Source organism: Celeribacter sp. (assembly GCF_048270365.1).
In the GTDB taxonomy this organism is placed as follows: Bacteria; Pseudomonadota; Alphaproteobacteria; order Rhodobacterales; family Rhodobacteraceae; genus Celeribacter.
This window is the reverse complement of the sequence record NZ_JBLWTA010000008.1, coordinates 54,555-111,167: the sequence shown is the minus strand read 5'-3', so window position 1 is coordinate 111,167 and position 56,613 is coordinate 54,555. Positions and strand designations below refer to the sequence as shown.

General features: G+C 60.0%; 54 protein-coding genes (2 of these 54 running past the window's edge). 41 read left to right on the top strand and 13 right to left on the bottom strand.

All coding sequences use genetic code 11. The features are described 5' to 3' along the window. From ACN0X0_RS12490 to pepN, 3 genes are all read right to left on the bottom strand, one after another. Positions 1-160: the start of a cytochrome b/b6 domain-containing protein gene (locus ACN0X0_RS12490; RefSeq protein ID WP_417279419.1), read on the bottom strand. 437 nt of this gene lie to the left of the window's left edge; 160 of the gene's 597 nt are visible here — the first part of the coding sequence; it begins with the start codon at positions 158-160; its stop codon lies off the left edge, out of view. Between the two features lie 17 nt (positions 161-177). Next, positions 178-648, bottom strand: a complete 471-nt coding sequence (locus ACN0X0_RS12485) for a c-type cytochrome (protein WP_226553112.1) — start codon at positions 646-648, stop codon at positions 178-180. A gap of 223 nt (positions 649-871) precedes the next feature. Next, a complete protein-coding gene (gene pepN / locus ACN0X0_RS12480; protein WP_417279418.1) occupies positions 872-3,421 on the bottom strand; it encodes an aminopeptidase N in 2,550 nt (849 codons plus the stop codon). Between the two features lie 189 nt (positions 3,422-3,610). Here pepN and ACN0X0_RS12475 point away from each other — a divergent pair, with 189 nt between their 5' ends. The 4 genes from ACN0X0_RS12475 (at position 3,611) to ACN0X0_RS12460 (ending at position 8,061) form a co-directional block, all read left to right on the top strand. After that, entirely contained in the window at positions 3,611-5,764 is a 2,154-nt protein-coding gene (locus tag ACN0X0_RS12475; RefSeq protein ID WP_417279417.1) for a malate synthase G, read from the top strand. Positions 5,765-5,767: 3 nt separating this feature from the next. Beyond that, positions 5,768-6,193, top strand: coding sequence for a GlcG/HbpS family heme-binding protein (locus ACN0X0_RS12470; protein WP_417279416.1), 426 nt, complete (start codon positions 5,768-5,770; stop codon positions 6,191-6,193). A gap of 150 nt (positions 6,194-6,343) precedes the next feature. Then, positions 6,344-7,120: a gamma-glutamyl-gamma-aminobutyrate hydrolase family protein gene (locus ACN0X0_RS12465; RefSeq protein ID WP_417279415.1), complete on the top strand. Its 777-nt coding sequence runs from the start codon at positions 6,344-6,346 to the stop codon at positions 7,118-7,120. Positions 7,121-7,281: 161 nt separating this feature from the next. Then, entirely contained in the window at positions 7,282-8,061 is a 780-nt protein-coding gene (locus tag ACN0X0_RS12460) for an SDR family NAD(P)-dependent oxidoreductase (RefSeq protein ID WP_417279414.1), read from the top strand. Positions 8,062-8,095: 34 nt separating this feature from the next. On the opposite strand, the gene ACN0X0_RS12455 is transcribed toward ACN0X0_RS12460, so the two are convergent. After that, positions 8,096-8,560, bottom strand: a complete 465-nt coding sequence (locus ACN0X0_RS12455; RefSeq protein ID WP_417279413.1) for a GNAT family N-acetyltransferase — start codon at positions 8,558-8,560, stop codon at positions 8,096-8,098. Between the two features lie 46 nt (positions 8,561-8,606). Between ACN0X0_RS12455 and ACN0X0_RS12450 the strand changes: the two genes are divergently transcribed. The 5 genes from ACN0X0_RS12450 to ACN0X0_RS12430 all read left to right on the top strand — a co-directional run bounded on the left by ACN0X0_RS12450 (position 8,607) and on the right by ACN0X0_RS12430 (position 14,936). Then, the gene (locus ACN0X0_RS12450) at positions 8,607-9,062 is read left to right on the top strand and encodes a methyltransferase family protein (RefSeq protein ID WP_417279412.1); all 456 of its coding nucleotides are present in this window, start codon (positions 8,607-8,609) and stop codon (positions 9,060-9,062) included. A gap of 113 nt (positions 9,063-9,175) precedes the next feature. Then, positions 9,176-10,747, top strand: coding sequence for a Re/Si-specific NAD(P)(+) transhydrogenase subunit alpha (locus ACN0X0_RS12445; RefSeq protein WP_417279411.1), 1,572 nt, complete (start codon positions 9,176-9,178; stop codon positions 10,745-10,747). Positions 10,748-10,760: 13 nt separating this feature from the next. After that, complete coding sequence (locus ACN0X0_RS12440) at positions 10,761-12,188, top strand: NAD(P)(+) transhydrogenase (Re/Si-specific) subunit beta (protein WP_417279410.1); 1,428 nt, start codon at positions 10,761-10,763, stop codon at positions 12,186-12,188. Positions 12,189-12,340: 152 nt separating this feature from the next. Beyond that, positions 12,341-13,534 carry an amidohydrolase gene (locus tag ACN0X0_RS12435; RefSeq protein ID WP_417279409.1) on the top strand — a complete coding sequence of 398 codons (1,194 nt, stop codon included), beginning with the start codon at positions 12,341-12,343 and terminating at the stop codon, positions 13,532-13,534. A 115-nt stretch (positions 13,535-13,649) separates the two neighbouring features. Next, positions 13,650-14,936 carry a DUF3422 family protein gene (locus tag ACN0X0_RS12430; protein WP_417262101.1) on the top strand — a complete coding sequence of 429 codons (1,287 nt, stop codon included), beginning with the start codon at positions 13,650-13,652 and terminating at the stop codon, positions 14,934-14,936. On the opposite strand, the gene ACN0X0_RS12425 is transcribed toward ACN0X0_RS12430, so the two are convergent. From ACN0X0_RS12425 to ACN0X0_RS12410, 4 genes are all read right to left on the bottom strand, one after another. After that, positions 14,869-15,933: a YeeE/YedE family protein gene (locus ACN0X0_RS12425; protein WP_417279408.1), complete on the bottom strand. Its 1,065-nt coding sequence runs from the start codon at positions 15,931-15,933 to the stop codon at positions 14,869-14,871. The genes ACN0X0_RS12430 and ACN0X0_RS12425 overlap by 68 nt on opposite strands. Positions 15,934-16,162: 229 nt before the next feature. After that, positions 16,163-17,077, bottom strand: coding sequence for an ABC transporter permease (locus ACN0X0_RS12420; protein WP_417279407.1), 915 nt, complete (start codon positions 17,075-17,077; stop codon positions 16,163-16,165). A 12-nt stretch (positions 17,078-17,089) separates the two neighbouring features. Next, the gene (locus tag ACN0X0_RS12415; protein WP_321362775.1) at positions 17,090-18,097 is read right to left on the bottom strand and encodes an ABC transporter permease; all 1,008 of its coding nucleotides are present in this window, start codon (positions 18,095-18,097) and stop codon (positions 17,090-17,092) included. Positions 18,098-18,161: 64 nt separating this feature from the next. Then, complete coding sequence (locus tag ACN0X0_RS12410; RefSeq protein WP_417262097.1) at positions 18,162-19,877, bottom strand: peptide ABC transporter substrate-binding protein; 1,716 nt, start codon at positions 19,875-19,877, stop codon at positions 18,162-18,164. A gap of 454 nt (positions 19,878-20,331) precedes the next feature. Here ACN0X0_RS12410 and ACN0X0_RS12405 point away from each other — a divergent pair, with 454 nt between their 5' ends. Together ACN0X0_RS12405 and ACN0X0_RS12400 are read left to right on the top strand one after the other, a co-directional pair. Then, positions 20,332-22,212: an ABC transporter ATP-binding protein gene (locus tag ACN0X0_RS12405; RefSeq protein ID WP_417279406.1), complete on the top strand. Its 1,881-nt coding sequence runs from the start codon at positions 20,332-20,334 to the stop codon at positions 22,210-22,212. A gap of 39 nt (positions 22,213-22,251) precedes the next feature. Then, a complete protein-coding gene (locus tag ACN0X0_RS12400; RefSeq protein WP_417279405.1) occupies positions 22,252-23,415 on the top strand; it encodes a M20 aminoacylase family protein in 1,164 nt (387 codons plus the stop codon). A gap of 165 nt (positions 23,416-23,580) precedes the next feature. Here the strand turns inward: ACN0X0_RS12400 and moaA are convergent, their stop codons facing one another. Together moaA and ACN0X0_RS12390 are read right to left on the bottom strand one after the other, a co-directional pair. Continuing rightward, on the bottom strand, positions 23,581-24,606 hold the full coding sequence (gene moaA / locus ACN0X0_RS12395) for a GTP 3',8-cyclase MoaA (protein WP_417279404.1): 1,026 nt from the start codon (positions 24,604-24,606) through the stop codon (positions 23,581-23,583). A gap of 41 nt (positions 24,607-24,647) precedes the next feature. Further along, on the bottom strand, positions 24,648-25,298 hold the full coding sequence (locus tag ACN0X0_RS12390; RefSeq protein WP_417279403.1) for a DNA alkylation repair protein: 651 nt from the start codon (positions 25,296-25,298) through the stop codon (positions 24,648-24,650). 63 nt (positions 25,299-25,361) lie between these two features. Here ACN0X0_RS12390 and ACN0X0_RS12385 point away from each other — a divergent pair, with 63 nt between their 5' ends. Further along, on the top strand, positions 25,362-26,150 hold the full coding sequence (locus ACN0X0_RS12385; RefSeq protein WP_417279402.1) for a hypothetical protein: 789 nt from the start codon (positions 25,362-25,364) through the stop codon (positions 26,148-26,150). A 67-nt stretch (positions 26,151-26,217) separates the two neighbouring features. Here ACN0X0_RS12385 and glmS read toward each other — a convergent pair whose 3' ends face one another. Both glmS and glmU read right to left on the bottom strand, forming a co-directional pair. Beyond that, the gene (glmS, locus tag ACN0X0_RS12380) at positions 26,218-28,041 is read right to left on the bottom strand and encodes a glutamine--fructose-6-phosphate transaminase (isomerizing) (protein ID WP_417279401.1); all 1,824 of its coding nucleotides are present in this window, start codon (positions 28,039-28,041) and stop codon (positions 26,218-26,220) included. A gap of 1 nt (position 28,042) precedes the next feature. Further along, positions 28,043-29,395 carry a bifunctional UDP-N-acetylglucosamine diphosphorylase/glucosamine-1-phosphate N-acetyltransferase GlmU gene (gene glmU / locus ACN0X0_RS12375; RefSeq protein ID WP_417279400.1) on the bottom strand — a complete coding sequence of 451 codons (1,353 nt, stop codon included), beginning with the start codon at positions 29,393-29,395 and terminating at the stop codon, positions 28,043-28,045. A gap of 172 nt (positions 29,396-29,567) precedes the next feature. On the opposite strand from glmU, the gene ACN0X0_RS12370 reads away from it, so the two are divergent. The 28 genes from ACN0X0_RS12370 to ACN0X0_RS12235 all read left to right on the top strand — a co-directional run bounded on the left by ACN0X0_RS12370 (position 29,568) and on the right by ACN0X0_RS12235 (position 54,350). Next, entirely contained in the window at positions 29,568-30,233 is a 666-nt protein-coding gene (locus tag ACN0X0_RS12370; protein WP_417279399.1) for an HAD-IA family hydrolase, read from the top strand. Next, entirely contained in the window at positions 30,230-31,426 is a 1,197-nt protein-coding gene (locus tag ACN0X0_RS12365; RefSeq protein WP_417279398.1) for a DegT/DnrJ/EryC1/StrS family aminotransferase, read from the top strand. The genes ACN0X0_RS12370 and ACN0X0_RS12365 overlap by 4 nt, the downstream gene beginning before the upstream one ends. A 271-nt stretch (positions 31,427-31,697) precedes the next feature. Then, complete coding sequence (locus tag ACN0X0_RS12360; protein ID WP_417262087.1) at positions 31,698-32,063, top strand: NADH-quinone oxidoreductase subunit A; 366 nt, start codon at positions 31,698-31,700, stop codon at positions 32,061-32,063. Continuing rightward, entirely contained in the window at positions 32,054-32,587 is a 534-nt protein-coding gene (locus ACN0X0_RS12355; RefSeq protein ID WP_167602075.1) for a NuoB/complex I 20 kDa subunit family protein, read from the top strand. Before ACN0X0_RS12360 ends, ACN0X0_RS12355 begins: the two co-directional genes overlap by 10 nt. A 12-nt stretch (positions 32,588-32,599) precedes the next feature. Further along, positions 32,600-33,199 carry an NADH-quinone oxidoreductase subunit C gene (locus ACN0X0_RS12350; RefSeq protein WP_417279397.1) on the top strand — a complete coding sequence of 200 codons (600 nt, stop codon included), beginning with the start codon at positions 32,600-32,602 and terminating at the stop codon, positions 33,197-33,199. Position 33,200: 1 nt separating this feature from the next. Beyond that, positions 33,201-34,097 carry a sulfotransferase gene (locus ACN0X0_RS12345; RefSeq protein WP_417279396.1) on the top strand — a complete coding sequence of 299 codons (897 nt, stop codon included), beginning with the start codon at positions 33,201-33,203 and terminating at the stop codon, positions 34,095-34,097. After that, the gene (locus ACN0X0_RS12340) at positions 34,098-35,342 is read left to right on the top strand and encodes an NADH-quinone oxidoreductase subunit D (RefSeq protein WP_417279395.1); all 1,245 of its coding nucleotides are present in this window, start codon (positions 34,098-34,100) and stop codon (positions 35,340-35,342) included. Continuing rightward, complete coding sequence (locus ACN0X0_RS12335) at positions 35,342-36,481, top strand: NADH-quinone oxidoreductase subunit E (RefSeq protein ID WP_417279394.1); 1,140 nt, start codon at positions 35,342-35,344, stop codon at positions 36,479-36,481. The genes ACN0X0_RS12340 and ACN0X0_RS12335 overlap by 1 nt, the downstream gene beginning before the upstream one ends. Positions 36,482-36,552: 71 nt before the next feature. Beyond that, complete coding sequence (locus ACN0X0_RS12330; protein ID WP_417279393.1) at positions 36,553-37,275, top strand: helix-hairpin-helix domain-containing protein; 723 nt, start codon at positions 36,553-36,555, stop codon at positions 37,273-37,275. A gap of 11 nt (positions 37,276-37,286) precedes the next feature. After that, positions 37,287-37,508, top strand: coding sequence for a DUF5337 domain-containing protein (locus ACN0X0_RS12325; RefSeq protein WP_417262081.1), 222 nt, complete (start codon positions 37,287-37,289; stop codon positions 37,506-37,508). Positions 37,509-37,521: 13 nt separating this feature from the next. After that, entirely contained in the window at positions 37,522-38,820 is a 1,299-nt protein-coding gene (gene nuoF, locus ACN0X0_RS12320; RefSeq protein WP_417279392.1) for an NADH-quinone oxidoreductase subunit NuoF, read from the top strand. 9 nt (positions 38,821-38,829) lie between these two features. Then, positions 38,830-39,327: a DUF3291 domain-containing protein gene (locus ACN0X0_RS12315; protein WP_417279391.1), complete on the top strand. Its 498-nt coding sequence runs from the start codon at positions 38,830-38,832 to the stop codon at positions 39,325-39,327. 4 nt (positions 39,328-39,331) lie between these two features. Further along, entirely contained in the window at positions 39,332-39,742 is a 411-nt protein-coding gene (locus ACN0X0_RS12310; protein ID WP_417279390.1) for a DUF5333 domain-containing protein, read from the top strand. Then, positions 39,739-40,134 (top strand): DUF5333 family protein, encoded by a 396-nt coding sequence (locus ACN0X0_RS12305; protein WP_417279389.1) that lies wholly within the window; start codon positions 39,739-39,741, stop codon positions 40,132-40,134. The genes ACN0X0_RS12310 and ACN0X0_RS12305 overlap by 4 nt, the downstream gene beginning before the upstream one ends. A gap of 6 nt (positions 40,135-40,140) precedes the next feature. Then, positions 40,141-42,159: an NADH-quinone oxidoreductase subunit NuoG gene (gene nuoG, locus ACN0X0_RS12300; protein ID WP_417279388.1), complete on the top strand. Its 2,019-nt coding sequence runs from the start codon at positions 40,141-40,143 to the stop codon at positions 42,157-42,159. Continuing rightward, positions 42,159-42,578, top strand: coding sequence for a hypothetical protein (locus ACN0X0_RS12295; RefSeq protein ID WP_417279518.1), 420 nt, complete (start codon positions 42,159-42,161; stop codon positions 42,576-42,578). Before nuoG ends, ACN0X0_RS12295 begins: the two co-directional genes overlap by 1 nt. 11 nt (positions 42,579-42,589) lie before the next feature. Then, complete coding sequence (gene nuoH / locus ACN0X0_RS12290; protein WP_417262074.1) at positions 42,590-43,627, top strand: NADH-quinone oxidoreductase subunit NuoH; 1,038 nt, start codon at positions 42,590-42,592, stop codon at positions 43,625-43,627. 1 nt (position 43,628) lies between these two features. Next, positions 43,629-44,126: a hypothetical protein gene (locus tag ACN0X0_RS12285; RefSeq protein ID WP_417279387.1), complete on the top strand. Its 498-nt coding sequence runs from the start codon at positions 43,629-43,631 to the stop codon at positions 44,124-44,126. 7 nt (positions 44,127-44,133) lie between these two features. Next, positions 44,134-44,625 (top strand): NADH-quinone oxidoreductase subunit NuoI, encoded by a 492-nt coding sequence (gene nuoI / locus ACN0X0_RS12280; protein ID WP_226553151.1) that lies wholly within the window; start codon positions 44,134-44,136, stop codon positions 44,623-44,625. A gap of 56 nt (positions 44,626-44,681) precedes the next feature. After that, positions 44,682-45,059 carry a carboxymuconolactone decarboxylase family protein gene (locus ACN0X0_RS12275; RefSeq protein WP_417262238.1) on the top strand — a complete coding sequence of 126 codons (378 nt, stop codon included), beginning with the start codon at positions 44,682-44,684 and terminating at the stop codon, positions 45,057-45,059. Further along, entirely contained in the window at positions 45,056-45,670 is a 615-nt protein-coding gene (locus tag ACN0X0_RS12270; protein WP_417279386.1) for an NADH-quinone oxidoreductase subunit J, read from the top strand. Before ACN0X0_RS12275 ends, ACN0X0_RS12270 begins: the two co-directional genes overlap by 4 nt. A gap of 88 nt (positions 45,671-45,758) precedes the next feature. Beyond that, positions 45,759-46,064: an NADH-quinone oxidoreductase subunit NuoK gene (gene nuoK / locus ACN0X0_RS12265; RefSeq protein ID WP_066603543.1), complete on the top strand. Its 306-nt coding sequence runs from the start codon at positions 45,759-45,761 to the stop codon at positions 46,062-46,064. 6 nt (positions 46,065-46,070) lie between these two features. After that, positions 46,071-48,182 (top strand): NADH-quinone oxidoreductase subunit L, encoded by a 2,112-nt coding sequence (gene nuoL, locus ACN0X0_RS12260; protein WP_417279385.1) that lies wholly within the window; start codon positions 46,071-46,073, stop codon positions 48,180-48,182. After that, entirely contained in the window at positions 48,182-49,714 is a 1,533-nt protein-coding gene (locus ACN0X0_RS12255; protein WP_417279384.1) for an NADH-quinone oxidoreductase subunit M, read from the top strand. The genes nuoL and ACN0X0_RS12255 overlap by 1 nt, the downstream gene beginning before the upstream one ends. Before the next feature lie 13 nt (positions 49,715-49,727). After that, positions 49,728-51,164 carry an NADH-quinone oxidoreductase subunit NuoN gene (nuoN, locus tag ACN0X0_RS12250; protein WP_417279383.1) on the top strand — a complete coding sequence of 479 codons (1,437 nt, stop codon included), beginning with the start codon at positions 49,728-49,730 and terminating at the stop codon, positions 51,162-51,164. After that, on the top strand, positions 51,161-51,913 hold the full coding sequence (locus ACN0X0_RS12245; protein ID WP_417264065.1) for a biotin--[acetyl-CoA-carboxylase] ligase: 753 nt from the start codon (positions 51,161-51,163) through the stop codon (positions 51,911-51,913). Before nuoN ends, ACN0X0_RS12245 begins: the two co-directional genes overlap by 4 nt. Next, entirely contained in the window at positions 51,913-52,692 is a 780-nt protein-coding gene (locus ACN0X0_RS12240) for a type III pantothenate kinase (RefSeq protein WP_417264066.1), read from the top strand. Before ACN0X0_RS12245 ends, ACN0X0_RS12240 begins: the two co-directional genes overlap by 1 nt. After that, positions 52,689-54,350, top strand: coding sequence for a ribonuclease J (locus ACN0X0_RS12235; protein ID WP_417279382.1), 1,662 nt, complete (start codon positions 52,689-52,691; stop codon positions 54,348-54,350). The genes ACN0X0_RS12240 and ACN0X0_RS12235 overlap by 4 nt, the downstream gene beginning before the upstream one ends. 182 nt (positions 54,351-54,532) lie before the next feature. Here ACN0X0_RS12235 and ACN0X0_RS12230 read toward each other — a convergent pair whose 3' ends face one another. Next, positions 54,533-55,996 carry a DEAD/DEAH box helicase gene (locus tag ACN0X0_RS12230; RefSeq protein ID WP_417279381.1) on the bottom strand — a complete coding sequence of 488 codons (1,464 nt, stop codon included), beginning with the start codon at positions 55,994-55,996 and terminating at the stop codon, positions 54,533-54,535. A gap of 221 nt (positions 55,997-56,217) precedes the next feature. Here ACN0X0_RS12230 and ACN0X0_RS12225 point away from each other — a divergent pair, with 221 nt between their 5' ends. Beyond that, on the top strand, positions 56,218-56,613 hold the 5' portion of the coding sequence (locus ACN0X0_RS12225) for an OsmC family peroxiredoxin (RefSeq protein WP_417279380.1). It continues 24 nt past the right edge of the window; only the first 396 of its 420 coding nucleotides appear in the window; the start codon lies at positions 56,218-56,220; the stop codon falls past the right edge of the window.

The following is a 56,613-nucleotide window of genomic DNA, read 5'->3' as shown; positions in this document are numbered from 1 at the left end:
CGATTACGGCCACGGCATAGCCCGCGTAGAAATGCAGCGTCATCTGGTCGGGGCCGAATTTGCCAAGCCCGAAGGCGGTGAAGAAGGCGATCACCAGTGCCCAGTGCAGCACACGCACCACCGGGTCCCAGAGATAGGTCTTTTCAAGCTGTTCCGTCATGTTTCGCCGAGCCTCGATCAGAAATCAGCGGCGCGGTAGTCGTCGTGGCAGGCTTTGCAAGTGCCGCCCACTTTGCCGACCGCCGGACGCAGCGCGTCCAGACCGGTGCCCGCGACGTCGTTCAGTTCGGCGACGGCTTGGTAAAAGGCCATGCTGGTTTCCTGAAGCCCTTCCATGTCGTCCCAGATATTGGCCTTGGCGCGGGTTTCGCCCGGCAGGTCCTCGTTCGAGGTGCCCGGCGCGAAGTAATCGGCGGTGTGGAGGCTGGCGAGCGACAGAAGATCGCCAGCGGATTGGCTGGCAAGATCGGCATCATAGTCGATTTTGCCCTGCGCGATGCCGCCCAAGGTGGACATTTCAAAGCCGACAAGCGTGAAGAATGCGCGACGGGCCTTGGCGACGTCGGAGGGGGATTGAGCAAAGGCGCCGGTGGCAACCGTGGTGGCCGCAGTGGCCGCGATCACGGTGGAGAGGATGAGTTTACGCATTGGATAGGGTTTCCCTGTCTGTTTACTGAAATAAAAAGGCGTGTCGCCCGCGCGGTAAAAACGATAATGGCACAAGTTTCATGAAATTGAATGTGACAATCTAACGTTGCGCTGCCGCAAGCTGCGGAAACGGTTCAATTTTTTGTTATGGCGCCTGTGTTGTTTGCGCAAACGAGAAATGATTGCGCAAACATCCTTTGTGGGAAACTGGGGCAAGGCCGCGTCAGGCCGACAGAATCCGTGTGACCATTTCCGTGGTGTCCCGCGACAGGTTCGGCGTCGCGAGAATGCGTTCCAACTCCGTGCGGATCATGGCCTGACGGTCGGCGTCATAGCGTTTCCATGTCTCGAAGGCCCCGCTCATCCGCGCGGTGGTTTGCGGGTTGAGCGCATCGAGCGCGATCAGTTGATCCGCCAAGAGCCGGTAGGCCGCGCCGCTGGCGTGGTGGAACCCTGCATGGTTGGCCGTCAGGGCGCCAAAGACTGCGCGGAAACGGTTCGGGTTCTTGTTGGTGAAGGCCGGATGTTGTCTCAGCACCGCGGCCACTTCGGCGGCTTTATCGGGAGCGGCGAAGGCCACCTGCATCATGAACCATTTGTCCATCACGAGGCGGTCGTCTTTCCATTGCGCTTCAAAAGCTTGCAGCTCGTCTGCGCCAAGGCCTGCGGAGAGCAGGGCCTGAAGGCTGCCCGCCTGTTCGGTCATATTGTCGGCGCGTTTGAACAAGGCCTTGGCTGTTACGCCGCTGTCTTGCAGGCTCAAAAGCCCCAGCACGGCAAGGCGCAGGCTGCGTTTGCCCGAGCCTTCGGCATTCGGGACGAAGGCGCCTGTTTCGTTTTCCTTGTACAGGGCGGGCAACAGGTCGTGCAGGTGGTTGGCCAAGATATGGCGTAGCTTTTCGCGGGCCTCATAGATGCGCTGTGGATCTGGGACGACACCGGCATCGACCAGCGACTGCGCCAGATCGTCCTGCGACGGCAGGCCCAAAGACAGGGCGCGGAAGGCCGGGTCGAGGCCGTCATCGATGAGCACCGATTTGATCGCGTCGAGATAGGCAAAGCTTGGTTCCGTGCCGTTGACGATCATCGACAGCAGCGTGTCTTTTGCCAGCGCCCGGCCCATTTCCCATTTCTGGAACGGGTCGGTGTCATGCGCCAAAAGGAAAGCGCGGGTGTCGTTGTCGATCTCGCGCTCCAAAATCACAGGCGCGGAGAAATCGCGCAGCACGGAGGCCACGGGCCGCGCGCCGAGACCCTCGAAGGTAAAGCTCTGCGTGACTTCGGTCATCTCCAAAACGGTGGTTGGCACCATCTCATCGCCATTCGGGCCGATGAGCCCGGTGGCGATCGGGATGACTTGCGGGTTTTTCTCGCTTTGACCGGGCGTGGCGGGCGTCGTCTGGGTGAAGGTCAGCGTCAACGTGCTGTCGTCCCAGCTCTCGCTCATTTTCAGGCGCGGCGTGCCCGCTTGGGAGTACCATTGTTTGAATTGTGCAAGATTGCGCCCTGTGACCTCTTCGAAAGCGGCCAGCCAATCTTCGATGGTCACGGCCTCGCCGTCGTGGCGTTCGAAATAGAGATCGCAACCTTTGCGGTAGGCCTCATCGCCGATGAGACGGCGCAGCATGCCAATGATCTCGGCGCCTTTCTCATAGACGGTGGCGGTGTAGAAATTGTTGATCTCGACAAAGCTCTCGGGCCGCACAGGGTGGGCCAGAGGGCCGTTGTCCTCGCGGAACTGTCGGGCGCGCAGAGTGAGAACTTCTTCAATCCTTTTAACGGCATGGCTGCGCATGTCGCCGGAGAACATTTGATCGCGATAGACCGTCAGACCCTCTTTCAGGCAGAGCTGAAACCAGTCGCGGCAGGTGATGCGGTTGCCGGTCCAGTTGTGGAAATACTCATGCGCGATGATGCCCTCGATGCGTTCGAAATTGGCATCCGTCGAGGTTTCTTTCGAGGCCAGAACACAAGAGGAGTTGAAAATGTTCAGCCCCTTATTCTCCATCGCGCCCATGTTGAAGTCGTCCACGGCCACAATGTTGAAAATGTCCAAGTCGTATTCACGCCCGTAGGTGTCCTCATCCCACTTCATCGAGTCCTTGAGCGCCTGCATCCCAAAGGCGCATTTGCCCTCGTCGCCGGGACGGACCCAGATGTTCAACTCGACCTCTTTGCCGGATTTCGTGGTGAAAGCGCCGGGGTGATTGACCAAATCGCCTGCCACCAAAGCAAAAAGATAGGAGGGTTTCGGCCAGGGATCGTGCCAGACCGCAAAGCCTTCGCCGCGCTCGACCGGGTTGCCGTTGGACATAAGTACCGGCAGATCGCCCTCGACCCGCACGGTAAAGGTCGCCATCACATCGGGACGATCCGGGTAATAGGTGATCTTGCGAAAGCCCTCGGCCTCGCATTGCGTCGAATACATCCCGTTGGACATATAAAGCCCCTCAAGCGCGGTGTTGGTCTCGGGCGAAATCTCCACCTCGGCCTCCCACACAAACGGCGCGTCGGGCACGTCCACCTCGATGCCGCCCGCGACCTCGCGGGGTGTGACAGGGGCGCCGTCAACGGTCGCAGAGATCAGACTAAGATCCTCACCATGAAGGAAAAATCGCTTTTCGGGTGCCTCAGGATTCGGCGCAAAGGCGATTTTTGAGAGCACGCGCGTCGCCGTCGGATGAAGTTTAAAGGTCAGTTCGACACCATCGATCCGATAGCCGAAGGGGGTGTAGTCCTTGAGGTAAATGGTCTGCGGGGCGGTGTCTTTCATCGGGCGACTCTTTCTAACTGTGATCTTCGAAAGGTAGGCCTGAGCACGCGGGGCTGCAACGGCAGACACGGGAAATTGCGGCCGGTATCGGACATGTCGGTGCGGCAGGATCGCGGCCTTTGGCTTGTGTCCCGGGGGCAGCCGGGTAGTCTGCGCGGTGAAATCCGAGACAATCAGGTGATTCCCATAATGACGCACGTCGACAAATCCGGCCTCAAGGTCGCCCAAGAGCTTGCCCAATTCATCGAAACAGAGGCCCTTCCGGGCACGGGTGTGACGGCGGAGGCGTTTTGGGACGGTCTGGCGGGGATGGTGCGCGATCTGGGGCCGAAGAACCGCGCGCTCTTGGCAAAACGCGAAGAGATTCAGACCCAGATCGACGATTGGCATCTGGCCCGTAAAGGGCAGGATTTTGATGGCGCAGACTATACGGCGTTTCTGAAAGAGATCGGCTATCTCGTCCCGGAAGGTCCTGATTTTCAGATTGAAACCAGCAAGATCGACCCGGAATTCGCCACCAAACCGGGGCCGCAGCTCGTGGTGCCGATCACCAATGCGCGCTACGCTCTGAACGCCGCGAATGCGCGCTGGGGCTCGCTTTATGATGCGCTTTACGGCACCGATGCGTTGGGCGATTTGCCTGCTGGCAAGGGCTATGACGCCGAGCGTGGCGCGCGGGTGATTGCCTGGGCCAAGGCGCATCTGGACGCGGTCGCGCCGCTCGCGGGGGGCTCTTGGGCCGATGTGACCAAGCTTGCCGTGACCAACGGCATGTTGCTGGTCGATGGGGCGATGGGCGAGACCGGTCTGGCCGATCCGGCGCAATTCAAAGGCCATGCGCGCACGGGCGACTGGCAGATGATCCTTCTGGAGCGTCACGGGCTGGGCCTGGAATTGGCGATCAACCGCGACCATTATATCGGCAAGGATGACCCGATGGGGCTTGCGGGCGTAAACGTCGAGGCCGCCGTTTCTGCGATTATGGATTGCGAAGATTCGGTGGCCGCCGTCGATGCCGAGGAAAAGGTGGGCGCCTATCGCAACTGGCTTGGCCTGATGAAGGGCGATTTGACCGAAGAGGTCACCAAGGGTGGGGAGACCTTTACCCGCGCGCTCTATCCCGACTTCACCTATACCGCACCCGATGGCACCGCGTTCGATGTGAAATGCCGCGCCATGATGTTGGTGCGCAATGTCGGGCATCTGATGACCAATCCGGCGATCCTCGACGCAGAGGGTTTGGAGATCGGCGAGGGGATCATGGACGCGCTTGTGACCGCGATGATCGCCATGCACGACCTGCAAAAAACCACCGGCCCGCGCAACTCGCGCGAAGGCTCTGTCTATGTCGTGAAGCCGAAAATGCACGGCCCCGAAGAGGTGGCCTTTGCGGATGAGATCTTCACCCGCGTCGAAGAGATTTTGGGCCTTGAACCCAACACCGTCAAACTCGGCATCATGGACGAAGAACGCCGCACCTCGGTGAACCTCAAAGAGTGCATCCGCGCCGCCAAACACCGCGTCGCCTTCATCAACACCGGCTTTTTGGACCGGACCGGCGACGAGATTCATACCTCGATGGAAGCCGGGCCGATGATCCGCAAAGGCGAGATGAAAGATCAGCCCTGGATCAAATCCTACGAGGAACGCAACGTCGATATCGGCCTTGCTTGCGGTCTCAAGGGTCGTGCGCAGATCGGCAAGGGCATGTGGGCCATGCCGGATCTGATGCATGCGATGCTGGAGGCGAAAATTGGCCATCCGAAAGCAGGCGCGACCTGTGCTTGGGTGCCGTCGCCCACGGCGGCCACGCTGCACGCGACGCATTATCACAAGGTCGATGTCTTCGCCGTGCAGGACGAGATCGCGAAAACCGGCGCGCGCGGCACGCTCGATGATCTTTTGACCATTCCGGTCGCCAAAGGCATCAACTGGTCCGACGATGAAATCACCGCCGAGATCGAAAACAACGCCCAAGGCATCCTCGGGTATGTGGTGCGCTGGATTGACCAAGGCGTCGGCTGTTCCAAAGTGCCGGACATTCATGATGTGGGCCTGATGGAAGACCGCGCCACCTGCCGGATTTCCTCGCAGGGCCTCGCCAACTGGCTGCACCACGGCGTTGTCTCCGAGGCGCAAGTCATGGAGGCTATGAAGAAAATGGCCGCCGTCGTGGATCGTCAGAATGCGGATGATCCGCTCTATAAACCGATGGCGCCGGGGTTTGACGGCATCGCCTTCAAAGCCGCCTGCGATTTGGTGTTCAAGGGGCGGGTGCAGCCCTCGGGCTACACCGAGCCGGTGCTCCACGCGCGGCGGTTGGAACTCAAGGCGCAGGGCTAACGCATGGCGTCGATTTCGCTGGAGCAAGCCCAGACCATCATCGCGACGGCGATGGCCTTGGGCCAAGCACAGGGCTGGAACCCTTTGAGCGTCGTGGTGGTGGATGCGGGCGGTCATGTTCAGGCCTTCGCCCGCGCCGATGCCGCGCCGCCGGGGCGGTTCGATCTGGCCTATGCCAAGGCCAAAGGCGCGGTGCTCATGGGGCTCAATGGCGCTGAATTGGCGGATCGTGCGGAGCGGATGCCTCAGTTGATTTCGGGCGCGCAGTCGGCCTTTGGTCAACTTGTGGCGCTGCCCGGAAGCGTGTTGGTCCTGTCCGAGGCGGGCATTGTGATCGGCGCCGTGGGCGTCGCGGGCGACACGCCCGAACATGACGCCGAGGCCGCGCGGGCGGGCATCAAGGCAGCGGGTTTTGCCGCACGGGCCTGAGCGATTTCGTGTTTGATCAAAAAACGGGCGGATCAGCCTCGCGCACACCCCGCGCACAACCGTTGTGCTTTCGCCAACGGTACTCCGGGCCGCTCCCCCCTTTTTTCTCCTCTCAAAGCGCTTATTGTAATGTCAAAAGGGGAGTAGAATATGACACGACCAGTCGTTGGCATCATCGGCAATACGGACCTGCTGAACGGGAGCTACCCGGCCTATACGGGCGGGCGGATGAATGCCGAGGCCGTGGCGGAAGTGTCGAATTGCATGCCGCTTTTGATCCCGCCGCATCCGAATTTCGTCTCTGTCGCCGAGTTGATGGAGGCCTGTGACGGCTTTCTCTTCACCGGCGGGCGCCCGAATGTGCACCCCGAGGAATATGGCGAACAAGAGACCGAAGCACATGGCGATTTCGACCGCTGTCGCGATGCTGTGGCGCTGCCGCTCATTCGCGCCTGTGTCGAGGTGGGCCAGCCGATCCTGGGCATTTGCCGCGGGTTTCAGGAGGTCAATGTCGCCATGGGCGGTACGCTTTACCCGGAAATTCGTGACCTGCCGGGGCGGATGAATCACCGCATGCCGCCGGACGGCACGTTGGAGGAAAAATTCGCCCTGCGGCACCCGGTGCGCCTGTCGGAAGAAGGCGTGTTCCACAAGCTTTTGGGCGCCGATGAGGTGATGACCAATACGCTGCACGGGCAGGGGATTAAGAAACCCGGTGCCCGCATCGTGATCGACGGCTATGCGCCCGATGGCACGCCCGAGGCGATCTATGTGAAGGACGCGCCGGGGTTCACCCTGTCGGTGCAATGGCATCCGGAGTATCGCGCGGGCGAAGACCCGGTGTCTCGACCGCTGTTCGAGGCCTTCGGTCAGGCGGTCTATAAATTCGCCGAAGCGCGACGCCGCAAAGTGACCGAGGACGCGTGAGGCGTCCATTCGTCTGAAAAATCGTTTATTTGGAACAGGGCGGAGACAGTCTTTCTCCGTCAATGACATGGCGCTTGAGTGCCAGGGACCTATCTCTCTATCTGAATGCGGTATGTGTCCCCGGAGACGGGGCATCTGCGGCCCAAAAAATGGAGACAGACATGAAGATCGACCTTTCTGGAAAAACCGCCATTGTGACCGGCTCGACCGGCGGCATCGGGCTTGCCATTGCCCAAGGGCTGGCGGAGGCCGGCGCGGAGGTCGTCATCACCGGGCGCTCTCAAGCCGGTGTCGATGCGGCGCTCAGCACAATCGACGGGGCGGCACGCGGCGTTGTGGCCGATCTCGGCACCGCGGAAGGCTGTGCGGCGCTGATCGCGGCGGAGCAGGAAGCTGATATTCTCGTCAACAACCTGGGCATCTACGGTCGGCAGGATTACTTCGACATTTCGGATGATGAATGGGAGCGCTATTTCCAGATCAACATCATGAGCGGCGTGCGCCTGTCGCGGCATTATGCCCAAGGCATGCGGGATCGCGGCTGGGGGCGGATTCAATTCATCTCAAGCGAATCCGCGCTGAACATTCCGGCGGATATGGTGCAATATGGCGTGTCGAAATCGGCGCTTCAAGGCGTGTCGCGCGGCCTCGCCAAAGTGCTGGCCGGGACGGGTGTCACAGTCAACACCATCTTGCCGGGGCCGACGCGCACCGAGGGCGCGGTGTCGATGATCAAGGGCATGGCCGACGATCGAGGCGTGACGCCTGAGGAGATGGAAACGCTATTCTTGCAGGAAAAACGCCCCTCTGGCCTTTTGGGGCGGTTCGCGGCGCCCGAAGAGGTGGCCGCCATGTGCGTCTATGCCGCCTCGCCTCAGGCCAGCGCCACGACGGGGGCGGCGCTCAAGGTCGAAGGCGGGATTGTCGAAAGCATCGCTTAAAACGGAAGGGCGCGGCGTGCGCCATGTCGTGCCCTTAAAGCTGTTTTTGCATTCGAAAATTCTCGATCGCGACGCTGTCGCGGATCACGCTTTGCCGGGCCACCACCTGCCAGCCGCGTTTTTCAAAGAAACGACGCGCAAGGTGGCTGGCTTCTGTGTCCATCTGGGAGAGGCCCAGGCGGCGCGCTTCTGTCTCGCAGGCGTCATAAAGTCGGGCAGCGGTGCCTTTGCCCATCTCTTCCAGCGCAACATAGGCAAAGTCGATGTGGCCGTCGTGCCCCATGGTGAAAAAGCCCCGGATCTTGCCCCAGCGCGTGGCGCAGATCGCAAAGCCGCTGGTCAGACGTTCTGGCCAGCTGTCGGGGGCATGCGCGCGTGCGGGCGCCCAGGCGGCGCGCTGTTCGGCGCCGTAAAACGCCCCCGTGCCGCCATGGACGGTGCGGTGAAAGAGCGCATAGCAGACATCTGCATCTTTTGGGGTCAAAGGGCGAAGTTTCATGGAGGCGCTTCTAGCGACTGTCGCAAACCGGGGCTAGGCTGAAGCCATGAAAAGACTCGATTATCCACCGATCTGGCTGTTGGGATTCATGGGGCTCGCTTGGGCGCTCAACTGGGTTTTGACCAAAGCCGGGCTTGGCTTTGAGGCGCCATACGCGCTCAAACTTCTGGGTGGGATGCTGATCGCCGTGGGGCTCATGCTCATGGCGCTGGCGGTCTTTGCCATGCTGCGGCATCGCACCACCGTGGTGCCGCATCGGGTGCCCGTCGCCATCGTGACGGATGGCGTTTACAGATTGACAAGAAACCCGATTTATCTGGGCGACGCCTTTACACTTGTGGGCTTTTCTCTACTGTTCGCCAATTCGGCAGGCATGCTTTTGGTCCCCGTTTTTATGGCGGTGATCCAAAGACGTTTCATTGTCGAGGAAGAATCCTGGCTCAGGACGAAGTTTCCGGCGGAATTTCAAACCTGGGCAGAACAAACGCGGCGTTGGCTCTGACTTTACGTCCTACTTTTTGGCGATGTTTGCGCAATAATGTTGCGCTGCACTGCTGCAATTAGGTAAGGAAGAGGTCAACGAAGGACTATGACTGGGGAAAAGAGGATCAACACGTGAAATTCGGTGTTCCTAAGGAAGTCTTTGAGGGGGAAGCGCGTGTCGCGCTGACGCCTGAAAGCGCCAAGCAATTACAAAAGCTTGGGTATGACTGTGCCATTGAGACCGGGGCGGGTGCGCTCGCCGGGTTCTCGGATAAGGATTATGAAGAGGCCGGCGTCGAGATCGTCAAGACGGCGCCCGCGCTCTGGAAGGATTGCGACATTGTCGCCAAGGTCCGCCAGCCCAACGAGACGGAAATGAAGCGTCTCAAAAAGGGCCAGACGTTGATTTCCTTCTTCAATCCCGGCGGGAATGCCGAGGGGATGGAGGCGGCGAAGGCCAAGGGTGCCAATGTCATCGCCATGGAAATGGTGCCGCGGATTTCGCGGGCGCAGAAGATGGACGCGCTGTCGTCGATGGCCAACATCGCGGGCTACCGCGCGGTCATTGAAGCGGGCAACAACTTCGGCCGTTTCTTCACCGGTCAGATCACCGCTGCGGGGAAAGTGCCCCCGGCGAAGGTTCTGGTTGTTGGCGCCGGTGTGGCCGGTCTTGCCGCCATCGGCACCTCGACCTCTTTGGGCGCTGTGACCTACGCCTTCGACGTGCGGCCCGAAGTGGCCGAACAGGTCGAAAGCATGGGCGCCGAATTCGTCTATCTCGACTTCGAAGAAGAGCAACAGGACGGTGCGGCCACGGGCGGTTATGCCTCCGTGTCGTCGCCTGAGTTCCGCGAAGCGCAGCTGGCGAAGTTCCGCGAATTGGCGCCCGAGGTGGACATCGTGATCACCACGGCGCTCATCCCGAACCGCGAAGCGCCGGAGCTTTGGACCAAGGATATGGTCGAGGCGATGAAGCCGGGTTCGGTGATCGTCGACTTGGCGGCGGAAAAAGGCGGCAACTGTAAGCTGACCGTCAAGGACGAGAAAATCGTCACCGAGAATGGCGTAACCATCATTGGCTACACCGATTTCCCGTCCCGCATGGCCACACAGGCCTCGACGCTTTACGCCACCAACATCCGTCACATGATGACCGACCTGACCCCTGAGAAAGACGGTCAGATCAATCACAACATGGAAGACGACGTGATCCGTGGCGCGACCGTGGCCTATGAGGGCGAGATCACCTTCCCGCCGCCGCCGCCGAAAGTGGCCGCGATTGCCGCGAAGCCGAAGGAAAAGGTCAAGGAAAAGACCCCCGAAGAGAAACGCGCCGAAGAGGTCGCCGCTTTCAAGGCGCAGACCAAGCAACAGGTGACGCTGATCGCCGTCGGCGCCGTGCTTTTGCTGGGCGTGGGCCTTGTCGCGCCTGCATCTTTCATGCAGCACTTCATCGTTTTCGTCCTGTCGGTGTTCATCGGCTTCCAGGTGATCTGGAACGTGTCGCACTCTTTGCACACGCCGCTGATGGCCGTGACCAACGCAATCTCCTCCATCATCATCTTGGGCGCCTTGCTGCAAATCGGCTCGGGCAACTGGTTGGTGATCCTCTTGGCCGCGCTCTCTGTCTTTATGGCGGGGATCAACATTTTCGGCGGCTTCCTCGTGACACGGCGCATGCTCGCCATGTTCCAGAAATCGTAAAGGAGCAGAGGCAATGGATTTCGGATTTACGACGGCGGCCTATGTGGTCGCGGCGGTTCTCTTCATCCTCTCCCTGGGCGGTTTGTCGGGGCAGGAAAGCGCGAAACGCGCGGTGTGGTACGGCATTGCCGGCATGGCTTTGGCGGTGTTCGCAACGCTGATCGGGCCGGGGGCGGGGCTTTGGCTCCTGTCGCTCATCCTGATCGCGGCGGGCGGGATCATCGGCTGGTATGTCGCCAATAAGGTCGAGATGACCGAGATGCCGCAGCTTGTCGCGGCGATGCACTCGCTCGTCGGTCTTGCGGCCGTGTTCGTCGGCTTCAACGCGCATTTCGTGATGCATCATGTGGCGGGTCTGCATGGCGGCGAAGAGCTTGGCACTTTCGCAGCACTTGTGGCGCATAAGTCGCCGGTTGAGCTGAACATTCTCAAGGTCGAGCTGTTCCTCGGCATCTTCATCGGGGCGGTGACTTTTACCGGCTCCGTGATCGCCTATGGTAAACTCGCTGGCAAAGTCTCTTCGGTGGCGAAAAAGCTTCCGGGTGGGCATATGCTGAACGCGGGTGCGGCTGCGCTCTCGCTGATCTGCCTGATCTGGTACTTCAACACCGGCGGGCTGTTCCCGGTCATCCTGATGACGCTGGCGGCGCTCTTCATCGGCTACCATCTGATCATGGGCATCGGCGGCGCCGACATGCCGGTCGTGGTCTCCATGCTCAACTCCTACTCGGGCTGGGCGGCGGCGGCGATTGGTTTCTCGCTGTCGAATGACCTCTTGATCGTGGTCGGCGCGCTGGTCGGGTCCTCCGGTGCGATCCTGTCCTACATCATGTGTAAGGCGATGAACCGCAGCTTCGTTTCCGTGATCTTGGGCGGCTTCGGCGGCACAGCAGGTCCGGCGATGGAGGTCGAGGGCGAACAAGTCGCGATCGACGCCGACGGCGTGGCCACGGCCCTTAATGAGGCTGACTCTGTGATCATCGTGCCGGGCTACGGCATGGCCGTGGCACAGGCGCAAGGTGCCGTGTCCGAGCTGACCAATAAGCTGCGCGCCAAGGGCAAGAACGTCCGCTTCGCCATCCACCCGGTCGCAGGCCGCCTGCCGGGGCACATGAACGTGCTCCTGGCCGAAGCCAAAGTGCCCTACGACATCGTGCTGGAAATGGACGAGATCAACGACGACTTCCCGGACACCGACGTGGTGATCGTGATCGGCTCGAACGACATCGTGAACCCGGCCGCCCAAGAAGACCCGAACTCCCCCATCGCGGGCATGCCGGTCCTCGAAGTGTGGAAGGCGAAACAAGTGTTCGTGTCGAAACGCGGTCAGGGCACCGGGTATTCTGGCATCGAGAACCCGCTGTTCTACAAAGAAAACACGCGCATGTTCTATGGCGATGCGAAAGCGTCGATGAATGCGCTGTTGCCGAAGATCGAGTGATCTTCATTGCAGGATCACTACTCAGGAAGGGCGGTCTTCGGGCCGCCCTTTTTGTGTATTTTCGGCTGCCATGAAGATGCACAGGCGGGATGCGCCGAGACTGCTTTCCATTTGATCTTATGAGCGGCATGGTGACGTCACAGGAGATCCCCATGCAGCACACCCGCCCCGAAGACATTCAGACCGATCTGGCTTTCATCGAAAAAATGACCGCCATGCGTCACGACATCCACGCCCATCCGGAGACCGCTTATGAAGAGGTACGGACCTCTGCCATCGTTGCGGCGTATCTCGAAAGGCTGGGGATTGCGGTGCATCGCGGGCTTGGCAAGACCGGCGTGGTGGGGACGCTGAAAGGCACGCGTCCGGGGCAGAAATCCATCGCGCTGCGCGCCGATATGGATGCGCTTCATATCACCGAGGAGACGGGCGTGCCCTATAGTTCAACGGTGCCGGGCAAGATGCATGCTTGCGGACATGACGGCCACACCACGATGCTTTTGGGCGCGGCGGAGAAACTGGCCGCCAACCCGGATTTCGCAGGTGCCGTGCATTTCGTGTTCCAACCAGCCGAAGAAGGCGGCGGCGGGGCCGATGCGATGATCAAGGACGGCTTGTTCGAGCTGTTTCCGACGGATGCGATTTACGGCGTGCACAATGGGCCGATGGATCCTCTGGGGCTTTTGACCACGCGTGTGGGGCCTTACACCTCAGCCTCTGACGATTGGGAGATCGTGTTTGAAGGCACCGGAGGACACGGCGCGGCCCCGGAAAAATCCACCGATCCGACAGTGGCCGCGGGGCAATTCATGGCGACGCTCGGCAATGTTGTCTCCCGCCATGTGGCGCTGACCGATTGGGCCGTGGTGTCCATCGGCCATGTCGCAGGCGGCGAGCGTGAAAGCGCCAATATCATTCCGGCGAAAGTTATGGTCGCAGGGACGGCGCGCAGCTATGCGCCCGAGGTGCGTGACACGTTGGAACGCGAGATCACCCGGCTGGCCGAGGGCTGTGCCATGGCCTGCGGGGTGGCGGCGCATGTGGACTATGAGCGGGGCTATCCGCCGCTGGTGAACACCTGTGATGAGGTCGCCGTGACGGGGCGCGCGCATATGGCCTCGGTGGGCGAAGCATTGACGATGACGGATGCCCCGGCCATCGGAGCCAGTGAGGATTTCGCCTATTATCTGGAAAAGATTCCAGGGGCTTACGTTTCCATCGGCAATGGCGACGGGCCGGGATCAGCCTTTGTCCACACGCCGAAATTCGATTTCAACGATGCGCTGATCCCGATCGGGGTGGCCTATTGGATGAATGTCGTGGCTGAGGAGTTGGGGGCGACATGAGACGAAAGTATACCATGGCATTCAGATAAGTCTTTGAAATGGAATGAAAATATTATTTGCTTTGAAGGGCGCGCGCAGGCTATAGGCGTAAAACAACGCTGAATAAGAGACGCATATGGCCCCTTTGCAAGACCACCCGCGCCGCTATGAGCTGGCCAATGAACTGCACGCCCGTCCTTTCCCGGAGGTGAGTACCAATGCGCGGGCCGCCTATCTGGCGATCCGGGCCTCGGGCGATGCGGCGCGGCGTGACCGCGATCTGGACCGCGCGCATCTTTTGGCGCTTTTGGACCGTTACGGCGCCGCGCATCCGGCGCCGGGAGCGACGCATTATATCGGGCCTTTGGGCAAATATCGTCTGAAATGGGAAAGCCACACGGAATTCGTGACTTACACGATTTTCGCCGATGGCGTGGCGGATCGGGCCTTTGACAAAGGCACCTTTGATCTCTTCCCGGAAGACTGGTTGAATGACGCGCCGGGGCAGCGGATCACCTCCGCGCTCATTCGGGTGGAAACCGTGGAAGCAGAGGCCCAAATTGTCGAGCGGATTGACAGCTGGTTCGAGCGCGAAAGCCTTGCCGTTGCTCATGTCCTCGATGGGGCGCTGACGGTCGCGGGAGATTTTCGCATCGATGAGGCCGGGCATATGCGTTTTGCGATTTTCCCGGAACCCGATTGTGGTCGGCGTCGGATCGGGCGCGTGTTGCAGCGGCTCTGCGAGATCGAGACCTATAAGGCGATGTCGATGCTGGGCCTCGTGCAGGCGCGCAAAGTGGTGCGCGAGCTTGCGGATATCGAACAGGAACTGGCGGAGTTGATGGCGACGCTGACCTCGAAACAGGACGTTCCCACTGAGGCGCTTTTGGAGGATATTCTGGGCCTTTCGACCCGGATCGAAGGCATCGTGACGCGCACGAATTTCCGTTTTGGCGCGACCGGGGCCTATGAGGCCATCGTCAACCAAAGGATCGAAGTGCTGCGCGAGAGCCGGTTCATGGCGCGTCAGCTTTTCGGAGAGTTCATGATGCGCCGCTATGATCCGGCGATGCGCACGGTACAGGCGGCCAAGTCGCAGCTCGAAAGCCTCGCGGAACGCACGGCGCGGGCGGCGAACCTGTTGCGCACAAAGGTCGATGTCGGACGTCAGGCGCAGAACCAATCTCTGTTGGAGAGCATGAACAAACGTGCCGATCTGCAACTGCGCTTGCAGGAGACGGTCGAGGGGCTGTCGGTGGTGGCGATCAGCTATTACGCCGTGAGCCTCGTGGGCTATCTGGTCTACCCAGTCCTCGAACCGCTGCACCTGTCGAAAGGGCTGGCGCTGGCGCTGGTCACTCCGCTGGTTGTGCTTGCGGTTTGGCTTGGGTTGCGGCGGATAAAGAAGCACCATCTCGGATGATCCGGGCGGCGATCACTCCGCCCAAAGCAATTGAGATCAGCGCAAGGATGGCGGCCAGAGACAGGCTCGGCACGCCCGCAAGGCCCGCACCCACGGTGCAGCCGCCAGCCAACACACCGCCCACACCCATCAAGGCCGCACCGGCCATGTAACGCCCGGTTTGACGGGGGCTCTCGAAGCTCTGCCACCGGAAGCGGTCAGACAACAGGGACGAGACGAGAGCCCCCAAAATGACACCACCGATAAGGCCGGTGCCAAATCCCGCAGGGATCGAAGACGCCGCGACGGACCAGAACAGGGTCTCGGCGGAGGGCGAGGTGAAGGACAGGCTTTCCATCGCGATCGGGTCGAATTCGTCGAAGAGGACAAAACCCGTGCCGATCCACGCGGCGGGCACCAAAAGGCCGATCAAGGCGCCGAGGGCGAGATCGCGTTTCGATGTGGCGAGACGCCAAGCCGCAATGGCGGCAGCCCCCACGATGAGCACAGTCCAGATCAGCCCAGAGCCGGGCAGGGCGGCCTTGTCCAGCGACAGCGTGACGCCGCCCAGAGTGGTGCGCAGCGGGGCGAGGATGCCTTTGAGCGTGGCGTGGGCCACGACGGCGAAGACCACGAGCACGAGGGCCGCACGCAGGTTGCCGGAACCGGACAGAACGGTGAGACGCGAGACGCAGCCCCGGGTCAACACCATCCCGACGCCGAACATCACCCCGCCGATCACAATGGCAAGCCAGGGCAGATCGGGCGTCAGGAAACGGTGGTCTGCGAAGGAAATCAGGCCCTGCGCGACGGCGAGTTGCGTGCCGAGCACGGCGGTGGCGAGGCCCGCAAGCCAGACACCCGCAGCGGCGCCACGTTCGCCCTTTGGCCCGGCGACGGAGCGACGGAAACAAAAGCGCGACACTTCGGCCAGCGCGCCGAACAGCACACCGATCACAAGGCCAAGGATCACCGCCGCTTGTCGGGGCGCAAGGTCCAGTCCGAGAGATTCATACATGTCGCGTCCTTCCGTGAAGGTGGAATTTTATCCCTCATATGCAGAAAAATAGATGCGATGCAATCTTGTGAAGGTGCGGCCGCGCCCGTGGGTTTGGGAAAATGTTCCGATCCACACATTTGTGCGAAACGCGCGTTCGGAACCTATGCCTCGCCACGGAATTAAAGAAAAACGCGCCGGGGGAGCGGCGCGCTTTTTGTTTTTATTTGGCTGGGGCGGCGTTTCTGGCTCACCGCCCGCGAATACGCGGATCAAGCGCATCGCGCAGCCCGTCGCCGATATAATTCACGGCTAAAACGGTCAAGGAGATCGCCAGACCGGGCCAGATCACGCGTTCGGGGTACTGCTGGATGAAATCCTTCGAATCGTAGAGCAGGCGGCCCCAGGTCGGGTAATCCGGCGGAAAGCCGAGGCCCAGAAACGACAGCGCGGACTCTGTAATGATCGCATTGGCGATGCCCAAAGTGGCCGAGACCATGATCGGCGACATGATGTTCGGCAGGATATGGCGCGAGACGATCCGGTCCGACGGCGTGCCGATGGAGCGGGCGGCCAGCACATATTCGCGTTCTTTCAAGGCCAAAACATCGCCGCGCACGATCCGGGCGGTCTGCATCCAACTGGTGATGCCGATGACAAAGACGATCAGGATGAAAATCCCGGTCTCAAGGCCAAAGACCGACCGCAAAGGGTCGCGAAACAGCATGATGATCACGAGCAAAAGCGGCAAAAGCGGCAGGGCCAGAAACAGGTCGGTGAAGCGCATCAAGAGGCCATCGAGTTTCTTCCAATAGCCTGCCAAGACGCCAACAAAAGTGCCGAGCACGAGAGACAGGAACATGGCGGTGAGACCGACGGAGATCGAGACCTGCCCGCCTTGCAACATGCGGGCAAGCACGTCGCGGCCCAACTGGTCGGCGCCGAAAGGATGCGCCAGAGACGGGCCTTGGTTGCGGGCGCGGATGTCGATATGGCTCGGGTCGATGGTCCAAAGGAACGGGCCGAGATAGACGGCCAGCACGATGAAGACGAAGAAAATCAGCCCGGCCATGGCCCCTTTGTGGGTTTTGAACTGATCCCAAACGTCCCACCATTGGTTGCGGGGCTTTTCCTCATGGACGGGGAGGGTGGTTGTGTCGGTCATGGTTGGCCTCCCTTAATCATAACGGATGCGCGGATCGAGCATGCCGTAGATGATGTCCGCAATGAGGTTGAAGAGCACGATGAGCACCGCGAAGATGAACGTCAGCGTCTGCACCATCGGCGCGTCAGAGGCGTAGATCGCAGTGATCAGCATCTGGCCGAGACCGTTCACTTGGAACACCTGCTCTGTGATGATGGCGCCGCCAAAGATGTTCGGCACGCCAAGCGCGATGACGGTCACCACCGGGATCATCGAGTTGCGCAGCACATGCATGAGGACGACGACGCGCTCGGACAGGCCCTTGGCCCGCGCGGTGCGGACGTAATCCTGATTGAGATTGTCGAGCATGGAGGCGCGCATGAAGCGGCTGACTTGGGCCGCGTTATAGAGCGTCAAAACGAATACCGGCATCGCCATCTGACGCACTTGGAACCAGAACGAGGGCCAATCGGTGATCCTATGCGTGGTGTCGTAGATCGACGGGAACCAACCGAGGGTCACGGAGAAGACGACGATCAAAAGCACACCCGAAAAGAAGGTCGGGATCGAAAACCCGACCATCGAGACAAAGGTGCCGAGCTGGTCGAACCAGCTGTACTGACGATAGGCGGAGATGATGCCGATCGGCACGGCGATCAGCGTCGCGAAGATGTAGGACAGGCCCACGACCCAAAGCGTCTGCGGCATGCGTTCGGCGACGACGGACATCACCGGGGAACGGGATTGGAAGGAGATAATCCGTTGTTTCCCCTCGGCAAAATTGGTGCCGAAGATATGGTCAAAGGCGACCTGAGGTTCGACCACGAAGAACTGGTAAAGCCAGTTCAGAAACCGGATGTGGACGGGTTCGCCAAGGCCCAGAGCCTCGCGCATTTTCTCTTTCACCTCGGGCGGCACGGTGAGCGGGATTGAGGCCATCGGATCGCCGGGGGCCAGATCGAGCAGCAGGAAGATCACCAATGAGATGAACAGTAGCGTCGGCACGGCGAGAACCAGACGACGGATCGTGAAATGAAGCATGAAGGCTGCCTTGCGGTCTTATGTCATTGAAGCGGGCGCCCCTTTCGGGACGCCCCACAAGAGATCACTCTTTGATGCGATACCAATCGGCCGCATTCCAGAGTTCGGAATCCCAGGTGTTCAGGATGACACCGCCCAGAGAATTGGCGTGTGCCGACAGGCGGCCACGGTCGACGAGCGGGATGATGACATATTCCTGCATCAGCATGTCGTTCATGGATTTCGCCAATTCCGCACGCTCGTTGATGTCACCGGTTTCGGCCATTTCGGCCACAAGCGCGTCATACTCTTCGGCGCAGAAACGCGGCATGTTGTTGCCCTGCCATTGGGTTTCCGGGCGCGGCGCCTGAACGCATTCCCAGTTGGCCATATAGGCTTCGGGGTCGGTGCCGTCGAAGTTGTTGGCGTACATTTCCACGTCCGCGTAGAACTTTTGGAAGGTGTCGGGCGAACCCGCATCGCCGCCGAAGAACACCGAGGCGTCGATGTTGCGCAACTCGGTTTCAACACCGATTTCTTCCCACCACTGTTTGATGATCGCTTGGAAATCCTGACGGATCGCGTTGGTCGAGGATTGGAACAGCAAAGACAGTTTCACGCCGTCTTTCTCGCGGATGCCATCGCCATCGCTGTCCACCCAACCGGCCTCTTCGAGCACGGCTTTTGCGCCTTCGATGTCCTGCGTCAGACAGGCGTCGTTGGCGGTGGATTTGTAAATTTCCGGCGCCGGCAATACGTTACAGGTCGGGCGACCTGCATCGCCATAGCCAATCTCGGTCAAAAGCGCGCGGTCGATGGCCATGGAAAGCGCTTTGCGCACCGCGATGTCGGAGAGGAAGGGGTGCGGATGCGCGGCGGTGGCGCGTTCGTCGCCCAAAGCGGGGTTCGGGTCGGTCAAGTTGACCATAATCCGCTCGACGAGCGTGCCATAGGCGCTGACAAGCTGGCCTTGGCCCTTGGCGAGCATGGCTTCGAGCAGGTCAGGTGCCACCTGGGTGTTCCAGGCGTAATCGAATTCGCCGGTCTCAAGCACGGAACGGGCCGCAGATTGCGCATCACCGCCGCCTTTCAGCGTGGCGGTGGCAAAGGCCGGTTTGGCCGGATCGCGGTAGTTCGGGTTGGCGGAGAGGGAGACCACGTCGTTGGTCTTGAACTCATCCACGACAAACGGGCCGGTGCCGATGGGGGCAAAGTTTTGATCGGTACAGGAGGCCATGGCTTCGCCGGTGCAATTTGCGAATTGGGCTTTTTGCACGATCGGGGCCTGCGCGCCCACGAAGGGACCGTAGGGGAAGGGTTTCGGCACGCCGAAGGTGACAATAACCGTCAAGGCATCCGGGGTCTCGACGGAGACAACGTCATTGTATTTCTCGGACTGGGAACAGCCGCCGCCCTCGGAGGTGCAATATTCCCAAGTGAATTTCACATCTTCGGACGTCAGATCGGAGCCGTCGGACCACTTGAGGCCTTCTTTGAGTTTCCACGTGATCGTGGTCAGATCTTCGCTCACGCCACCGTTTTCGACGGTGGGCACGGATTCGGCCAGAAACGGCACAATCGCGCCGGTTTCGTCGTAGCGCGCCAGCGGTTCCAGTACGAGAGACGCGGATTCAAGCTCTTTGGTGCCGCCCGACAGATAGGGGTTCATCGTCGACGGGGCTTGGTAATAGATGATGTTCACATGGCCGTCGGCGCCGCGTTCCGCGAAGGCGGCGGGCGCCATCGACAATGTGGCGACTGTGCCCAGAACTGTGCCCATCAGGGCAGTCTTGAGTTTCATTATAACAACCTCTCCTTGTTGAACCGGCATCGGGCCACGGACTGAACGTGATTCAGAGACTGGACCAGTGCGTGAACCGCACATTTTAAGATTTCCCGCCGGACGTGTTGTAACTCATTCCTCTTTATCGAACCTGACGCAACCTGTGCGGGTGGTCTTGCTGAGGGCAAGACGACTCGCCGGGTTGCGCGGCTATAAATTTATCGAATGATAAAAACTTAGGCGAAGCAAGGCGGTTTCTCTGAGAAAATCGGCAGACCGCCCATATCGTTACGTTATCCTTGCATGCGGTTTCAGCGAATGCTCGTATTTCAGACAAACCGATTTGACAGTGTCAGCGCGGCAGGCATAGCGTCGAGGGAAAGGTCCTCATGACAGCTCCATGAGGACGGCTCTTGTCGCTTTGAGCCGCGCGAGGACCTATCTCAATCCACCAAGACCCGAAAGGCGATCCATGCTCGATACCACTCCCGATACGCCGCCAGAGACGCCGAGAGACACGCCCGAAACCCGTGCCCTGATCGACGTTTCGCATCTCAGGGTCGAATTTCCGACCCGTGGCGGGACGGTTGTGGGCGTCAAGGATGTGTCCTTCACCATCGCGCCGGGGGAGACGCTTTGCGTGGTCGGAGAATCGGGGTCGGGCAAATCCGTGTCCTCGCTGGCGATCATGCGGCTCATCGAATTCGGCGGTGGGCGCATCGCTGAGGGCGACATCAAGCTGCGCAAAGAGGACCAGATCATCGACCTGACGGCGATGAACCCGGAAAAGATGCGGGCGCTTCGTGGCAATGAGATCGGCATGATCTTTCAGGAGCCGATGACCTCGCTGAACCCGGTGTTCACCATCGAACGCCAGCTTTGCGAAGGGCTGCGGGTTCATAAGGGCATGAGCAAAGATCAGGCCCGGGCCCGCGCCATCGCGTTGATGAAAGACGTGCGCATTCCCGAACCCGAACGCCGTTTGAGCCAATATCCGCACGAGCTGTCCGGCGGTATGCGTCAGCGTGTGATGATCGCCATGGCGATGGCCTGTGAGCCGAAACTCTTGATCTGTGACGAACCGACCACGGCGCTCGATGTGACAATTCAAGCCGAGATTCTGGCGCTTATTGACCGGTTGAAACGCGAACATGGCACCGCCGTGCTGTTCATCACCCATGACATGGCGGTGGTGGCGCAAATGGCCGACCGCGTTTTGGTGATGTTCCGCGGCGATGTCGTCGAAGAGGGCCGTGTCGAAGAGATTTTCGAACATCCGAAAGAGGATTACACCAAGGCGCTTTTGGCCGCCGTGCCGAAACTTGGCGAGATGACCGGCAAGCCCGCGCCCGAACCGATGCGTCTGATCGGTGTGCCGCAGGGCGAGATCAAACCTGTGCCCTATGCGCCCGAAGGCACTGCGCCGGTTCTTGAAGTCAAAAACCTCGTTACGCGTTTTCCGGTCAAGGCGGGGCTGTTGCGCAAGACGGTCGCCAATGTTCATGCCGTCGAGGATGTGTCTTTCTCGATCAAGCCCGGCGAAACCCTGTCTCTGGTGGGCGAGAGCGGCTGTGGGAAATCGACCTGCGGGCGCTCTGTGCTGCGCCTTGTGGAGCCGCAAGCAGGCTCTATCCTTTTGGAAGGCAAAGAGGTTCTCGACCAAAACCCGCGCAATCTGCGCCGGTTGCGCCAAGACATGCAGATGATCTTTCAGGACCCGTTTGCGTCCCTCAATCCGCAGGTGCGCCTGATTGATCAGGTCGCCGAACCGCTGCGCAACTATGGCCTTGCGCATGGTTCCGAGATCACCGACCGCGTCGCCAACCTGTTCGACCGGGTCGAACTGCCGCGCTCTTTCATGAAACGCTACCCGCATGAGCTTTCGGGCGGCCAGCGCCAGCGGATTGCCATCGCCCGCGCGCTGTCGATCAACCCGAAATTGGTGATCGCGGATGAAGCCGTGTCTGCGCTCGATGTGTCGGTGCAAGCGCAGGTGGTGAATCTGTTGATGGAGCTTCAGGCCGAGCTTGGCATTGCGATGCTCTTTATCAGCCACGACATGGCCGTGGTCGAACGCGTCAGCCACCACACGGCGGTGATGTATCTGGGCCGGATCGTCGAGATCGGCCCGCGTCAGGCCGTTTTTGAGAACCCGCAGCACGACTACACCAAATCGCTGATGACCGCCGTGCCGATCGCCGATCCGCGCAATAAAAAAATCAGTTCGAACCTGTCGTTCAAACCGATCCCGTCCCCGATTTTTCCGGCGGATCACACGCCCGCCAAATCCACCTACCGCGAAGTGGCGAAAGACCACTTCGTATTGGAGCCCATCGAGGGCTTTGCATATTGAACGCCACCGCGTTCCGTACTGACCAGAAAAGAGACTGAAATGCCCATCAAGAACCGCCTTGCCGAATTGTTGCCGGAAATCACCGCATGGCGACGCGACATCCACGAAAACCCCGAGCTGATGTTCGAACTGCCGCGCACCTCGAAAAAGGTCGCGGACCTGCTGCGCGAGTTTGGCTGTGACGAGGTGGTCGAAGGCATGGCCAAGACCGGTGTTGTCGGCGTGATCAAAGGCAAATCGGATAGCAAAGGCCGCACCATCGGGCTTCGGGCCGATATGGATGCTCTGCCGATTCTGGAAGAAACCGGCTCGGAGTTTGCCTCGAAAAACCCGGGCGTGATGCATGCCTGCGGCCATGACGGTCACACCGCGATGCTTTTGGGGGCGGCTAAATACCTCTGTGAGACCCGCAATTTCGACGGCACCGCCGTGGTGATTTTCCAACCCGCCGAAGAGGGCGGCGGCGGTGGTCGTGTGATGTGCGAAGAAGGGCTGATGGAGCGCTTTGGCATCGACGAGGTCTACGGCATGCACAATTGGCCGAACCTACCGACGGGGACCTTCGCGATCCGTCCCGGCCCGTTCTTTGCCGCCGCTGACGAGTTCGAAATCTACGTGAAAGGCAAGGGCGGCCACGCCGCGAAGCCGCATGAAACGGTCGACAGCACCGTGACGGCGGCGCATCTGATCCTGGCGCTTCAGACCATCGCGTCGCGCAATGTCGACCCGACGAAACAGGTGGTGGTCTCGGTCTGTACGGTCGAATCCTCGTCCAAGGCGCATAACGTGTTGCCCGCGCAGGTGCTGTTGAAAGGCACAGTGCGGACGCTTGACGCCGAAGTGCGGACCCAGGCCGAAGAGCGCGTGAAAGAGATTTGCGCGGGCGTTGGCGCCACCTACGGCGCGGAAATCGTTGTGGATTATCACCTCGGCTACCCGGTCATGGTGAACCACGATCAGGAAACCGAATACGCCATCGAGGCGGCCACCAAAGTGTCGGGCGGTTGCGAGGAATACCCGCTGGTGATGGGCGGCGAAGATTTCGCTTACATGTTAGAGGAACGCCCCGGTGCCTATATCATCGTCGGCAACGGCCCGGGCGCGCCGGTGCACCACCCGAAATATATGTTCAACGACGAGGCCCTGCCGGCGGGCTGTTCGTGGTACGCCGAAATGGTGGAAAGCCGTCTGCCTGCGGCGTGAGTATTTAGGCTGCAGTGAAGAGAGGGCGCCTCCAATTGGGGGCGCTTTTCTTTTGTCTGAAAATATCCCGGGGGTGAGTGCCGTCTTGGAAATGCTCTGGGGGAGCATTTCAGGCGCGAACGGGCGGAGCCCTGCGAGGCGAGGGGGCAGCGCCCCCGACCCCGCTTATCCGCCAGTGTGCGACATATGCCGGGAGACCTGACCGTCGGGCTTTTGCCGCGAATAGTCGAAATCATGGCCTTCGGGTTTGCGCAAAATGGCGGCTTCGATGGCACGGATCAGGGGGGCTTCGTCGTCCGGATGTGCGCGCAGGACATCACGCAGCGAGGCTTTGTCCTCTTGACCGAGACACATGAATAGTTCGCCGGTGCAGGTCATCCGCACGCGGTTGCAGCTTTCGCAGAACTCATGCGAGAGCGGCGTGATAAAGCCGATCTTTTGCCCGGTTTCTTCAAGACGCACATAGCGCGCTGGCCCGCCTGTGCTCTCGGGCAGGTCGGTGAGGGTAAAACGCTCCGCCAAAGTGGCGCGCATGTCCTTGAGCGACCAATACTGCCCGACGCGGTCCTCGTTGCCGATGTCGCCCATCGGCATGACCTCGATAAAGGTCTGGTCCATATCCTCGCGGGCGCACCAGTCGATCAGCGTGAACAATTCGTCTTCGTTGAAACCTTTGAGCGCGACCGTGTTGACCTTGACCCGAAGCCCTGCCTTCCGCGCGGCCTCGATCCCGCGCAGCACCTGATCGAGGCGGCCCCAACGGGTCACGCGTTGGAATTTCGCCGCATCCAGTGTGTCGAGCGAGACGTTGATCCGGCGCACGCCCGTCGCATAGAGGTCGCTGGCAAAGCGTTCCAATTGCGAGCCGTTCGTCGTCAGGGTCAGTTCACGCAAAGCGCCGCTGTCGAGATGCCGTGACATGGCGTCGAAGAAGGTCATGATCCCGCGCCGCACCAAGGGTTCGCCGCCGGTGATCCGCAGTTTCTCGACGCCGAGACCAATGAAGGTCGAACACATCCGGTCCAACTCTTCGAGCGTTAGCAATTCCTTTTTCGGCAGGAATGTCATGTTTTCCGCCATGCAATAGACGCAGCGAAAATCACAGCGATCCGTCACCGACACACGCAGGTAGGTGATCGGACGGGCGAAAGGGTCGATGAGGCGGGGTGCGTTTGGCGCGACGTTTGACATGGCGCTCAATCTAGGGCGCCGCAGTTCAGATGCCAAGTTATTTAGTCGGATTTTGTGCGAGATTGAACCACGCGCCGCACCATGCCTGCGCGTTTGCGATCATGTTTGCCGAGGCTCTTGAGCCAGCTGTCGGCCATGCGCGAGACGTCTTTGTCCGCATCCTGAAGCGCATAGGTTAGCCAATAAAGCACATCGTCTATGGCGCTCACCTCATCCTCTGTCGGATGTGCGAGTTTCGCCAAGGGCAGAGACAGTCCCAAAGCCGCACGACGGTCCAGCGCGCGTTCGGATTTGGCGAGATCATGCACCACAGCCATGCGCGACAGATCGACAGCAATGCGACGCGCACCAGCGCCCGCAAGCGCATCCAGTTCGGCCCAGGTTTCGGCCTCGGAAATCCAGCTGCAAATCTGATCCCAGATGGCGGCATCGTCGGCAATGCGCGCTTGCGTCAGAAGTTTCGCGGCCATGAGACGGGCTTCGAACACCGGCTCGGCCCAAAGCGCGCGCGCCAGATCGAGACGTTCGGGAAAGCTCACGTCCTGACGCCATGCGCGCGCAAAATTCTCCAGCACTTGGGGCGGAACCCCCAGAGCCTCCGAACGGCCAGCGCGGTCACTGAGCGCAGACGCCTTTTCTACGTCGGCGGAGCGCCGCAGGGTTTCCAGAACCGTTTCGGGAGTGATCGACATCTTTTTGCCCTTTTGATGAGGTATCGCTTGATCAGCCAAAACCACAAGAGAGCCAAAGGGACAATGAAAAACCTTATCAAACTGTTGTTGACCGCCTCCGCTTTTGCCTATGCGATGCCGATTGTGACGGCCGATTTCGCGGGCTTGAATACCGCAGAGGCGCGCAGTGAGAATGCGAATGGTGGCAATTCCGGGAACTCCGGAGGGCATGGAAATTCGGGAGAGCGCGGCAATTCCGGCAACCGGGGACAGTCGACGAGCGGCAGCCATGGGAATGCCGGGAATGCGGGGAACCCGGGTGGTAAACCGTTGGCCTCCGCACTCAAGTCTCTGAATTCATTGGGGCGCAACCCGAATGGCATCATGAATTCCTCAGACCCGAAAATGGCGCCGATCAAGGAGTATCTCAACGCTGTGGCCGAGTATGAGAACGCCGAGGATGCTCTGAATGCGGCCAATTCGGCCTATGGGGACAGCTATGCCGATCTCGCGGCCGCCGCGGCAGCGCTTGGTCTGTCGTCCGATCCGGCGAGCTGGGGCTCTGAGATTGAACAAATGAGTGCCGATCTTGCTGCAAATCCTGTTGCGGAAGGCGAGCCCGGCTATCAGGATTATCTCGATCAACTGGCCGCCGTAGAGCAGGCGCAGGCGGATTACGAACAGGCTTTGGCGGACAAAGCCGTTCTCGATGCGGCGGCGCAAGATGTGGCTGATGCAGAAGGCGCGATTTCAGATGAGGCGCTGGTCGACGCGATTGTGGCGGCTCAGAATGCCACCGGCAATGCGCCGATCACGGCGGATGATGTGACGCCGGAGATGCTGAATTACGCGAAATCCAAACTCGGGGTCTGAGGCTTTTCCCCGGGCCAGAAATCCACGTCGAAGCCGCCCCGCATTTGGGGCGGTTTCTTTTTAAGCGTTATTCGACCGTCACCGATTTCGCCAGATTGCGCGGCTGGTCCACATCCGTGCCTTTTGCGACCGCCGTGTGATAGGCGATGAGCTGCGCGGGGATGGCGTAGAGCAGGGGCGCGAAGAAATCCGGCACCTCGGGCATTTGAACCGCTTGCCAGACCCCGTCGGAGGCCACGTCGAGGCCCTTTTTGTCCGACACCAAAAGCACCTTGCCGCCGCGTGCCATGACCTCTTGCATGTTCGACACGGTCTTGTCGAACAGCGCGTCATGCGGCGCGAAGACGATCACGGGCGTGTGGCTGTCGATCAGAGCGATGGGGCCGTGTTTCAACTCGCCGGATGCGTAACCTTCGGCGTGGATATAGCTGATTTCCTTGAGTTTTAATGCACCCTCAAGGGCCAAGGGATACATCGGGCCACGGCCTAGGAAAAGCACATCGGTGGCTTCGGACAGCTCGTTGGAGACGGCGTTGAGACGGTCGTCGAGATCGAGCGCCCGGGTCAAAAGTCCCGGCAGCGTGCGCAGCTCAGCGAGGCGTTGAGCCAGCGTCGCATCGTCGATCTGACCGCGTTGATGTGCGGCCTCCAAAGCCAAAAGGGCCAGCACCGTGAGTTGGCAGGAGAAGGCCTTGGTCGAGGCCACGCCGACCTCGACACCCGCCAGGATCGGCAGGGCGATGTCGCTTTCGCGCGCGATGGAGCTTTCCGCGACGTTGACGACGGAGACGATCTTGTCGGCCTTGCCGGACATGTATCGCAGCGCGGCCAAAGTGTCGGCGGTCTCGCCCGATTGGCTCACGAAAATTGCCAGCGTCCGGGGGGCGACCGGCGGTTCGCGGTAGCGGAACTCAGACGCCACGTCGATTTCGACCGGAATGCGCGCCACCTGTTCGAGCCAGTATTTCGCCGTGTAACAGGCGTAATAGGCCGTGCCGCAGGCGACCATGATGATCCGGTCGAAGGCCCCGAAATCTATCCCTGGATCGGGCAGCACGATGCCGGTGTCATCGGCGTTGAGATAATAGGCGAGTGCTTCGGAAATCACCGTCGGCTGTTCGGCGATTTCTTTCGCCATGAAGTGTTTGTGCCCGGCTTTTTCAATGCGGGCGGCGTTCAAGGCGATGGTGCGCCGCGCACGTTGCACCTGTGCGCCGGTCTCGTCGAAAATCTCAAGGCTCTCGCGGGTGATCACCGCCCGGTCGCCTTCGTCGAGATAGGTGACCTGATCGGTCATCGGCGCCAAAGCGATGGCGTCGGAGCCCACGAACATTTCGCCCTTGCCGTGACCGATGGCCAGCGGTGAGCCTTTGCGTGCGGCGACCAAAAGGTCCTCCTCGCCGTCGAACAGGAAACAGAGCGCAAAAGCGCCTTCGAGCGTGTCGATGGTCGCCATCGCGGCCTCCACCGGCGCTTTGCCTGCGTCCATGAAGCTTTGGCACAAAAGGACAACGGTTTCCGTGTCCGTCTGGGTCACGAAGTCATAGCCCTTTTGGCCAAGCTCTTCGCGCAGCTCGCGGAAATTCTCGATGATGCCGTTGTGGACCACAGCCACAGGACCGGCCTTGTGCGGGTGGGCGTTCACCACGGAGGGCGCGCCATGGGTGGCCCAGCGGGTGTGACCGATGCCTGATTTGCCCGCGAGCGGCTCATGCACCAACAAATCGGACAGGTTCACCAGCTTGCCGACCGCACGACGCCGGTCCAGCTTGCCGTTCGACACGGTGGCGATCCCGGCGCTGTCATAGCCGCGATATTCCAGCCGTTTGAGCGCCTCGACAAGGATCGGCGCCGCTTCGTGATTTCCCAAAACCCCTACAATACCGCACATTTTACTGCCCTTTTTGCTTTTTAGCCTTCAAAGACTTTAACTTTTCGAACATTCGCACCGCGAGCATCGGTTTGTTCACCTGTTTGGCCCGCGCAATCGCCAAAGCCCCCGGTTCGATGTCGGAGGTGATCACCGATCCGCTGGCGGTCATGGCCTCATCGCCCACGGTGACCGGCGCGACCAGCATGGTGTTCGACCCGATGAACGCATTGCGGCCCACGATGGTGCGATGTTTGAACACGCCGTCATAGTTACAGGTGATCGTGCCTGCGCCCACATTCGTGCCGTCGCCGATGTCGGCATCGCCAATGTAGGTCAGGTGGTTCACCTTGGTGCCTTCGCCGATCTGGGCGTTTTTCACCTCGACGAAATTGCCAATATGCGCGTTGTTCGCCAGCTCCGCGCCGGGGCGCAGGCGGGCAAAGGGACCAACGGTCGAGCCCATCGAGACATGGCAGCCCTCGAAATGCGAAAACGCACGCAGGCGGGTCAGGGATTCCACGGTCACACCGGGGCCAAAGATCACGTTCGGCTCCACCACCGTGTCGCGGCCGATATAGGTGTCGAGCGAGAAGAACACGGTTTCAGGCGCCATCAGTGTGACGCCATTTTCAAGGGCTTCCGCACGTTTCATGGTCTGGAAAATGCCTTCGGCACGGGCCAGTTCCACACGGGTATTCACGCCCAAAGTCTCGGATTCGTCACAGGCGACAGCGGTCGCCGTACGTCCGGTTTTCCAGGCAATTTCAACGATGTCTGGCAGGTAATATTCCCCCGCCGCATTGTCATTCCCGATCTGTTCCAGCAGATCGAAGAGCACGGAGGCGTCAGCGGCCACCAAACCAGAGTTGCAGAAGGTGATCGCGCGTTCGGCCTCTGTTGCGTCTTTGAATTCCACGATGCGGGTGAGCTTGTCGCCCTCCATCACCAAACGCCCGTAACGCGCCGGGTCTTTGGCCTCAAACCCAAGCACGACCACGTCGGCGGACTTGCGGGCCTCCGCCATGCGTAGGATCGTGTCTTCGGAAATGAATGGCGTGTCGCCATAAAGCACGATGGCGTCGCCTTCGAAGCCCTCAAGTGCCGCTTTCGCCTGCAACACCGCATGTGCCGTGCCGAGTTGCTCTTCTTGGCGGGCGATGACGATCTCTTCGTCGATCTTTGCGGCCTCTGCCGCCACCTGATCACCACCGTGACCCACGACCAGAACCGTGCGCTCAGGTTCCAAGGCCGCGCCCGAGGCCAGCGCATGGGCAAACATCGGCGCGTTGCCGATCGGGTGCAGGACCTTGGGCAGGTCGGAATTCATCCGCGTGCCTTGGCCGGCGGCCAAAAGAATGAGGGCTGTTGCCATGGTGTTCGTCCCGATCTGCTCTTTTCTTTATCTGTTTGCCGTTTTACCCATGACACGCAGCACCGCAAGGTCCCACAGGGCCGGGGGGCTTCACTTATTCTGACGTCAGATTACATCGTTCAGCGGGAGTTTGCCCAAAACAGACCCGTCGTTGTCGAAAAAGGACCAGTACATGCGCACAGTGATTTTCGATCTCGATGGCACGCTTGCGGACACCTCCGCCGATTTGATCGCGGCGGCCAATGCCTGTTTTCGGGGCTTGGGCTACGGTGATGTGTTGGACGCGCAAGCCGATGCGCATACGGCCTTTCGCGGCGGGCGGGCGATGCTGACGCTTGGGTTTTCTCGCGTGAAACCGGGGTTCTCCGACGACGATGTGATGGCGCAATATCCGGTGTTGCTGGAGGCCTATGCCGAAGACATCGACACCCACACGCGGCTCTACGAGGGCGCGGAGGAGGCCATTGAGGCGCTGCGCAGCGGCGGCTATGCGGTGGGGGTTTGCACCAACAAGCCAGAGGATCTGGCGGACCGGCTGCTCACGCGTCTGGGCGTGCGCGATCTGTTCGGGTCGATGATTGGCGCCAAGACCGTGGGGGTGTCAAAACCCGATCCGAAACCTTATCTGGCGGCGGTTGAGGAGGCGGGCGGGGTGCTCTCGCAGTCTTTCCTCGTCGGCGACACGGAGACGGATCGGTCCACCGCGAAGGCGGCGGGGGTGCCCTGTGTCTTAGTGACTTTCGGACCCGATGGCGATGGGGTGAAACGGTTGGAGCCGGAAGCGTTGCTCACGCATTACAATGACTTGGGTCGTCTGACACGGGAGTTGATCGGATGAGCGACGAGGTCTTTAAAGGCAATTTCACCCAACAAGAGCCGATCCCCGAAGAGGCCATTGAGGCCGCCGTGGCGGTCATGCGCTCCGGGCGATTGCACCGCTATAACACTGGGCCGGGGGAGGCGGGGGAGGTGGCCCTGCTTGAACAGGAATTTGCCGCCTATACGGGCGCCAAATACTGTCTGGCGGTGGCCTCGGGCGGCTATGCTCTGGGCTGCGCCCTACGTGCGCTGGAAGTCCAGCCTGATGCGCCGGTCTTGACCAACGCCTTTACGCTTGCACCCGTGCCCGGCGCGATTGCGAGCGTGGGCGCTAAGCCAGTGTTTGTCGGTGTGACCGAGGGGCTGGTGATCGACCTCGATGATCTTCAGGTGAAAATTGCGGAGACGGGCGCCAAGGTCCTGATGCTATCGCATATGCGCGGGCATATCGTCGATATGGATGCGTTGATGTACATCTGTAACGGCGCAGGAGTCGCGGTCATTGAGGATTGCGCGCATACCATGGGCGCGCATTGGGACGGGGTGCCCTCGGGGCGGCATGGCGTCATCGGCTGCTACTCGACGCAGACCTACAAACACATCAATTCGGGCGAAGGCGGGTTCCTGATCACTGATGATGACGAGATCGCGGCGCGGGCGATCATGTTGTCGGGATCGTACATGTTATACGGCAAGCACCTTGCTGGTCCGGCGCCTGAAGTGTTCGAAAAGGTCAAATATAACACGCCGAATGTTTCTGGCCGGATGGACCATCTCAGGGCCGCGATCCTGCGGGTACAGCTGCGAAGTCTGGAGGCTCAGGTCGAGAAGTGGAACGCGCGCTATCGTGTGGTCGAGGCGGGGCTGCGGGACACGCCCGGTGTCACGCTCATCGACCGACCGCAGCAAGAACATTACGTCGGCTCGTCGTTTCAATTCCTGCTGATGGATTGGCCGGACGCCAAGATCGAAGCGCTGGTCGCCGCCTGTCTCAAACGTGGGGTCGAGCTGAAATGGTTCGGTGCGCCGGAGCCCACGGCCTTTACCTCGCGCTATGAAAGCTGGCGCTATGCCGAGCCGCAAAGCCTGCCCGACAGCGACCGGGTGCTGCGCGCGATCATGGATATGCGCCTGCCGCTGACCTTTAGCCTTGAGGATTGTGCGATGTTGGCGCGGATTATCCGGGACGAGGTGACGCGTTTGGCGCACTGATCCTGTAAGGAAGGCGCCATTTTCCTAGTTTTTTTGTCGGAATAAGCTTTCGAATCGCGGCATGGAAATATTTGCCGCGGTGCGGCTTAGAAAACATGCGTCACAGGTGAAAAAACTTCGCAGCCCCCTTGAAACATGGGGCTTTCTCACGCTGGCGTTGGTTGACCATAGTGTCGCAGAGGGCTAAACCACGACAAGCTAGCAAAGCAGCGCGCCTGCGATCGCCCGACAGCCCGTCCCGCGAAGAAGCGCGCCTATCAAGGAGCCGCTCGTGGAAGACTTGCTTCGGGAATATCTCCCCATCGTCATTTTCCTCGGCCTCGCCATTGCGCTGGGCCTCGTGTTCATCTTCGCAGCCCTCATCCTCGCCGTGCGCAATCCCGACCCTGAAAAAGTGTCGGCCTATGAATGCGGGTTCAACGCATTCGACGACGCGCGGATGAAATTCGACGTGCGGTTCTACCTCGTGTCGATCCTGTTCATCATTTTCGATCTCGAAATCGCTTTCCTCTTCCCCTGGGCCGTTGCGTTCAAGGACGTCGGGATCGTGGGCTTTTGGTCGATGATGGTGTTCCTCGCTGTGCTGACCGTGGGCTTTGCCTATGAATGGAAGAAAGGGGCGCTGGAATGGGCGTGACGACCGGAGCCAACACCGCAGGTGTGGACAAGGAACATTCCACGCAGGTTCTCAACAAGGAACTGCAGGACAAGGGCTTTTTGCTGACGTCCACGGAAGACATCATCAACTGGGCGCGCACCGGGTCGCTGCACTGGATGACCTTTGGTCTCGCCTGCTGCGCCGTCGAGATGATGCACACCTCGATGCCGCGTTATGACCTTGAGCGTTACGGCACCGCCCCGCGCGCCTCTCCGCGTCAGTCCGACCTGATGATCGTTGCGGGCACGCTGACCAACAAAATGGCACCGGCGCTTCGTAAGGTTTACGACCAGATGCCGGAGCCGCGTTACGTGATCTCCATGGGGTCCTGTGCCAATGGCGGCGGCTATTATCACTACAGCTATTCGGTGGTGCGTGGGTGCGATCGCATCGTGCCCGTGGACGTCTATGTCCCCGGCTGCCCGCCGACCGCAGAGGCGCTGATGTACGGCATTCTGCAGCTGCAACGCAAAATCCGCCGCACCGGCACGATTGCCCGCTAAGGAGAGCATGAGATGAGCGAAGCCCTCCAAGAACTTGCTGCGCATATCGAGATCAAGCGTCCGAATGATGTGCTGAAAACCGAGGTGGCTTACGGCGAGCTGACCGTCACGGTCACCTCCGCAGGCATCGTCGATTTCGTCGAGTTTCTGAAGACCGACAGCACCTGTAAATTCTCCTCGCTGGTGGACATCACGGCGGTCGATCACCCGAGCCGCGATCAGCGGTTCGATGTGGTCTATCACTTCCTGTCGATGTACCAGAACCAGCGTATCCGCGTCGTCGCCCCTGTGCGCGAAGAGGAAACCATCCCGTCAATCATCTCGGTCCACCCCTCTGCGGGCTGGTTCGAGCGTGAAGTGTTCGACATGTTCGGGATCATCTTCTCCGGTCACCCGGACCTGCGGCGTCTGTTGACGGATTACGGTTTCCGTGGCTATCCGCTGCGCAAGGATTTCCCGGCGACGGGCTACACCGAAGTGCGCTATGACGAAGAGCTGAAACGCGTCGTCTATGAGCCGGTGAGCCTCGTGCAGGAATACCGCCAATTCGACAACCTTTCCCCGTGGGAAGGCGCGAAATACATCCTTCCCGGCGACGAGAAGGGGGCCTGATGTGAGCGGCGATCCGGCCATCATGATCTGCGTTGGCGCGACCAAAGCGGGCACCAGCTCGCTTTATCGCTATTTGCACGATCACCCGGATTGCCACCTGCGCTCGATCAAGGAAATCCACTATTTCGACACCGTTGAGAACAACGATTACGAATTTCAGTTCGACGTCTTTTCGCGTCTGCGCGCGGATTTGATCCAGCGGCAGGACATCGCAAAGAAGAACGCGAACAAGTGGAAGACCGAGAACCTGCAACGCCAGATCGACGACGTGGACGAGATGGTGCGCATTCTGGAGCTGGGCGAGGAGGGGGTCTCTGACTATCTCTTCTACCTTCTGGACGGGATCGGCGACAAAAAACTCGCGGGCGACATCACGCCGGGCTACGGGTTGCTCTCCGAGGAGCGGCTGCGCGACATGGCCCATATGGCGCCGGACGTGCGGTTCGTCTTCATGATGCGCGATCCGGTGGACCGGCTTTGGTCGCATGTGCGGATGCAGGCCTCGCGCCAGCGCCGCCCCGGCGAAGAGGTTGCGGTGAAGGCCAAGCGGATCATGAACCGCGTGGTTAACCGCGAGCTGGAAAAACACATTGCGCCGCGAGGCGATTATCAAGGCATCGTGGAAAAGCTCAAACGCGCGGTGCCCGAAGACAAGCTTTTGGTGGGCTTCACCGAGGATCTTTTGACGGGCAAGGGGCTCAAGACGCTCTGCGCCTTTCTGGGGATCGCGGATAAACCCGTGGACCGAGAACCGCACGCTCATGAGGGCGTGAAACTGCAACTGAGTGACAAGCAACGGCATGAGGCGGCGCGCTTTCTGGCCCCGCAATATGCCTATGTGGAAAAGACCTTTGGCGAGCTGCCCGCGCGGTGGCAAGCGAATATGGCGAGGATCTGAATGATGGACGGCGACATCCGGCAAAACACCTATGATGATGGGTCTCAGGACGCGGGCAGCGGCGAACAGAAGATCCGGAATTTCAACATCAACTTCGGGCCCCAGCACCCTGCGGCCCACGGTGTGTTGCGGATGGTTCTGGAACTCGATGGCGAGATCGTGGAACGGGCCGACCCGCATATCGGGCTGTTGCACCGCGGCACCGAAAAGCTGATGGAAAACCGCACCTATCTGCAGAACCTGCCGTATCTCGACCGCCTCGACTACGTGGCGCCGATGAACCAGGAACATGCCTGGTGTCTGGCGATCGAACGTCTGGCCGGTGTCGAGATTCCGCGCCGCGCGTCGCTCATTCGCGTGCTTTATTCCGAGATCGGCCGTGTGCTGAACCACCTTCTGAACGTCACCACCGGCGCGATGGACGTGGGCGCTTTGACGCCGCCGCTTTGGGGCTTTGAAGAGCGTGAAAAGCTCATGATCTTCTACGAGCGCGCCTGCGGTGCCCGTCTGCACTCTGCCTATTTCCGCCCGGGTGGCGTCCATCAGGACCTGCCGCCGGAGCTGATCGACGATATCGAGGCTTGGGCCGATGCCTTCCCGAAGGTTTTGGACGACATTCACTACCTGATCTCCGACAACCGCATTTTCAAACAGCGGACCGTCGACATCGGTCTGATCACCGAACAAGAAGCGCTCGACTGGGGCTTTTCCGGCGTGATGGTGCGCGGCTCCGGCATGGCCTGGGACCTGCGGCGCAGCCAGCCCTATGAGTGCTACGACGAGTTCGATTTCCAGATCCCCGTCGGCACCAATGGCGACTGCTACGACCGCTACATGGTGCGGATGCAGGAGATGACCGAGGCGACGAAAATCATCAAACAATGTGTGGCCAAGCTGCGTGAGCCGAAAAATCAGGGCGATATTCTGGCCCGTGGCAAACTCACACCGCCGAAGCGTAAGGATATGAAGACCTCGATGGAGGCGCTTATCCACCACTTCAAACTCTACACCGAAGGCTTCAAACTGCCCGAGGGCGAGGTCTACGCTGCCGTCGAAGCGCCGAAAGGCGAATTCGGCGTTTACCTCAATTCGGACGGCTCGAACAAACCCTACCGCGCGAAACTGCGCGCGCCGGGCTTCCTTCACTTGCAGGCGATGGATCACATGGCGAAAGGTCACCAGCTGGCCGACGTTTCCGCCCTCATCGCCACCATGGACATCGTTTTCGGGGAGGTCGACCGCTAATGCTGCGCCGTCTTTATTCTGAACAACCCGCCTCTTTTGAATTTACGCCCGCGAACCTCGCTTGGGCGGAGGGGCAGATCGCGAAATATCCCGAAGGGCGTCAGCAATCGGCGGTGATCCCGCTGTTGTGGCGCGCACAAGAGCAAGAGGGCTGGCTCACCAAACCGGCCATCGAGTATATCGCTGACATGCTGGGCATGGCCGATATTCGCGTGCTTGAGGTCGCGACCTTCTACTTTATGTTCCAACTGCAACCTGTTGGAACTGTTGCGCATATTCAGGTTTGCGGCACCACGACCTGCATGATCTGCGGCTCGGGCGACATCATTTCGGTTTGCAAAGAGAAAATCGCGCCGAAGCCGCATATGCTGTCGGCGGATGGCAAGTTCTCCTGGGAAGAGGTCGAATGCCTTGGCGCCTGCGCCAACGCACCGATGGCCCAGATCGGCAAGGACTATTACGAAGATCTGACTGCTGAGAATTTCTCCAAGCTTCTGGACGATATGGCTGCTGGCAACGTGCCGGTGCCGGGCTCGCAACAGGGGCGCTATTCCTCCGAGCCCGCTGGTGGTCCGGTGGTTCTGGCCGAGTACAAAGGCACGGGCGCGCAGTATAATGGGTCCGTGCAGCGTGCGGTCGACATTGGCGACGGTTTGAAACGCATCGACGGCACCGAAGTGCCGCTTTTGACGCCTTGGATTTCCAAAGGCGCGGGGCATGGTGGCGCGGGCAAATCCGTGCCGAAACCGGCGCCGACGCCGAAATCCGCTGTGCAACAGGCGGCGGAAAAGAAAGCAGCAGGCAAGGCAGAGGCGAAACCTGCGGCTCCGAAAGCCGAGGCTGCTCCGGTTGCGGGCGTGGTCGCGGAGAAGAAACCGCGCACCATGAAAGCGCCGCGCAAAGCGGGCGCCGATGATCTGAAAAAGCTGAAAGGCGTGGGACCGAAGCTGGAGCAGACGCTCAACGAGCTTGGCTTCTGGCACTACGATCAGGTCGCGAAATGGACGGCGGAAGAGATCGCTTGGGTCGACAGCCGCTTGAAATTCAAAGGCCGGATCGAACGCGATGGCTGGATAGACCAAGCTAAAATCCTCGCCGAAGGCGGCGAGACCGAATTTTCTAAACGTGCGAAATACTGAGACGAAAAGCTCGAGAGGCCAAAAAAAACGGCCCGAATGAGTGACCAACAGGGACAGTTCAGGAGTACCACATGACGGACGCACAGCAGGCTAAAACGCCTAAAATCGGATTGATCGCCGCGATTTGCGGTGTGATCGCCTTTTTGGCACTGATGTGGATCGCGGGCTACTCGACGGGCGCTTCGGTGATCGTCGGCATCCTCGTGGCGCTTTTGGTCGCGATCCTGCTGTGGATCGGTTGGTATGAGGACACGACGGAGGCCCCTGAGACCAACGTCGGCCACCCGGAAGCCGATGTCAGCGCCTCTGGCCTGATGGCAACTTCGGGCATCGGCGATGAGCCGGTGTCGGCCGCCGATGAGATCGCGGTGGAACCGCACGTAGCGGACACCCGCGAGGTGCGCTCGGCGGCTGCGGCGGCGACGCCGGAGGCCGATCCGGTCGAAGAGCCGGTTGAGACGGTCGCGGAACCGGTCGCAGAGGTCGAAGAAAAAACGGAGGCAGCCCCGGTTGCCTTTGCGTCTGTCCCGGACGCCGCGGTCGCGGCAGAGCCCGATGATCTGAAGTCGATCAAAGGCGTGGGGCCGAAAATCGAAGTGCAGCTGCACGAGCGGGGGATCACAACCTTCGCGCAGGTCGCCGCACTGAGCGCTGACGAGATCGAGACCTTGGGCGCCGCCCTCAAAGGCACCTCGGCGGCGCAGCTGACGAAATGGGCCGAACAGGCCAAAATCCTCGCCACGGGCGGGGACACGGAATTCTCGAAACGCGTCAAGGATGGCGACGTTTATTGAGGAGTAAGGAAATGGTGCCTGACAAGGACCAGCATTTGGCGAAAAAGGCGCGCATGGTCGCCGTCGTGATCGCCGTCACGATGTTGGTCTGGTTGGGGGCTCAATGGTTGGGTGGGAAACTCGGATTGCCGACGCGCTACGCGTTTCTCCTCGATCTTGCCGCTTTGGCCGGGTTCGTCTGGTCGTTTGTGGTGATGTATCAGATTTGGCGTGACACGCGCCGGAAAGACTGAAGGGACAAGAGCGATGCTCAAGGATCAGGATCGGATCTTTACCAACCTCTACGGCATGCATGACCGTAGCCTTGCGGGCGCCCAAAAGCGCGGGCATTGGGATGGCACGGCGGGCATTCTCGCCAATGGACGCGACTGGATCATCGACCAGATGAAGGCCTCCGGTCTGCGTGGTCGTGGCGGCGCGGGCTTCCCGACAGGTCTCAAATGGTCCTTCATGCCGAAGGAAAGCGACGGTCGCCCGGCGTACCTGGTGATCAACGCCGACGAATCCGAGCCCGCGACCTGTAAAGACCGCGAAATCATGCGCCACGACCCGCATACGCTGGTCGAAGGGGCGTTGATCGCCGGTTTCGCAATGAACGCGGTGGCCGCCTATATCTACATTCGTGGCGAATATATCCGCGAAAAAGAAGCGCTTCAGGCCGCGATCGACGAAGCATATGACGCCGGTCTCATTGGCCGCAACGCCTGCAAATCCGGCTATGATTTCGACATCTACCTGCACCACGGGGCAGGGGCCTATATCTGTGGCGAGGAAACCGCGCTCATCGAGTCTCTTGAAGGCAAAAAGGGCATGCCCCGGATGAAACCGCCGTTCCCGGCGGGGGCGGGTCTCTATGGCTGCCCGACCACGGTGAATAACGTCGAATCCATCGCCGTCGTGCCGACGATCCTGCGGCGCGGTGCCGAGTGGTTCGCCTCCTTCGGGCGTCCGAACAACGCGGGCACCAAGCTCATGGCGCTCACCGGCCACGTCAACACGCCCTGCGTGTTCGAGGAAGAAATGTCGATGTCCGTGCGCGAGATCATCGAGAAACACGGCGGCGGCATTCGCGGCGGCTGGGACAATCTGAAAGCGATCATTCCGGGGGGCGCGTCCTGTCCGGTGCTGCCGAAAGAGGCGCTGGAAGATGCGATTTTCGACTTCGACTGGATGCGCGAGAACAAGTCCTCCTTCGGCACCGGCTGTATGATCGTGATGGACAATTCCGTCGATGTGGTCAAAGCCGTGTGGCGTCTGTCGGCCTTCTTCAAGCACGAAAGCTGCGGCCAATGTACGCCGTGCCGTGAAGGCACCGGCTGGATGATGCGCGTGATGGACCGTCTGGTGACGGGCGATGCGGAGATCGAAGAGATCGACATGTTGCTCGATGTGACCAAACAGGTCGAAGGCCACACCATCTGTGCACTTGGTGACGCCGCTGCCTGGCCGATCCAGGGTCTCATCCGTCACTTCCGCGACGACATCGAAGAGCGCATTAAAATCAAGAAAACCGGTCGCGTCTCTGCGGCGTTTGCGGCGGAGTGATCTGATCTCATGACCTCGACCAAACATATCGCGGAGCTCAACATCGGGCGGCTTGTGGCCGAACCGGGGGACCCGCGCGTGGCCGAGTTCATGGGGGCTTTGGACCGCATCAACGGCATGGGCAAACGCATGCCGGGGTTTGTCTGGATGTCCGAGGGCTCGGGCGAGCCGGGAACAGGCAATACCGAAAACAACATCGGTGACGATCCGAAATTCGTCGCCAATCTCACCGTGTGGGAAGACGTTGAAAGCCTTGAGCATTTCGTTTTCAACACGGTGCACAAGAAATTCTACGACCGCCGCGATGAATGGTTCGAACTGATGGCCGACCAGCATTTCGTGATGTGGTACGTGGAGCCCGGGCATAAGCCCACATTGGACGAGGCGCTTGAACGCCTTGCCTACAAACAAAAACATGGGGACAGCGATCAGGCCTTTGGCTGGTCGTACATCAAAGAGGCCCGGCTTTTCCGTGAGAAAAGCTGTCGGGCCATTGCTGCGGAGTAGTCCCATGACATTGACCAAACATATTGCCCTCGCTCTTGCCTTGACCGCCGGTGCTGCCGCTGCGGCGGAGCTGCCGCCTCTGCGCGAGGTGAAAGAGATCGACCAGAACATGCTCTGGGCCGGTCTCGCCGTCGAAGTGTCGGACGAATGCCCGACCATCGAGGTCAAGAAACTCAAAGGTGTTTCCTTCCTCTGGGGCCTGAAAAACAAGGCGTCCTCGATGGGCTACACGGATGACGAAATCCGCGCCTATGTCGAAAGCGACAGCGAGGAAGCCCGCATTCGCCGTTTGGGCGAGGCTTATGTGCGCCAGGCTGGGTTCGACCCTAAGACGCCCGAAGGCCTCTGTGCTTTCGGTGAGGCAGAGATTGCACGCGGGTCGATCATCGGCTCTTTCCTGAGGAGCACCAAATGATCCGCACCACGACATATGCGGCGCTGCTCGCGCTGATGGCCACGCCGGTGATGGCACAGGACATTACGACGGATGAGGACATCACCGCCGTGCTCGTCGACAATATGATTGTCACGGAACTGACGACGATCTGCCCCAAACTGGCCCCGCGCCCCGCGCGCGTGAACCAGCAGGCGAAGGACATGATGGGCGTGATCACGGCCAAGGGCTATGGGCCAGAAGACATTCAATCGCTGCAAGACCCGGCGTTTCTCGCCACGCTTGCCGCGAAATCGGAAAGCTTCTTTGCCGCAAACGGCATTGAAAAACGAGACACGGAGGCGATGTGCGCCTTCGGCAAAGCGCAGATTGCGAAGCGGACGCCGCTTGGCAAACTCATGAAGAACAGGTGATGCAGAATGGCAGATAAGCGCAAAATCATCATTGACGGGACCGAGATCGAAGTCGATCCGGCCATGACGATCCTTCAGGCCTGTGAAGTGGCCGGGATCGAAGTGCCGCGGTTCTGCTATCACGAACGGCTGTCCATCGCGGGCAACTGCCGCATGTGTCTGGTCGAGGTTGTGGGCGGCCCGCCGAAACCGGCGGCGTCTTGCGCGATGCAGGTGAAAGACATGCGTCCGGGGCCGGAAGGCCAGCCGCCGGTGGTGAAAACCAATTCGCCGATGGTGAAAAAGGCCCGCGAGGGTGTGATGGAGTTCTTGCTCATCAACCACCCGCTCGATTGCCCGATCTGTGACCAAGGCGGCGAATGCGACCTGCAAGACCAGGCCATGGCTTACGGCGTCGATTTTTCGCGCTACCGCGAACCGAAACGTGCGACCGAAGAGTTGAACCTCGGCCCGCTCGTCGGCACCGCGATGACGCGTTGTATTTCTTGCACCCGCTGCGTGCGCTTCACGACCGAGGTCGCGGGCATCACCCAGATGGGCCAAACGGGGCGTGGCGAAGACAGCGAGATCACCAGCTATCTGAACGAGACACTGGCCTCCAACCTTCAGGGCAACATCATCGATCTCTGCCCGGTCGGCGCGCTGACCTCGAAACCCTATGCCTTCACCGCCCGTCCGTGGGAGCTGACCAAGACGGAGACCATCGACGTGATGGACGCGCTCGGGTCCAATATTCGCGTCGACACCAAGGGCCGCGAAGTGATGCGTATTCTGCCGCGCAACCATGACGATGTGAACGAAGAGTGGATTTCCGACAAGACCCGCTTCATCTGGGACGGTCTGAAACGCCAGCGCATCGACACGCCTTACATCCGCAAGAACGGCAAGCTGACCAAGGCCACCTGGGCCGAGGCGCTGTCTGCCGCGAGTGCTGCGATGAAAGGCAAAAAGGTCGCGGGTCTCGTCGGCGATCTGGCCCCGGTCGAGGCGATCTATGCTTTGAAAGGTCTGGTCGAAGGTCTGGGCGGCAATGTCGAATGCCGTGTCGACGGTGCGAAACTGCCCACTGGCAACCGTGGCGTTTACGCCGGCACCGCCACCATCGCCGACATTGATGATGCGAAATACATTCAGCTGATCGGCACCAACCCGCGCGAGGAAGCGCCGGTGCTGAACGCCCGTATCCGCAAATCTTGGGCCAATGGCGCCAAAGTCGGTCTCGTCGGCCAAGCCGTTGATCTGACCTACGATTACGCCCATGTCGGCACCGACCGCGCAGCGCTGGAAAGCCTGTTGGGCCATAACTATGGCGACGTTTTGGATCAGCCCTCGCTGGTCATCGTCGGCGCAGGCGCGATCAATGAGGCCGATGGCGAGGCGGTTCTGGCGACAGCTCAGAAACTTTGCGAAGCGACCGGCTCGAAACTCATGGTGCTCCACACCGCCGCAAGCCGCGTCGGCGCGATGGATGTGAATGCCGTGACCGAAGGCGGGCTCGATGCCGCCACCAATGGGGCAGAGGTGATCTACAACCTCGGCGCCGATGAGGTCGAAATTGCTGACGGTCCTTTCGTGATCTACCAAGGCTCGCACGGCGATCTGGGCGCACACCGCGCCGATGTGATCCTGCCGGGCGCCGCCTATACCGAGGAAAACGGACTGTTTGTGAACCTCGAAGGCCGCCCGCAGCTGGCGCTCCGTGCCGCCTTCCCGCCGGGCGAGGCGAAAGAGAACTGGGCGATCCTGCGCGCACTCTCTGCTGAGCTGGACGCGACGCTGCCTTACGACTCGCTGGCGCAACTGCGCAACGCGCTCATCGCTGAGGTGCCGCATCTGGCGCAGATCGACGAGGTGCCGGAGAACGCTGTGGTTGCATTGCCGGAGAAATCGCTGGGCAAGGCCTCCTTCCGCAACGCGATCAAGGATTTCTACCTGACGAACCCGATCGCGCGTGCCTCTGTGCTGATGGCTGAATTGTCCGCCATGGCGAAAGCCCGCGCCGAGACGACGGTGGCCGCTGAGTGATGGCGCTGAGCGGGGCACATATGGCCGCTCTCGGGCTGGTGGCGGTGGGTTTGTCCGGCTGTGACAAGACCTGCTGTGCCGCGCCTGAAGCGGATGTGTCGCGCGCGGCGGCCTCCGAATATCTCGGGGTCGAGACCCGTCTTTTGGACGGTGATCTGGTGAATTTTCTCGTCTCCGCGCGTGGAGACGGGGCGAAAACAAATGTGGTGGCCTATGCCGATTGCGCGGCTGCCCAATATGCGCTGATCCGAGGGTTCGGGTTTGCGCGACATGTGCGGACAAATGTCGCACAAGAGGCTGGAATTTGGCGCGCGGATGCTGTTTACACCATCTCGCCAGCGCTCCCCGAAGGTTTGCGCAAGCTCGACGCAGAAGTCGTCGTCGCAAACTGTCGGGACAACGGAATACCGACGGTGTGAAAGGCTGAAAAATGGTCGAATTTTTCACGACAACTAATCTGGGGATCTTCCTGCTCACCCTTGGGCAGATTTTGTTGGTCCTCGTGCCACTCTTCGTGGCGCTCGCCTTCCTGATGTATGGCGACCGGAAAATCTGGGCGGCAGTCCAGATGCGCAAAGGCCCCAACATCGTTGGCATTTTCGGCCTCTTGCAGTCCTTTGCGGACTTTATCAAATACGTGGTAAAAGAGGTGGTCGTGCCGGCAGGCGCCGACAAATTCGTCTTTTACCTCGCGCCGATGATCACCTTCATCACCGCGGCCATCGCCTGGGCGGTGATCCCGTGGAACGATGGCTGGGTGATCTCCGACATCAACATCGCGATCCTCTATATCTTCGCTGTCTCCTCTCTTGAGGTCTACGGCGTGATCATGGGCGGTTGGGCGTCGAACTCGAAATATCCTTTCCTCGGCTCACTTCGTTCCGCAGCCCAGATGATTTCCTACGAGGTTTCGATCGGCCTCATCATTATCGGTGTGGTGCTGTCCTCGGGCTCCATGAACTTTGGCGACATCGTCGCGGCGCAAGACGGCAAGGGCATCTTTAGCTGGTACTGGCTGCCGCATTTCCCGATGGTCTTCCTGTTCTTCGTGTCCGCCCTGGCGGAAACCAACCGCCCGCCGTTCGATTTGCCCGAAGCGGAATCGGAACTCGTGGCAGGCTACCAAGTGGAATATTCCTCGACGCCGTTTTTGCTCTTCATGATGGGCGAGTTGATGGCCGTCGTTCTGATGTGTGCGCTGGTGTCGATCCTGTTCTTCGGCGGCTGGAACTCCCCGGTCGAATTCCTGCCCGACGGCATCCTGTGGCTGATCCTCAAGATGCTGATCGCGTTCTTCGTCTTCTCGATGGTGAAGGCCATCGTGCCGCGTTACCGCTACGACCAGCTGATGCGCATCGGTTGGAAAGTCTTCCTGCCGCTCTCGCTGGGCTGGGTCGTTCTGGTCGCGTTCTTTGCTCAATACGGTGCGTTCTGGGGAACCTATGCGCGCTGGACCGTTGGAGGCTGACATGTTGCGAAAGAGCATTTTGGCTTTGACACTCAGTCTGTTGGGCGCAGGGGCGGTCAGTGCAGGCGAAAGCGAAGGCATGGCTTGCTACAAGCAGAAAGACTATCTCTGCGCGTTCGATCAGTTGCTTGAGCATTTCCAGGGAAACGGCGGGAAATACATGATCAAGTCCCAAAGCGGTCCGCAAGCGAGTGCGAAAGCTCTGATGGAGTCTCTCATTCGTATTACAGATGCAAGCGCGCCGGGGGCGACGATCAGCCGTATCAAAGCGTACAACGCATTCACGACTGGAACTCTCGGGTCTCAACCGTGGATGCATATCACTGGCCATGTGTTGGCGGTTGAGGAGTGTGGCAAGACCGGCGACACCAAATGCCACGACGCCGCATTGAAGACTTTTTGCAGCAATACCGAGAATTGGCTTTCGACCCAATTCTTGGATCGAAAGCTGAACAAAGACTTTAGAACCCGCATGTTTGCCGTAATGAAGAAGTGTTGAGGAACCCATGGCTCTCGATTACACCCGCGCCGCCAAGTATTTCCTGATGATGGACATCTGGGCCGGCTTTAAAATCGGTCTGCGATATTTCTTCGCGCCCAAGGCGACGATCAACTATCCGCATGAAAAAGGGCCGCTTTCCCCGCGTTTCCGGGGCGAGCACGCGCTGCGTCGTTACCCGAACGGCGAGGAACGCTGCATTGCCTGTAAGCTCTGCGAAGCGATCTGCCCGGCGCAGGCCATCACCATCGATGCCGAACCGCGTGAAGACGGCTCGCGCCGCACCACGCGTTACGACATCGACATGACGAAATGCATCTACTGTGGCTTCTGTCAGGAAGCCTGCCCGGTGGACGCCATCGTCGAAGGCCCGAATTTCGAATTCTCCACCGAGACGCGTGAGGAACTGTTCTACGACAAGGAAAAACTCCTTGAGAACGGCGCGCGCTGGGAGGCGGAGATCGCCCGCAACCTCGAATTGGACGCGCCCTACCGTTAAACTTGGACCGCTAAGGAACCGAACCCTTGAACGATTTCACCAAACTTTTCGCAGAGATGATCGAGCAGAGCCAAAAGATGGCGGCCTCGTTCAACCCGGCGCTGGAGAGCTTCCAGATGCCGGCTCTCGACAAGCTGTTCCCGACGATGACGAAGGAACAGATGGAGATGTTCTGGGGCAATACGTTCAACCGCGACGGTCTGGATGCCAAGACGCGTTTGCTGGTCGTTCTGGCCGGGCAGACCGTGTTGGGCGCACAGGCCGAAGCGCCGTTCAAACTGACGGTCCGCCACGCCATCGAGGCGGGGGCAACGCAAAAAGAGATCGCGGAAGTGATCTATCAAATGTCAATGCTGGGCGGAGTTCCGGCGATGTCAAAGGCACTGGAGTTGGCGCAGGCCGTCTTCTCCGAGACGCAGGAGGGCAGTGAATGACTGTCGCAGATTACGCATTTTACCTTTTCGCCATCGTGATGCTGGTGGCCGGGGTGTTCACGGTTGTGTCGCGCAACCCGGTGCACTCCGTGCTCTGGCTGATCGTCACCTTCCTGACCGCCTCCGGGTTGTTCGTCCTGCTGGGGGCGGAATTCGTCGCGATGCTTTTGGTCATCGTCTACGTCGGCGCGGTGATGGTGCTGTTCCTCTTCGTGGTCATGATGCTGGACGTCGATTTCGCGGAGCTCAAGGCGGGCATGGCGAAATACCTGCCGTTCGCGCTTTTGATCGGTGTGGTGCTGTTGCTTCAGATGGGCTTTGCCTTTGGTGACTGGCACACGGCCGAGGGTGCCGAGGCGCTGCGCCGTTCGGTGACGCCGGACGCGGCCGAGGTGCACAACACCGCCGCTCTGGGCCAGCTCATGTATGACGATTACCTGATGCTCTTCCAACTGGCCGGTCTGATCCTTTTGGTCGCCATGATCGGCGCCATCGTCCTGACGCTGCGCCACCGCTCGGATGTCAAACGCCAGAACGTGCTGAAACAGATGTATCGCAAGCCCGAAGAGTCTTTCGAAATGAAAGACGTGAAACCGGGGCAGGGGCTTTAAGCCTGACGTGAATGACCGGGGCGAGGTCTTCCCGCGCCCCGAACCAAAGGCCGCAAAAGCGGCGAGAGAGAAAGAACTGAGGGACGACATGGTCGGACTTGAACATTACCTGACAGTGGCCGCGGCGCTGTTTGTCATCGGCATCTTCGGGCTCTTTTTGAACCGGAAGAACATCATCATCATCCTGATGTCGATCGAGATGATCCTGCTGTCGGTCAATATCAACCTTGTCGCCTTCTCCTCCTTTATGGGGGATTTGACGGGACAGATTTTCACGATGCTGGTGCTCACCGTAGCCGCAGCAGAGGCCGCCATCGGGTTGGCCATTCTCGTGAGCTTCTTCCGCAACCGCGGCACGATCGACGTCGAAGACGTCAACGTGATGAAAGGGTAAGGGCAAATGGAAACGATCATCCTCTTCGCGCCGCTGGTCGGCGCCCTCGTCGGCGGCTTTGGCTGGCGTGTGATCGGCGAGAAGCCCGCGCAATATCTGACCACGGGTTTGTTGTTTCTGGCCGCCATCCTGTCTTGGATCGTGTTCCTGACCTTCGATGGCACGACCGAGCATGTGACGATCCTGCGTTGGATCGAAAGCGGGTCTTTGTCCGTCGATTGGGGCATTCGGGTGGATCGTCTGACGACCATCATGCTGATCGTGGTGAACACGGTCTCGGCGCTCGTGCACCTCTACTCGCTGGGCTACATGGCGCATGACGAGAACTTCGGCGACGACGAACCTTACCGCGCGCGCTTCTTTGCCTATCTCTCTCTCTTCACCTTCACCATGTTGATGCTGGTGACCTCCGACAACCTGATCCAGATGTTCTTTGGCTGGGAAGGTGTGGGGCTGGCGTCCTACCTGCTGATCGGTTTCTACATCAAGAAACCCTCCGCCGGTGCCGCTTCGATGAAGGCCTTTATCGTCAACCGTGTCGGTGACTTCGGCTTTATCCTCGGCATGGCCGGTCTGTTCTTTTTGACCGACAGCGTGCGGTTCGAAGATGTGTTTGCCTCCGGCCCGATGCTGGCGGATACGACGCTGCATTTCCTCTGGACTGAGTGGAACGCCGCCAACCTTCTGGCCTTCCTCTTGTTCGTCGGTGCGATGGGCAAATCGGCGCAGCTTTTCCTGCACACCTGGTTGCCGGACGCGATGGAAGGCCCGACGCCTGTGTCGGCGCTGATCCACGCCGCGACCATGGTGACCGCGGGCGTCTTCCTCGTCTGCCGCATGTCGCCGATCTTTGAATATGCGCCGCAGACCCAGATGTTCATCATCTACATCGGTGCGACCACGGCGTTTTTCGCCGCCACCGTCGGTCTGGTGCAAAACGACATCAAACGCGTGATCGCTTACTCGACCTGTTCGCAGCTCGGCTACATGTTCGTGGCCGCAGGCGCGGGCGCTTACGGTCCGGCGATGTTCCACCTTTTGACGCACGCCTTCTTCAAAGCCATGCTCTTCTTGGGCGCCGGTTCGGTCATCACCGCGATGCACCACGAACAGGACATGCGCAACTACGGCGCGCTGCGTAAAAAGATCCCCTTCACCTTCTGGATGATGATCATTGGCACGCTGGCGATCACCGGCGTTGGCATCCCGCGCACGCATTTCGGTTTCGCGGGCTTCCTGTCGAAAGACGCCATCATCGAGAGCGCCTATGCCTCGGGTGTGGGCTACGCTTTCTGGATGCTGGTCATCGCGGCGCTGTTTACGTCCTTCTATTCGTGGCGCCTCATTTTCCTGACCTTCTTCGGCAAGGCGCGCGGAGATCATCATGCGCATGACCATGCGCACGAAAGCCCGCTTGTCATGCTGGTGCCGATCGGGACGCTGTCCTTGGGCGCGATCTTTGGTGGCATGATCTGGTACAACAGCTTCTTCGGCGATCATGATAAATTCACTGAGTTTTTCGCTCTGCCGCATCACGCGGAAGTCGAGATGGCTGAGGGTCATGGCGAAGCTGCTGCGGATACGCACGGTGAAGCGGCTGACACTCATGCGGTGGCGGCTGATACGCACGGCGAAGAGGCCGCGCACGGCGAGGCAGGTATGGCCCCGCAAGGCGCGATCTTCCTCGCCGCTGACAACACCGTTCTGGACGACGCGCACCACGCGCCGACCTGGGTCAAGGTGTCGCCCTTCATCGCCATGGTGCTCGGCTTCCTGATCGCCCTTTGGTTCTACATCTGGAAACCGGAAACGCCCGCGAAACTGGCGAAAAGCCAGCCCGTCGCCTATCAGTTCCTGCTGAACAAATGGTATTTCGACGAGCTTTATAACGCGATCTTCGTGCGTCCCGTTCTGGCCCTTGGCCGCTTCCTCTGGAAACGCGGCGACGAAGGCACCATTGACGGCGGGATCAACGGTCTTGCGCTTGGCATCGTGCCCTTCTTCACCCGCCTTGCTGGCCGGGCGCAGTCGGGCTTCATCTTCACTTACGCTTTTAGCATGGTTCTGGGGATTGTGATCTTGGTAACCTGGATGTCGATCGGCGGGGGGGCACACTGATGGATAACGTGCTTTCTATCGTCACCTTCCTTCCGACAATGGCCGCCCTCGTGCTTGCGCTGATCCTGCGCGGCGAGGATGCGGTGGCTCAACTCAACGCAAAACGCGTGGCGCTTTTGGCGACCGTGGTCACCTTTGTGATCTCTCTGTTCATCCTCTTTGGCTTCGATCCCGACAACACCGGGTTCCAGATGGTCGAAGAGGCCGACTGGATCATGGGGCTCAAATATAAGATGGGCGTCGATGGCATTTCGGTGCTCTTCGTGATGCTCACCACCGCACTTATGCCGCTGGTGATCTGGTCCGCATGGGACGTGAAAACCCGCGTCAAAGAGTACATGATCGCTTTCCTTCTGTTGGAAACGCTCATGCTCGGCGTGTTCTGTGCGCTCGATCTGATGCTTTTCTACCTCTTCTTCGAGGCAGGCCTCATTCCGATGTTCCTGATCATCGGCATCTGGGGCGGCAAGAACCGCATCTACGCCGCGTTCAAGTTCTTCCTCTACACCTTCTTGGGCTCCGTCCTGATGCTCGTTGCCATGGTCGCCATGTATATCGACGCCGGCACCACCGACATCGTGCAGCTCATGGCGCATGACTTCTCGTCCGAGACCATTCAGGTGCTGGGCTTCAACATCATCGGCGGGTTCCAGACGCTTGCCTTCCTCGCCTTCTTCGCATCTTTCGCGGTGAAGATGCCGATGTGGCCGGTGCACACTTGGTTGCCCGACGCCCACGTTCAGGCACCGACGGCAGGCTCCGTGGTTCTGGCCGCGATCCTCTTGAAGATGGGCGGCTACGGCTTCCTGCGCTTCTCGCTTCCGATGTTCCCGGTGGCTTCCGCCAACCTCGCGGATTTCATCATGGTCCTCTCTGTCATCGCCATTGTCTACGCCTCGCTCGTGGCCTTGGTGCAGAGCGACATGAAAAAGCTGATCGCTTATTCCTCGGTCGCTCATATGGGCTACGTGACGGCGGGTATCTTTACCTTTAACCAACAGGGTCTCGATGGCGCAATCTTCCAGATGATCTCGCATGGTTTCGTTTCCGGCGCGCTCTTCCTTTGTGTCGGCGTGATCTACGACCGGATGCACACGCGTGAGATCGACGCCTTCGGGGGGCTCGTGAACAAGATGCCGGCCTATGCGCTCGTCTTCATGTTCTTCACCATGGCGAACGTCGGCCTTCCGGGCACCTCCGGTTTCATCGGGGAATTCCTGACGATCCTCGGCATGTTCCAGGCCAACACCTTGATCGCTTTGGTCGCCGCCTCCGGCGTGATCTTCTCCGCCTGCTACGCGCTTTGGCTCTATCGCCGCGTCGTTCTGGGCGATCTGATCAAAGAAAGCCTCAAAACGATCAAGGACATGACCCCGCGCGAGAAATGGATCTTTGCACCGCTCGTCGCCATGACGCTGCTGTTGGGGATCTACCCGGCGCTGGTGCTCGATCTGATCGGGCCGTCCGTGACCGCCCTTATCGACAATTATCACGCCGCTCTGCCGATGATGGCAGACGTCGCCACCCACTGAAGGACACCGGGATATGACCTCTACTGACTTTTCCACCGTCCTGCCGGAAGTTCTCCTCGCCATCTACGGCATGGCGGCGCTCCTGTTCGCCGTCTACACCGGCAAGGACAAACTCGCGGCTCTGATCACTTGGGTGACCGCCGCTGTCTTCGTCATCATCGCTTTGATGATCGGCTTGGGCGGCGAGGGTTCGCGCGCCGCCTTTGGTGGCATGTTCATCGACGATGCGTTTTCGCGTTTCGGCAAAGTGGGCATCTTGCTTTCGGGCGCGGCCGTGCTCGTGATGTCCTATGACTTCTTGGATAAACGCGGCTTCGCGAAGTTCGAATACCCGATCCTCGTGCTGTTCTCCACGATCGGCATGATGGTCATGGTCTCCGCGGGCGACCTGATGGCGCTTTATCTCGGCCTCGAACTGATGTCTCTGGCGCTCTACGTCATCGCATCTTTCCGCCGCGACAGCGTGAAATCCACAGAAGCGGGCCTCAAGTATTTCGTGCTGGGCTCCCTGTCTTCGGGCCTTTTGCTTTACGGCTCGTCCTTGGTTTACGGCTTCTCCGGCACCACCTCTTTCGCGGGCATCATCTCTGTCGTGCAAGATGACGTGCCGGTGGGCGTGCTCTTTGGCCTCGTCTTCGTGATGACGGGTCTGGCGTTCAAAGTCTCCGCCGTGCCCTTCCACATGTGGACCCCGGACGTCTACGAAGGCGCACCGACGCCGACGACCGCCTTCTTCGCCACAGCGCCGAAACTTGCCGCCATGGGCCTCTTCGCCCGCGTGCTGCATGATGCGTTCGGCGGCATCGTCGGCGACTGGCAACAGGTTCTGGCGGTCATCGCCGTGGCCTCCATGTTCTTGGGTGCCATCGCCGGGATCGGTCAAAAGAACATCAAACGTCTGATGGCCTATTCCTCGATCTCCCACATGGGCTTCGCGCTCATGGGCCTGGCGGCTGGCAATGCCGAGGGCGTGCAATCCGCGCTTATTTACATGGCGATTTATGTGACGATGAACATCGGCACCTTTGCCTTTATCATGACGATGGAGCGTGACGGCAAGCCGGTGACGGATATTTCCGCGCTGAACCTCTACTGGCGCAACTCGCCGACGAAAGCGCTGGCCCTTCTGGTCCTGATGTTCTCGCTCGCCGGTGTGCCGCCGATGCTCGGCTTCTTCGGGAAACTGGCGGTGCTTCAGGCCGCTTGGGGCGCAGGTCTCGTTTATCTTGCCGTCTTCGGTGTGATCGCCTCCGTGATCGGTGCCTTCTACTACCTGCGCATCGTCTACTACATGTATTTCGGTGCCGAGACCGATCCGCTCGACAAAGTGTCGAGCCCGGTCACCTTCGCGCTTCTGACCCTCTCCGCTCTGATCATGCTTGTCGGTATCGTCAACATGTTCGGCGTCGAGGGCATGGCGGCGATTGCGGCGGATGCGCTGGTCAAGTGAGCCCCGCAGACTCTCGTCATACATGGCCCGCAGGCGTAGGACGCACCGTCCTCGCCTCCGTGGACAGCACCATGTCGGAGGCCGCGCGTGTCGCGGCCTCTTCCACATTTCCGCAATGGATCATGGCCCAGACCCAGACCGCGGCCCATGGTCGTCGTGGACGCCCCTGGACCATGCCGGAAGGCAACTTCGCCGCGACCCTGTTGATGTTCCCGCAGGAACGGCCCGAGCTGATCGCGCTGCGCAGTTTCGTCGCCTCTCTGGCGCTCTATGACGCCTTCGTCGCCGTCACCGGGCGGCCCGATCCGTTTTCGCTCAAATGGCCCAACGACGTGCTTTTGAACGGCGGCAAGGTCGCGGGCATCCTGTTGGAGCGCGGCGCTTCGCATCTGGCCATCGGCATCGGCATCAACCTCGCCGAAGCGCCGCCTCTGTCTATGGTCGAAGAGGGCGCAACACCGCCCGTCTCCTTGGCGCATGAAACCGGGGCCTTGGTGGCGCCTGAGGAATTCCTCGATCTTCTCGCGCCGTCCTATGCCCATTGGGAGGCGCAATTCACCACCTACGGCTTTGGCCCGATCCGCGAGGCTTGGCTCGCGCGCGCGGCGCGTTTGGGCACCGAAATCCGGGCGCGCACCATGCGCGAAACCCATCACGGCACATTCGAAACCGTGGACGCCTTTGGCAATCTCGTGCTGGCCACTTCCAAGGGCAAGCTCACCATCCCAGCCGCAGAGGTCTATTTCTGATGCTTCTCTGTATCGACACCGGCAACACCAACACCGTCTTTTCCATCTGGAACGGTCGTGAGTTCATCGCCACATGGCGTACCTCGACCGAGCACCAGCGCACGGCGGATCAGTATTATGTCTGGCTCTCGACCCTGATGAATTTTCAGAAGATCGAGGCGGATATTTCCGAGGTGATCATCTCCTCCACCGTGCCGCGCGTGGTGTTCAATCTGCGTGTTCTGGCGAACCGCTATTTCAACTGTCGTCCGCTTGTGGTCGGTAAGCCGGAATGCCTCTTGCCGCATATGCCGCGCGTCGATGAGGGCACCACTGTGGGCCCGGACCGTCTTGTGAACTCCGCAGGCGCCTTTGATCGCTTTGGCGGCGATCTCATCGTGGTGGATTTCGGCACGGCGACCACCTTCGACGTGGTGGCTGAGGACGGGGCTTACGTGGGTGGCGTGATCTCCCCCGGTGTGAACACCTCGCTCGAAAGCCTCCACCTCAAGGCCGCCGCTCTGCCGCATGTCGATGTCACCATGCCGGAGAAGGTCATCGGCACCAACACGGTTGCCTGTATGCAATCGGGGGTGTTTTGGGGCTATATTGGCCTCGTGCGCGAGACCTGTAACCGCATCAAGGCCGAATATGGCCGTCCGATGCAGGTGATTTCGACCGGAGGCCTTGCGCCGCTCTTCGATCAGGGTCACAAACTCTTTGACCATTTCGATGAATTCCTGACCATTCACGGCCTCGTCGTGATCCATAAGTATAATAAGGACATGGGTAACCTATGAGCGAACGTCTTCTCTATCTTCCTCTGGGGGGCGCCGGCGAGATCGGCATGAACTGCTATGTCTATGGCTACGGTCCGGCGGGCAATGAACGTTACATCGTCGTCGATCTTGGCGTCACCTTCCCCTCGATGGATGGCACACCGGGCGTCGATCTGATCTTCGCCGATGTGGCTTGGCTCGAGGAGCGCAAGGACCGCATCGACGGCATTTTCATCACCCACGCGCACGAAGATCACGTTGGCGCCGTCGGCCATCTCTGGCCGCGTTTGGACGCGCCGATCTATGCCCGTGCTTTCACTGCCCATTTGGCACGTCTGAAATTCGAAGAGCACGGTCATGACGAGTTGCAGATCAAAACCGTCTCCGCCTGGCCCGAACAGATCAATGTCGGCCCCTTCACCGTGGGCTTTGTGCCGATCTCGCACTCGATCCCGGAATCCTCCGCGCTTGTGATCGACAGCCCGGCGGGCCGTGTGATCCACACCGGCGACTTCAAAACCGACGAAAATCCGGTGGTGGGCGAACCCTTCGACCGGGCTTTGTTCGAAGAGATTGCCAAGACCGGCGTCAAGGCGCTGGTCTGCGATTCCACCAACGTCTTCTCGCCCAATCCGGGCCGCTCCGAGTCTGAGGTCATCGGCCCGCTGACCGATTTGATTTCCTCGCTCGACGGCATGGTGGCGGCGACCACTTTCGCGTCGAACATCGCGCGGGTGAAAACCTTGGCCGAAGCCGGGTCCAAAGCCGGGCGCTCCGTCGTCCTTCTGGGCCGTGCCATGCGCCGGATGATCACGGCGGCGATCGAGACCGGCATCATCTCCGATTTTCCGAAAACCGTTTCGCCTGAAAACGCCGCCGATATTCCGCATGAAAACCTCATGCTGCTCACGACAGGGTCGCAAGGCGAACATCGTGCGGCCACCGCACAGCTTTCGCGCGGCAAATACCTTGGCCTCAAGATGGCCGAGGGCGATACGATGATTTTCTCCTCGAAAACCATCCCCGGCAATGAGGTCTCCGTCGGTCGTATTCTCAATGCGTTCTCGGAAATGGGGGTCGATACGATCTCTGGCCGCGATGACATTCACGTCTCTGGTCACGCCAACCGCCCCGATTTGGCGCTGATGCATGAGATCGTCAAACCGCAGGTCGTGATCCCGATGCATGGCGAACATCGCCACCTGCGCGAACATGCCAAATTGGCGGAGTCCAACGGCTTCAAATCCATCGTCGCGCCCAATGGTGTGGGGGTCGATCTCTCCGGCAATGCCCCGCGCGTTGTCGAATATATCGAAACAGGCCGCACCTATCTCGATGGCTCGATCCAGATCGGGGCGCTCGATGGCATCGTGCGCGACCGTATCCGCATGGCCCTCAATGGCCTCGTCGTGGCCACCGTGATCATCGAGGATGACGAACCGCTGGGTGATTGCTGGTGTGAGCTGCGCGGCCTGCCGGAAACCGGCCTGTCGCGCGCGCCTCTCAATGAGGTTCTCGAAGAGGATGTGAACCAGTTCCTGATGCGTGCCAAACCCAAGACCCTGTCGGATGACGACAAGCTCGAAGAGGAAATGCGCCGGATCATCCGCCGCACGACCCAAGAGGAAGTGGGCAAGAAGCCCGAGGTCCAGATTATCATCTCGCGCCTGTCGAGCTGATCTGAGCGCTTTAAGGCAGCGTCACTGTCTTCATCTTTCTTCGGCGTTAAGGTTAATCTAATTAAGGTTAACGCCGAGGAGAGAGCGAAACAGGCCTGTGTTTCCTTTGCTGTCGCAAATACTCAAAAGAAAACCCGCGCTCTCAGGCGCGGGTTTCTCAATTCGGTCTCTGGTTTCAGGGACTATCCGGCCTGACGTTCCTCAAAGCTCAGTGCAATGAAAGAGGGCAGGTGATCCCCAAGGCCCACGACCTTGTCATCCTCTTTGCGGCCACGGCCACGACGATGTTGCGGTTTCTGGTCTGAGCTGTGGTCGGATTTGGGCTCCGGCTTAGGCTCGGATTTCGGCGGCGTGGTGCTGCGATCCTGTTGAACCTCTTCCGCCTGATCTGCGGTTTTGACCTCATCCGATTTGTCCGACCGACGACGGCGCGAGCGCGTGCGTTTCGGCTTGTCAGACGTTGCTTCGTCACTCGCCGGGGACTCTTCCGTAACGGTCCCAAGCGGGTTCTCCAAACGCGGAATTTCCTTGGCGATCAGGGCTTCTACATCGGCGAAATTCTTTTCGTCGCGCGGCTCGCAGATCATGATCGCCTTGCCATCCCGCCCGGCGCGGCCCGTGCGGCCGATGCGGTGCACATAGTCCTCGGCATGGCCCGGCACGTCGAAGTTGAACACATGGGTTACAGAGGACACATCAAGCCCGCGTGCGGCGACGTCAGAGGCCACGAGGATCTTGATCTCGCCATTGCGGAATTTCTCCAGCGTGGCGTTCCGCTGGCTTTGGTCCAGATCACCGTGAATCGGCGAAGCCTGATAGCCGTATTTGTTCAAGGACTTGGAAACGATATCGACATCCGTCTTGCGGTTGCAGAAGATGATGCCGTTTTGCAGCTTGTCGCCCTCGGCGTCGATCAGCGCGCGCAGAAGTTTGCGCTTCTCGCTTGCCGCACGGTCGCGGCGCGAGCCTTTGAACATCACCACGCTTTGCGCGATGTTCTCGCCAGAGGTCGCCTGACGTGCGACTTCAATGCGGGCAGGGGCCGAGAGAAACGTGTTGGTGATCCGCTCAATCTCCGGTGCCATCGTGGCGGAGAAGAATAGGGTCTGGCGGGTGAACGGCGTCAGACCAAAGATGCGTTCGATGTCGGGAATGAACCCCATGTCGAGCATCCGGTCGGCCTCGTCCACCACCATGACTTTCACGTCGGACAGGATGAGCTTGCCGCGTTCGAAATGGTCGAGCAAACGCCCCGGCGTCGCGATCAGCACGTCGACACCCTTGTCGATCAGCGCGTCCTGTTCCTTGAAGCTCACGCCACCGATCAACAGTGCCTTCGTCAGCTTCATGTATTTGGTATATTGATCGAAATTCTCGGCCACCTGTGCCGCCAGCTCGCGAGTCGGGCAGAGCACCAGAGAGCGCGGCATGCGTGCACGTGCCCGGCCACGGGCCAGGTTGGTGATCATCGGCAACACGAAAGAGGCGGTTTTGCCCGTCCCGGTCTGGGCGATGCCCAAAACGTCTTTGCCTTCGAGCGCGGGCGGAATGGCGCCGGCCTGAATGGGGGTCGGGCTCTCGTAACCCGCATCTTCGATGGCTTTGAGAACTTTGGGGGCGAGATTGAGATCGGTAAACTTGGTCAAATTGTGCCTTTCGCGATGTTACGGCTGTGAAGTGGCCGCAAAACCCCGCGCGGCCCGCCCGGCCATATTGCCGATGCGTCTTTGGGCGCTCTCATACGCTTCAATCACGAAAAGGTCAAGGAATGCTGAATTTTCGGAGTTAAAGCCCGTCAAGGAACCTTTCGGCAGGGCATTTCGTTACTCAAGACACACATCACCGTCTCAGGAAAAGGAGCCGCGATATGATCAAGAAATACGGGACCGCCGAATGGCGTGGAGGTTTGAAAGAAGGCAAGGGGGTGATTTCGACCCAGAGCGGCGCGCTCTCCGATCAGCCCTACGGTTTCAACACGCGGTTCGAGGAGAAGCCGGGCACCAATCCGGAGGAATTGATCGGCGCCGCGCATGCCGGGTGTTTCTCGATGGCGCTGTCCAATATCTTGAGCGAGGACGGCATCGTGCCCGATAAAATCGAAACGCGTTCGACCATTTTTCTCTCGATGGAGGACGGCCCGAAAGTGGTTCGCGCCCATCTGGATGTAAAGCTTTCGGCGCAGGCGGATGAGGCCGCGCTCAAAGCGGCCGCCGAGAAGGCCGAAAAAGGGTGCCCGATCTCGCAACTTCTGGAGTGTGAGATC

Excerpts from the sequence above, each read along its gene's own strand:
- ACN0X0_RS12295 (WP_417279518.1), top strand. The coding sequence starts at position 42,159 with ATGGCGCTGAGCGGGGCACATATGGCCGCTCTCGGGCTGGTGGCGGTG.
- nuoI (WP_226553151.1), top strand. The coding sequence starts at position 44,134 with ATGGCTCTCGATTACACCCGCGCCGCCAAGTATTTCCTGATGATGGAC.
- ACN0X0_RS12400 (WP_417279405.1), top strand. The coding sequence starts at position 22,252 with ATGCCCATCAAGAACCGCCTTGCCGAATTGTTGCCGGAAATCACCGCA.
- ACN0X0_RS12405 (WP_417279406.1), top strand. The coding sequence starts at position 20,332 with ATGCTCGATACCACTCCCGATACGCCGCCAGAGACGCCGAGAGACACG.
- ACN0X0_RS12430 (WP_417262101.1), top strand. The coding sequence starts at position 13,650 with ATGGCCCCTTTGCAAGACCACCCGCGCCGCTATGAGCTGGCCAATGAA.
- ACN0X0_RS12305 (WP_417279389.1), top strand. The coding sequence starts at position 39,739 with ATGATCCGCACCACGACATATGCGGCGCTGCTCGCGCTGATGGCCACG.
- ACN0X0_RS12285 (WP_417279387.1), top strand. The coding sequence starts at position 43,629 with ATGTTGCGAAAGAGCATTTTGGCTTTGACACTCAGTCTGTTGGGCGCA.
- ACN0X0_RS12450 (WP_417279412.1), top strand. The coding sequence starts at position 8,607 with ATGAAAAGACTCGATTATCCACCGATCTGGCTGTTGGGATTCATGGGG.
- ACN0X0_RS12465 (WP_417279415.1), top strand. The coding sequence starts at position 6,344 with ATGACACGACCAGTCGTTGGCATCATCGGCAATACGGACCTGCTGAAC.
- ACN0X0_RS12410 (WP_417262097.1), bottom strand. The coding sequence starts at position 19,877 with ATGAAACTCAAGACTGCCCTGATGGGCACAGTTCTGGGCACAGTCGCC.
- ACN0X0_RS12340 (WP_417279395.1), top strand. The coding sequence starts at position 34,098 with ATGATGGACGGCGACATCCGGCAAAACACCTATGATGATGGGTCTCAG.
- ACN0X0_RS12390 (WP_417279403.1), bottom strand. The coding sequence starts at position 25,298 with ATGTCGATCACTCCCGAAACGGTTCTGGAAACCCTGCGGCGCTCCGCC.
- ACN0X0_RS12440 (WP_417279410.1), top strand. The coding sequence starts at position 10,761 with ATGGATTTCGGATTTACGACGGCGGCCTATGTGGTCGCGGCGGTTCTC.
- ACN0X0_RS12460 (WP_417279414.1), top strand. The coding sequence starts at position 7,282 with ATGAAGATCGACCTTTCTGGAAAAACCGCCATTGTGACCGGCTCGACC.
- ACN0X0_RS12435 (WP_417279409.1), top strand. The coding sequence starts at position 12,341 with ATGCAGCACACCCGCCCCGAAGACATTCAGACCGATCTGGCTTTCATC.
- glmS (WP_417279401.1), bottom strand. The coding sequence starts at position 28,041 with ATGTGCGGTATTGTAGGGGTTTTGGGAAATCACGAAGCGGCGCCGATC.
- glmU (WP_417279400.1), bottom strand. The coding sequence starts at position 29,395 with ATGGCAACAGCCCTCATTCTTTTGGCCGCCGGCCAAGGCACGCGGATG.
- ACN0X0_RS12470 (WP_417279416.1), top strand. The coding sequence starts at position 5,768 with ATGGCGTCGATTTCGCTGGAGCAAGCCCAGACCATCATCGCGACGGCG.
- ACN0X0_RS12370 (WP_417279399.1), top strand. The coding sequence starts at position 29,568 with ATGCGCACAGTGATTTTCGATCTCGATGGCACGCTTGCGGACACCTCC.
- nuoK (WP_066603543.1), top strand. The coding sequence starts at position 45,759 with ATGGTCGGACTTGAACATTACCTGACAGTGGCCGCGGCGCTGTTTGTC.
- ACN0X0_RS12385 (WP_417279402.1), top strand. The coding sequence starts at position 25,362 with ATGAAAAACCTTATCAAACTGTTGTTGACCGCCTCCGCTTTTGCCTAT.
- ACN0X0_RS12485 (WP_226553112.1), bottom strand. The coding sequence starts at position 648 with ATGCGTAAACTCATCCTCTCCACCGTGATCGCGGCCACTGCGGCCACC.
- nuoH (WP_417262074.1), top strand. The coding sequence starts at position 42,590 with ATGGTCGAATTTTTCACGACAACTAATCTGGGGATCTTCCTGCTCACC.
- ACN0X0_RS12235 (WP_417279382.1), top strand. The coding sequence starts at position 52,689 with ATGAGCGAACGTCTTCTCTATCTTCCTCTGGGGGGCGCCGGCGAGATC.
- moaA (WP_417279404.1), bottom strand. The coding sequence starts at position 24,606 with ATGTCAAACGTCGCGCCAAACGCACCCCGCCTCATCGACCCTTTCGCC.
- ACN0X0_RS12415 (WP_321362775.1), bottom strand. The coding sequence starts at position 18,097 with ATGCTTCATTTCACGATCCGTCGTCTGGTTCTCGCCGTGCCGACGCTA.
- ACN0X0_RS12355 (WP_167602075.1), top strand. The coding sequence starts at position 32,054 with ATGGGCGTGACGACCGGAGCCAACACCGCAGGTGTGGACAAGGAACAT.
- ACN0X0_RS12475 (WP_417279417.1), top strand. The coding sequence starts at position 3,611 with ATGACGCACGTCGACAAATCCGGCCTCAAGGTCGCCCAAGAGCTTGCC.
- ACN0X0_RS12310 (WP_417279390.1), top strand. The coding sequence starts at position 39,332 with ATGACATTGACCAAACATATTGCCCTCGCTCTTGCCTTGACCGCCGGT.
- ACN0X0_RS12240 (WP_417264066.1), top strand. The coding sequence starts at position 51,913 with ATGCTTCTCTGTATCGACACCGGCAACACCAACACCGTCTTTTCCATC.
- nuoG (WP_417279388.1), top strand. The coding sequence starts at position 40,141 with ATGGCAGATAAGCGCAAAATCATCATTGACGGGACCGAGATCGAAGTC.
- ACN0X0_RS12325 (WP_417262081.1), top strand. The coding sequence starts at position 37,287 with ATGGTGCCTGACAAGGACCAGCATTTGGCGAAAAAGGCGCGCATGGTC.
- ACN0X0_RS12425 (WP_417279408.1), bottom strand. The coding sequence starts at position 15,933 with ATGTATGAATCTCTCGGACTGGACCTTGCGCCCCGACAAGCGGCGGTG.
- ACN0X0_RS12455 (WP_417279413.1), bottom strand. The coding sequence starts at position 8,560 with ATGAAACTTCGCCCTTTGACCCCAAAAGATGCAGATGTCTGCTATGCG.
- nuoL (WP_417279385.1), top strand. The coding sequence starts at position 46,071 with ATGGAAACGATCATCCTCTTCGCGCCGCTGGTCGGCGCCCTCGTCGGC.
- ACN0X0_RS12350 (WP_417279397.1), top strand. The coding sequence starts at position 32,600 with ATGAGCGAAGCCCTCCAAGAACTTGCTGCGCATATCGAGATCAAGCGT.
- ACN0X0_RS12330 (WP_417279393.1), top strand. The coding sequence starts at position 36,553 with ATGACGGACGCACAGCAGGCTAAAACGCCTAAAATCGGATTGATCGCC.
- ACN0X0_RS12315 (WP_417279391.1), top strand. The coding sequence starts at position 38,830 with ATGACCTCGACCAAACATATCGCGGAGCTCAACATCGGGCGGCTTGTG.
- ACN0X0_RS12420 (WP_417279407.1), bottom strand. The coding sequence starts at position 17,077 with ATGACCGACACAACCACCCTCCCCGTCCATGAGGAAAAGCCCCGCAAC.
- ACN0X0_RS12365 (WP_417279398.1), top strand. The coding sequence starts at position 30,230 with ATGAGCGACGAGGTCTTTAAAGGCAATTTCACCCAACAAGAGCCGATC.
- ACN0X0_RS12275 (WP_417262238.1), top strand. The coding sequence starts at position 44,682 with ATGATCGAGCAGAGCCAAAAGATGGCGGCCTCGTTCAACCCGGCGCTG.
- pepN (WP_417279418.1), bottom strand. The coding sequence starts at position 3,421 with ATGAAAGACACCGCCCCGCAGACCATTTACCTCAAGGACTACACCCCC.
- ACN0X0_RS12335 (WP_417279394.1), top strand. The coding sequence starts at position 35,342 with ATGCTGCGCCGTCTTTATTCTGAACAACCCGCCTCTTTTGAATTTACG.
- nuoF (WP_417279392.1), top strand. The coding sequence starts at position 37,522 with ATGCTCAAGGATCAGGATCGGATCTTTACCAACCTCTACGGCATGCAT.
- ACN0X0_RS12270 (WP_417279386.1), top strand. The coding sequence starts at position 45,056 with ATGACTGTCGCAGATTACGCATTTTACCTTTTCGCCATCGTGATGCTG.
- nuoN (WP_417279383.1), top strand. The coding sequence starts at position 49,728 with ATGACCTCTACTGACTTTTCCACCGTCCTGCCGGAAGTTCTCCTCGCC.
- ACN0X0_RS12255 (WP_417279384.1), top strand. The coding sequence starts at position 48,182 with ATGGATAACGTGCTTTCTATCGTCACCTTCCTTCCGACAATGGCCGCC.